Below are 52,255 nucleotides of genomic sequence, written 5' to 3'. Positions count from 1 at the left end.
TCTCGATGATAATCCTGTGTCCTGTCATCTGTCTGCCTCGCAGATCAATCTCTTGTGGACCGATTCTGCTCTGGTCTCAGAAGACCTCAACATCCCGTATTTTGTCAACAGAAAGCGAATAGCGGGAATTTTATGCAATTCCCAAGAATATTCAAAATCAAAGGTATGTGGGATAAGGGTGACGTCTCGCTGTCACCTTATTCGTGATCTGCTGACACCATATCTATCCAGATCGACCGACGGTTGTCACCAAATATATATGACATGAGGTGCAAAGATCGCCTGCCATCGCTGCGTCTGCCGAAACCCAGGTTCCGCCAATCCAGAAATTTCCTTTTGCTCAATGTCCAAAATCCCGTTATTCGTAAACGCGCAGGAAAAAACACGAGCGGCGCCATGAGAGACCACAACGACCTTCTGAATATGAATGAACGCAGCCTCGCCCAGCAGGCCGCTGTACGCAAGGCGACCTTTTCACCGGGGGAAGTGAAGGAGCTGCGACCCTTCTCGATCTGGGAGATCAGCCAGTTCATGTTCTATGTCCCCGCTGACACCCTGCGCAAGAAGCTCGCAGAAGACCCCTCCCTGCCCCAGGGTCTTACGGAAGAGGATGGCCGACAGCGTTGGTTCTCACTCGAAGAGATCAACGAACTGCGCCGTCGGATGCGGTTTCGCGGCCGGACCTTGCAGCCTGAGCGCCCGAAGGGCCGCGCGATGCGCGTCGCGGTGTCGAACTTCAAGGGCGGTGTCGGCAAGACCGTGGTGGCGCAGCATCTGGCGAATGCCGCGGCGCTGGACGGCTACCGCGTGCTCTGCATCGACTTTGACCCGCAGGCCACTCTGACGCACTCCATGGGCATCACCGAGGTAAAGGAATGGAACACGGTCTGGGGCATCATGTGCCGCGATCTCTGCCGCGAGGCGGACCGGATCATGGAAGGCTACGACGACCCCGACGACTGCCCCTACCCCGCCTCCGATGAGCTGCCCGAGGATGTGCGTTCTATCGGCTCGCAGCGGTTCCAGGACTTCATCCAGCCCACCTGCTGGCCGACCATCGACATCATCCCCTCCTGTGCCAACGCGGCTTTCGTGGAGTTTGCCAGCGCGCAGTACCGCTCGGTGCATAAAGCCTGGAGCTTCTTTGGCTGCGTGGCGCGCTATCTCGATGAGCTGCCGGACGATCAATACGACATCATCATCTTCGATTGCCCGCCAGCCATCGGATATCAGTCTCTGAACGCGGCCTTTGCCGCCGATATCCTCTACATCCCCTCCGGGCCCGGCTATTGGGAATACGACAGCACGACGAGCTATCTGGGCCAGCTCGGCGATGCCATGGCGGATATCTCTGAAGGGTTCCGCGATCTGGCGGCGGACGCCGGGATCACGCTTCCGAAACGCTTCTCCGATATCCGCCTCTTGATGACGCGGTTCGAGGGCGCCAACCCGCTGCATGCCGCGATGATGGAGGCGTTTCAGAATGTGTTCGGCGCCGATGTCTGCGCCAACCCGATCGAGATGACACGCGCGGTCGAGCAGTCGGGGCGGTTCCAAATGTCGGTCTACGAGCAGGACTACCGCCAGATGACCCGCGAGACCTGGAAGCGCGCGCGGCAGAGTTTCGACCGCGCCTATGACGAGTTTCTCAAGACGGTCATGACTGCCTGGAAAGAAAATGACAGCCGGAAGGAGGCTGCGGAATGAGCAGTAAGAACAAATTTGGCTTTGCGCCCATCGAGACAAAATCGGTGCCGCAACGGCGGGATCGCAACCCGGGGCCCATGGGTGCAGCAGTGCGCGACGTTGCTGATAACCTGCAGGAAACCACCGAGGCAAAGGTGGCGCAGCGGCGTCAGAACGCCGAAGACGCCAAGGCGTTTCGTGCGGCACAGGAGGAGGGCCGGGTGCTGGTCCGCCTTGCGCTTGGGGACATCTCCACTGACGATCTGCCGCGCGACCGGTTGGAGCTCGAAGTGGTGGCCGCCTCGGACGAGATGGAGGAGCTCAAGGCGTCCATTCGCGAGCGCGGCCAGAAGGAGCCCGTCGAGGTCTATGTGGGACCGGACGGGCGCTACCAGCTCAAGAAGGGCTGGCGGCGCTTCACGGCGCTCTCACAGCTGCTGAGCGAGACCGGCGAGGACGCGTTTGCCACGATCACCGCGCGGGTCGAGCCGGGGCAGGCGGACCGGATCGCGCGTTATGTCGATATGGTCGAAGAGAATGTGGTGCGCGAAGATCTGACCTTTGCCGAGATGGCGCAAGTGGCGATCACCGCCGCGCAGGACGAGGGGATTGACGAGATCGATCCGTCGGAGCTGGTCAACCGGCTCTACGGGGCGCTGCACAAGACGAAGCGGTCGTACATCCGGAACTTCGTCTTCCTGCTGAGCGTGCTGGGGGACGCGCTGCAATGGCCCAAGGAGGTGGCGCGCAACCTCGGCGTGGATGTGGCGCGGGCGATCAAGACGCCTGATCAGGCGGAGAGGCTGCGGGCCCAGCTGTTGGAGTGCACATCGGCGGAGGCGCAAACCCGGGTGCTTGCAGCTTTCCTCGAAGGCGCGCGGGCAGGGCAGGGGATGGCGCGCGACGCCTCTACACCCAAGCAGAAGTTTGAGTTCTTCGTCGGGAAGACAAAGATCACGGCGCGCGAGGGCGAGTGCCGCATCGTCAGCGAGCGCGACTTTGCAACGATCCCGAAGGCGCGATTGGAGGAGGCGGTGAAGGCCTTCGAAGAAGCGCTGCAGGGTGGTCCGCGCATCCGGTGAGGTCGAGGGGTTACCCGTGGGTAACTGGTGTGTTTGGTCTAAATGGGCAGCGGTGGGTTACCCACGGGTAACCGTCCTTGAGCCTGCCGATCAAAGATAATATCTTTTCGAATCAACGTACTAGGATGGCGCAGCCTCCAGCCTCAATGCCAGAGCGCGCTCAGTTTCGATGAATTTGAATGAGGTGTTGTCGCAAGCCCGTGGGTTTGAGAGATGGGGCTTGCGGCAACAAAGATTTTAAGATGCATGGCGCGCAACGCTCTGCATCAGGTCCGCCGAAGCGGTCAGGGAGAAAGAGTTCTTGCGCGGGAAGCGCCTTAAAGTACCGGGCCCGGAACGGTGATCAAAAGCCCAGGTGTGACCCCTCCAGGGGGTCACGGGTCGATGGATCAGATCAGCGTTTCGCGCTCATCGTCCTCGCCTGGTCCGTACATGTTGATTTCCATGCCGCAGGCGATTTCGCGCAGTTTGGGTTTTGTCCAAGCCATGGTGGTCTCCTCGAAAGTGGGTGTGGCGGGTTCATAGCGACCGTGACAGAGCAGCGCGCGTTGAGCGACTCTTAATTTATAAGAAGGGTGCTGCTGCCAGAACCGATCACGGGTCCACTCGGACTGGCACCTGCCCGGTCAGGCAGAAGCCCTTGTTCCGTAACGTCTTGATTTCAAAATTGAAATCAGACGTCGCAAGCTTCTTCCGCAGATAGCCGATATAGACATCGACCACGTTTTCGTTACCGGAGCCCTCCGCCGCCCAAAGGGCTTCGAAAATGTCGATCCGGGACACCGGGGTTTCGGGAGATTGCATCAGCAGCTCGAGCAGGTCGAATTCACGTTCGGTGAGCGTGACGCTGTCGCGGGCGTTTTCCAGCCTGCGGTCCGCGGTGAGCAGGCGGGCGGGTTGCGGTCGCTGCGTGCCTGCGCGGTGCTCCTGGACCCGCAGTCGCGCGACAAGCTCGTCAAAGCTGAAGGGTTTGACCACGTAGTCATCGGCCCCGGCTTCCAGACCGGCGGTGCGGTGCTCGACCTCGGAGAGCGCGGAGAGCATCAGGATCGGCAGGGTGGCCCCCGCAGCGCGCGCGGTCCGCACGAGGTCGATGCCGCTGTCGGCACCCAGCATCACATCGACAATCGCGCCCACGTGCTGCCCGGTGTTGAGCCGCTCCAGCGCCCGGTCGGCGCGGTTTTCCGTTTCAGTGTCATAGCCGTGCAGCGCCAGCCCACGCGCAAGCGCCGAGGTGATCTCGGGGTCGTCGTCTATGATCAGGAGCGTGTTCACAAGCGCAGCCTAGTCGGTCTTGCGCGGCAGGCGAACCGAGATTTTTGTCCCGGGTTCTGAACCGAGCGCGTCATCCCGGGGAAGGGGGCTGAGCAGAATGATCTCGCCGCCCTGCGCCTCGATCACCCATTTCGCCAGTGCCAGCCCCACGCCGAACCCGGCATTGGTGGTGGCGGAGGCCCCCTGTTCAAAGCGGTCGAAGATCCGCGGCTGATCTGCCTTCGGCACGCCGGGACCATTGTCGCAGACCGACAAAAGTGCGGTATTGTCGTTCACTTCGGCGCTGACCCGCAGCGTCTTGCCCCCCCGCGCATGGCGGATCGCGTTGCGAATCAGGCTGACGATCACCTGCCGTACCCAATTCGGATCGCAAATCAGCGTGGTATCTGGGGCCTTGGCGAAGCTTACCTCCATCCCGGCGCTGTCGATCTCGGCCTGGCTTTCGCGCTGGATCTCCTGCATCAGCTCGGACAGCGAGACCTCTTGCGGGTCAAGCGCCAGCTCGCCGGTGTCGGAGCGAGCCAGTCGCAGCAGATCATCGATCCGGCGATTGAGCCGTGCGGCGCGGGATTCGATGGTGGCAAAGGCGGCTTTCGGGTCCGGGCTGCCGCGCGTGCCGATCTGCGCCTCCATCAGGATCACGGTCAGCGGCGTGCGCAACTCGTGGCTGATGTCGGCAAAGAAACGGCGGCGCTTGTCGTCGATCTCGGCCAGCTGCGCGTTGGCCGTGCGCAGCGCTTCGGTGCGGTCTGCGATGGTCTCGTTCAGGCGCGCCCATTCGGTTTGCACCTCGTCTTGTCGGGCGAGCAGGGCCGCGGCCATGCGGTTGGTCTCACTGGAGAGCTGCCCGATCTCGTCCGACCGGGTCACCGGTAGGTGCACGGAGAAATCGCCCGTCCCGATCTGATGCGCGGCGGCGCGCAGCCCGTCGAGGCGGTTGAATTGGGGTCGGATCAGGCCGAAATAGAAGGCTGCGACGGCGAGTGCCGTTGCGGCAGCGATGCCGAGCGCGATCAGCGTGAGCCGCTCGCGCAGCGCGTCGATGCCCGCGAGGATGTTATTGCGAAAGAGCACTTCCGTGTTCACAGCCTGGCTCAGCAACTGGTCGAACCGCGACGCAAAACCGTCGAGATGCGCGCGCAAGCGGGCGCTGCTCTCATCTTCGGCAAGGCCGGTTTCGGTACTGTCAAGCGCTGCCTGCATCCGGGCGATGCCCAGAGATTGCGTGCCATAGCGCGATTGTTCGTCGAGCCCGAGGGCCTCGGCGGCTTGCACCGCCTCCTCCACATCGGCGTGCAGCTGGACGAAGGTGCGGCGCATCTGGTCCATCACGGGGGTGAGACGCTCCATGCGGCTGTCAGTTGGCTGGCCGGTCTGCACGGCCTCTGTCGCGACCACAAGGAAGGTGGAGGCCTGGGTCGAGAGGCTGGCATAGCGCGCCATGCGGTTTTCCGAAGCCAGCGCCTCGTCGAGCCGCTCGGCCACCTCGTTCAGGCCGAGATACAGGATCAGCGCTGTCAGAATCGTGCCCGCGCCCAGCAGGGCCGCGCCGATGGTCAGACGCAGCTTGAGCGACAGCGCGGGTTGTGCGGGGGCCGCGCTCATGTGTTCGGGTCTCGAAAAAGAGGCGGATGCACGAAATAGCGGCAAAAAACGCGCCATTTTGTCCCAAAATTGCCCCGGAACGGTCGGGTTAAGGAGAATTTTACCGACTTTAGTATAGGTTTTGGCCGTGCGCATGAGCAGAGAACAGTTACAGGAACACCCGCACCATGATCGAACTCTTGTTTGTTGCCTGTCTGGCGACGGCGCCGGATGAGTGCCGCGAGCGCAGCCTTGTCTTCACCGATATCTCGCCGATGCAGTGCCTGATGGGTGCGCAGCCGGAACTGGCCAAGTGGTCGGCAACGCATCCGAACCTTCAGATCAAGAGCTGGCGCTGCCGCACTGTCTCCTTCGCGGAAAAGGACGCCTGAGGCCACCGGCTCAACCCTTGCGCTTCATCAATCCGCGCGCGGGGTCATAGCCCCAGACGGCGAGCAGGGTGAGCAGGATGGTGCTGAGCACCACCCATACCAGCGCATGCAGGTTGAGCTGGAGATAGAGCAGGAAGCGAATGAGCTCGACCACATGGGTGAAAGGGTTGAGCGCGCAGATGTCGCGCAGGAGCGGTGAGCTTTCGGCCATCTTCCACAACGGGTAGAGGGCGGACGAGAGAAAGAACATCGGGAAGATGACGAAGTTCATCACGCCCGCAAAGTTCTCCAGCTGCGAGATGAAGCTGGAGAGCACGAGCCCCAGAGCACCCAGCATCAGCCCGCCCAGGATCAACCCCGGCAGCACCGCAATGTAGCCCAGCGTGGGCAGCGTGATCCCGAAGGCGGCGGCGATGGCAAGGAAGGCATAGACCTGCAGGATCGAGATCGCGGTGGAGCCGAAAAGCCGGCAGAAGAGCAGCCACCAGCGCGGGAAAGGCGAGGTGAGCAGGAGCCGCATGGAGCCCATTTCGCGATCATAGACGAGGCTGAGCGAGCTTTGCATCCCGTTGAACAGGAGCACCATCGCGCAGAGGCCGGGCACGATATAGGTCTCATAGGTGATGTAGGTCTGATAGGGCGGGATGATCGAGAGACCCAAGGCCGCGCGGAAGCCCGCCGCGAAGATCAAAAGCCACACCAGCGGGCGCACGAGCGCGGCGATGAAGCGTTCGCGCTGGTGAATGAAGCGCAGGAATTCGCGGCCCACGATGGCGCGGGTGACGCCCCAGAAGCCGCTCATGCCGGAGCCCCGGTCTGGGCCAGAAACCAGTCTGAGAGGGGCGTATCACCGCGGATGTCGCCGGTGATGCCCTCATGCAGAATCTGCCCGCGGTGCAGCACCAGCAACGCATCGCTGTCGCGCACCTCGTCGGTCAGATGCGTGGTCCAGAGCACGCAGAGGCCCTGATCGGCCAGATCGTGCACATGGGCGGTGATCGCGGCGCGGGCGGCGGCATCGAGGCCCACGGTGGGCTCATCCAGCAGCAGCACCTTCGGATCATGCAACAGGGCGCGGGCCAGCTCCATCCGGCGACGGTGACCGCCATTGAGCGCGCGCGCCTTTTCATCGGCGCGGGGGCGCATGTCGAGCCGGTCGAGCGCTGCGTCGATGCGGCCCGGCACTTCGCTGCGCGGCAACCCGTGTAGGGCCGCGAAATAGCTGAGGTTTTGCCGTACGGTCAGGTTAAGATCGAGCGTTGGCTGCTGGAAGACGACGCCGAGCGCCGCGAGCGCCTTGCGTGGCGAACGGCGCAGGTCATGCCCGGCGATGTGGATGTCGCCCGACGGTGCCACCAGCAGGCGGGTGAGCAGGGAGACCAGCGTGGATTTGCCCGCCCCGTTCGGTCCCAACAGCGCGCAGAACCGCCCCGGCGCCACGTCGAGCGAGACCGCATCAAGGGCTGTCTTGGGCCCATAGTTGAAGCTCAGCTCACGGACGCTCAGGCCATCGGTCATTGCGGTGATCCGGCCTGAAAACACGCCGCGATCCGGGTGCACCGCGCGGTTGCCGCCTGCCGCTTTGCTTGAAACGCTGTCATCGGTCTGGTCACGCGTCCTCCCCAGTCAGCCCGGCCCGTCCGTGCAGCTTGCCCTGAAAGCCGAGGGGCGACAAGCGCTGCGGCATAGCCTTTGGTCGCGGGTCAGTATGCCGTCGGCCAGGGTATCACGAAGTTGTCATTGCGGGCTTTTCGGCGGATGACATAGCCTTGCGCCATGCCACAAGGAAGCGACATCGTTGGACTCACGCGGCGCAACATGCTGGCGTCCGGCTCGGCGACGCTGGTGGCGCTTGGCTTTCCTGGGCATCTCCTGGCCGAAGAGATCAGCACCGAGGCGGCGATCGCGGCCTTCGCCAAGGGCGCCGAAATCTCACCGGGCGGTGTGGTGCTGACCATGGAGGCGGTGGCCGAGGACGGGTTTCGCGTTCCGATCAGGGTGGCGGCCGAAGGGGCCGAGGCACTGCTGATCGTGGCGCCGCAAAACCCGGTGCCGCCGATTGCACTCGCCGAATTTGGTCCGCAGGCGGTCGAGCCGCAACTGGCGACACGGATTAGGCTGGCCCGCACGCAAGACGTACTGGCGCTGGCCCGGATGCCGGATGGCACGGTGCGGCAGGTAAGCCAGCATGTGGATGTTGTTGTCGGCGGTTGCGGGGCTTAGGCGTATGGCGACCGGGGTCAAATCACGGGTGAAGCTGCCCAAGACCGCCGCCGCGGGAGAGGTGATCACGATCAAGACGCTGATCACCCACCGGATGGAAAGTGGTCAGCGTAGGGATGCGGCGGGCGTGATCATCCCTCGGTCAATTATCCACCGGTTCACCTGCGATTTCGAGGGTGCGCCGGTCGTCGATGTGCAGGTGCACCCTGGCGTTTCAACCAACCCGTTCTTCGAATTCCGGGCGCGCGTGGAGCGCAGTGGGGTCTTCAACTTCACCTGGTATGACGATGACGGGGCGGTCTACACCGACAGCAAGGCCATCGCGGTCACGTGACCACGTCCGAGCTGCGATGCAGATCAGAGTTAGGCGGAGCTGTGACGCCTGACCTGTGAGACATCCGGAGGCGGTAGGCCAGAATCGCCACGGGCATGTTCTCGACGGACACAGGCGGAGCGCATCTGCGTGAGGCCGTTGGGACAAATCCGTGGACGGACCCGTGCCCGCGACCTAGGTTCGGGGGCACCGGAGGAAGTCTGCCCATGTGTCGTATCCTGTTGTGCCTGTGTCTGATGCTGGTATCGGCGAGCCAGGCGGTTGCGGATCGGGCCGCCTATGTCGAGCTGGCGCGCAAGGGCTGGAACTATCAGCTGCGCACCACGATGATCGGGCGCGACATGTCGATCCCGGTGCATATCAACGGCCGGGATCTGGCCGGTGCGAGCCTGTGTATCGTGGGCGAGCGGCCGCATCCAAACTCGCTCGATGTGATCAACGCGTTCCGCGATCTGGCGCGGCATGTCTTCGGCAAGCCGCTGCCCATGCGGTATGCCGGGGAGGGCGCGCGCAATTGCGGATCGGGGCGGACGGTGGTGCTGCGGCTCTATTCCGGGCATCCGCCCAATCAGGCGCTGTCGGATGATCTCAGCTGGATGAACGGGGTCTATCAGCTGGGTCTGCCCGCGCGCCGGTTCTTTGCCGCCACATCACCCGCGATGGCGCAGACGTTTTTTGGTCGGCGGGGGCAGGGCACCCACATTATGGTCAAACAGCCGCGTGGCGATACACTCGGCACACTGGAGCGGTCGTTCTACACCTCGATCCTGGTGGAGGAGCTGTTTCAGTCCTTCACATTCGGCATGGATATACTGATGTTCGACCGCGCTGCAGCGTTTCAATCCAAGCTGCAGGAGACGCCGCTGAACCTGGAGCGGCTGCCGTGGGAGTCGCGCGGCTTCATGCGGGCGCTCTTGCAGTCGAACCCGGTGGGGCTCTGCGCCTTTGACGTCTTCATGATGCACGCGGTGGCCGAAGCCCCCGTGGATGAGACGACGGAGCCAGGGTTCATCGATTATGTGGACACGGCCTATGATACGCTGGCCGCCCAGGCCGCGGAAACCATGGCGGACGAGCGGTTTGCGGGGCTGATCGCACCCCGGTGTCAGCGCGCCCCGATCTGAGCGTCTCATACTTTCGGGTGTATTTGCGCAAGCGCCGTCCCCGGGTAGCGTGATCTCGCAAGGTCGCTCTGTTGAGCGGTCGGGAGGAGATATGGATACACGGCCCGAGCCTTCGGAGCATGGTGTGGCGGCCCTGTCGTCGTTTCTGGCGCACGGTCTGGTGGGCCATGAGGTCCTGATTGAACGGCTGCTGGTGGCGCTGCTTGCGGATGGACATCTGCTGGTCGAAGGGCCACCCGGGCTGGCCAAGACCCGTGCGGTCAAATGGTTGTCGGATGCGGTGGAGGGCAGCTTTGCCCGCATTCAATGCACGCCGGACCTGATGCCCTCGGATCTCACTGGCACGCCGGTCTATAAACCGCAGGACGGCAGTTTCGAGTTCGTGCCTGGCCCGGTCTTCAACAACCTCGTGCTGGTGGATGAGATCAACCGTGCGCCGCCCAAGGTGCAATCGGCGCTGCTGGAAGCGATGGCCGAGCATCAGGTGACCGCCGGCAATGAGACCCACGCGCTGCCGGATCCGTTTCTCGTGGTGGCGACGCAGAACCCGATTGAACACGATGGCACCTTCCCGCTGCCCGAGGCGCAACTGGACCGATTCCTGCTGCACGTGGTCCTGGAGCTGCCGGGGCTGGAGACCGAACGGCGGATCCTCGACCTGGTCGAGGCGGAGAGCCAAGGAGGTGTGCCGCAGGCGCAAGTCTTCACGCTGGAGGATTTGACCGCGGCGCGGGCAGCGGTGCGGGTGGTGCATCTGGCCCCGGAGCTGCGCGATTTCATCGTGCGGTTGGTTCATGCCACGCGCGAGGGGCCACAGTCGGCGGATATCGAACATGCGGTTTCGCCGCGTGGGTCGCTGGCACTGGCCGCTGCGGCCCGCGCGCGTGCCTATCTGAAGGGGCGTGATTATGCGATGCCAGAGGATGTGGCGGAATTGGCCGGGGATGCGCTGGCGCATCGGATGGTGTTGAGCTGGCGCGCGGTGGCTGACGGGCGCAAGCCGCGCGACGTGGTGGCGGATATCTTGAACGCTACGCCCCCCTTATGATGGCGGCGCTGGACGTCCCGGGCGTCTCGTTGCGCTCTGACGCCCTGATCGCCCTGCGCCGCGTGGCTCTTGCCGCGCAATCCGCGCCGGTGCTGGCCGCTCTGCCCGGCGGGTTTGCGACCCGCCGCAAGGGCCACGGGCTCGAAGTGGCGGACATGCGCGAATATGTGGCGGGCGATGATTTGCGGCATCTGGACCGGGGCACCACCGCGCGCACCGGGCGGCTGCACGTGCGCCAGTTCCAAGAGGAGCGCGACCGCGTGAGCCTGCTGGTCGCCGATTTCCGACCGGCGATGTTCTGGGGCCTGCGGCGCGCGTTCCGATCGGTTTGTGTCGCCGAGGCGCTGAGCCTTGTCGGCTGGACCGTGGTGGAAAGCGGCGGGCGCGTGGGCTTGCTGGCGCTGACCGGGTCCGACCCGGTGATCGTGCCTGCGCGTGGGCGGACCCGGGGGATGCTCGACGTGATCGGCGGCATGGTGCAGGCGCATCAATCGGGACTTGCTGCCATGGCAGCGGGGCAGGGGGCCGATCCGGCGTTGGACCAGGGGTTGTCGCGGGCGGACCGGCTGGTGCCCTCTGGCGCGGAACTGGTAATCGCCTCAGGATTCGACGTGCCGGGGGCGGGGTTGCCCGACCGGCTGGATGCGCTGGCGCGGCGGCGGTTGCCACGACTGCTGATGATAACGGATGCGCAGATTGGGCGGATGCCGCAGGGGCGCTATCCGGTCCGCATGGCGGATGGACGCCGCGTCCGGCTGACGCTGGGCGGCGGCACAACCCCATCGGAGGACCCCATGCGCCAGATTGCCGGGCGTGCTGCGCTGGTGCTGGATGCGGGCGAAAGCGTCGAACAGGCCGCGCGGCGCATCGTGGCGGGCTTTCCAGCAGAGCGCGCGGCATGACGGACCGGGCGCTCAGCGAAGAGGCGATGCTGGCGAGCCTGCGGGACATTCACCTGCCTGCCGAGGCAGCCGGAGGCCTGGCTGCAGATGTCGCGGTGGTCCTTGGGCTGGCGAGCCTTGCCGCGCTGTTGCTGGTGAGCTTGGTCCGTTTGCTGAGCCTGAAGGTGCGTGTGTCGCCGGTGAGAAGTCCCTTGGATGATCTACAGGCTTTGCCGGAGGCAGAGCGGCGGGTCGCCTTGCTGCATCTGCTGCGGCAGGCAGCGCCCGCGCGCTATGCAGCGATCCGGGGCGCGATCTATGAGCCCGGTGGCGGGATCGATCTGGCCACGCTGGAGGCCGAGGTACGCGCCCATGCTTGAGCTGGCCGATCCCTGGATGCTGCTGCTTTTGCCGCTGCCCTTGCTCGCGATGCGGTTTCTTGGGGCCGAGCAGATGGTCGGTGGGGCCATCGTTGTGCCAGACCGGATCGGTGGGGCGTTGATCACTGCTGGACAAGGGCGGGCTAGATCCGCTGGCATCGATGTGCGACAGGGCGTGCTCTGGACGATCTGGGGATTGCTGTTGCTGGCAGCGGCGGGTCCGCGCGACCTGGCCCCCATGTCTGCGTTGAAGGTGACCGGGCGTGACCTGGCCATCGTGCTCGATCTCTCAGGCTCGATGGTGCGCGATGATTTCTACCTCGACGACCGCCAGATCACGCGGCTGGAGGCGGTCACCACGGTGGGTGCGGATTTCGCCCGGCGGCGGGGCGGCGACCGGGTGGCGCTGATCGTCTTTGGGTCGGAGGCCTACTACGCCGCGCCCTTCACCTTTGACGTGGAGGCGATTGCCAAGCGGATCGAAGGTGCCACCATCGGGATTTCGGGGCGGGCGACGAACATCTCCGACGGGCTGGGCCTGGCGATCAAACGCATGGCCGAGAGTGAGGCGGCGAGCCGGGTGGTGATCCTGCTCTCTGACGGGGTGAACAATGCCGGCGCAACCAACCCGCGCGGCGTGGCCGAGCTGGCCGCGCGCAACGGCATTCGGGTGCACACGATTGCCATGGGGCCGAAGGATTTGAGCACTGCCGAGGTGGGGGAGCGCGGTGTGGTCGACGCCGCCACCCTGCGCGCGATTGCCGAGATTTCGGGGGGCGAGAGCTTTCGGGTGAAGACAACGGATGATCTGGCCGCTGTGGCCGAAGCGCTTGATCGGCTGGAGGCTACGGACAGTGATGGGCTGGCCGCCGAGGCGTTCCGCGACTACTGGATTTGGCCTGCAGGCTTTGCGGTCTGTCTTGGGCTGTGGCTGGGGTGGAGAGAGCTGTCATGATCGGGGCGGAGATCACCCTGCTGCGGCCTGCATGGCTTCTGGCCTTGCCTGTGCTGCTTGTGTTTGGCTGGTGGCTTTACACCCGCCGGGGCGGCTTGGGCGATTGGCAAAAGGCGACTGATCCGGCGCTGCTGCGCGCGATGGCGGCACTGGGGCGGGTGGACAAGAGTGCGAGCGGGGCGCCGCTGCTGGCCTTGCTGGGCGCGCTTGGATTGATCGTGATTGGTCTTGCCGGCCCAGCCATCGAACGGCGTGACACGTTGTCGTTTCGCAATCTCGATGCGGTGGTCTTCGTGATCGACGCCTCGCCCAGCGTCACCGAACATGCGCGCTGGCCCCAGATGCTGACCATGGGGCGGTTCGGGCTGGCCTCGCTGGGCACGCGGCCCGGCGGGTTGGTCGTTTATGCGGGGGATGCCTATGTGGCGACGGATATGACGCTCGATCATCTGCAGCTGGGGCAGACGTTTTCGCTGATTGGTGCGGACACCGTGCCGGACCCCGGGTCGCGGCCCGAACGGGGTTTGCAGAAGGCGGTTGAGCTTCTTGCAGAGGCGGATGTTGTGGCTGGCGACGTGGTTCTGATGACTGACGGTGCGGGGCTAGGGCCCGCATCCTTGCAGGCGGCGGGGGCGATTGCCGGGCAAGGCGCGCGCCTGTCGCTGATCTCGCTTGATGCGCCGCCTGCCGCGTTTGAGACCCATGCGGCGGCTGGTCAGGGCCGGGTGTTTACACTCGACCAGACCGAGGCGCTGGCCGACTGGCTGTCAGCCGCGGCGCGCACCCGGTTGGAGCAGCAAGATTATCCGTTGCTGTTCTGGCACGACATGGGCCGGTATCTGCTGCTGCTGGCGCTCTTTCCCATGCTATTTCTCTTTCGCAGGCAGGCGGCATGAGGGTTTTGGCGGTGATATCCGGTCTCGCCCTGGTGCTGGCCTTGGTGCTCGGCGGGGCGGCGCCTTTCGGGCGGGTCCTAATGGCGGCAGGTCTGCCCGGGCTTGCGGTTCCGTTCTTTGCAGAGCCGGACTGGCAGGGCGCGGCGCTCTACCGCGCGGGTCGGTACGATGCGGCAGCGGAGCAGTTTGCGGCGGCTGATGACCCGTTCAACCTCGGCAATGCGGAGGCGCATAGGGGCCGCCATGCCGCAGCCCTCGAGGCCTTCGATCTGGCAGAGGCGCGTGGGCATAGCGATGCGCAGGCCAATTTCGATGTGGTCGCGGCTTACTATGCTGGGCTGGGGATCGATCCGGAGGCGCTGGGGCTGTTCCCCGAGCGCAAGGAGGGGCCGACCAAGGAGAGCTTTGTGGCGCGGGGCGATGGCCGCGCCGCAGGCACCGGCAGCGAGGTGACAAACAACAACACGATGCTGGGCCTGGCGGAGCTGCAAAGCCGGGGCCAGCTTGGCGTGCGTCGGGTGTTCGATGACAAGTTCATGGTCGCGGATGAGCGGTGGTTGGAACAGCTGGCCGACGTACCAGGCGAATACATGGCCGCGCGTATTGCGCAGGAGCACAAGCGGCGGGTGAAGGCGGGCCTCTCCCCACCGCCGCCGGAGGACCCGCGATGAGGATGCTCATCGGTCTTTTGCTGCTGGTGCTGCCAACGGGCGTTTTTGCGCAGTCGAAGACGGTGCTGCCCTCTGAGCTGACCCTTTGGATCGAGGTCGAGGACATGGCGCATGCGCCGGTGGTCAAGGAGATGGTGCTGATCACCATTCGGGGCATTTACCGCCGCCACATCACGCGGGAGAAACTGGTGCAGCCGGATTTCGACGGGTTCAGCTGGACGCAGCTGGGCAATGATGACTGGCGCGAGGAACGGCTGAACGGTGAGAAGGTCAAGACCTTTCGCCGCCGCATGGCGATCTATCCGGACCGCGCGGGGCCGCTGACCATCGGAGCCTTTACCCATCAGCTGACCCTGACGGATGAGCGGGATGACTGGTTTGAACATGCTGTGTTGTCGGACCCGGTGACTATTGAAGTGGCCCCTGCACCCGAGGTCAGTGATTGGTGGTTCCCGGTCCGGGAGTTGAAAATCTCGGACCAGTGGTCGAATGCGCCGGACCAGTTGAAACCGGGGGAGGGCGTCTTGCGTGTCGTGCGTATTGAAGCTTTGGGGGTCACGCCCGAGATGCTGCCGCCGATGCCGGAACTGACCTCGCCGTCGGCGATGATCTTTCCGCATCCCGAAAAACGGTTCGTGGAGCTTTCACCCAATGGGCCGCAGTCTTTCGCATTCTGGCGCTGGACCATCCGGCCCAGCAACGACACTTCGACCATCGTGGAACCGCTGAGCTTCGAGTATTTTGACACCGCGAACCGGGTGGCGCGCAGTGTAACCATCAGCGCGCAGCGCGTGGCCTATGGTGCGGTGGTACCGGACGCCGCGGGCCCAGTGCCGATCGCCACCCCAGCGCCCGCACGGCTGCCTGGCTGGGGTTTGGCCATTTTGGCGGGCATCGTGATCGTCGTTGGCACGGTTTACGGATGTAGTGGTCGGCAACTGACAGGGCTGCGCGCGTTACAACGATTTGGCCCCTTCGACCCGCTGGCCCGGCAGATGCGACGGGCCGCGCGACAAGGCCGGGTGCAGGATGTGCGCCGCGCGGCGGACGCGATACTGCGACGGGATGGGCCTACCGCGAGGCGGGCGGAATTGTTGCGGCAATTGGATCGCACCGTATTTGGCTCTAAAGAACACCCCTGTCCCCTGGTACCGTTCACGAAGTCGTTCCTAGCCAGTGCATGATTCTGCAAACCGACACGCGCAGCGGCGAAAAGATGCAAAATAGTGACAAAACAACCGTCTAGGCCGCTCGAAACCCCTGTTGTTTCGGAGTTTTGCGGCGGATTTGCAGCCAATCGCTCACTATCGGTTGAAAATGGGACCAGTGCGGGTAGCATCGGCGCTGGGAGGAACCTTAATGGAACATGCAAGTGCGCCTGCTGTTCAGGATGTGGTTTCGGACATTTTGATTGTTGATGATCACCCGTTGTATAGTGATGCGCTGGAATCGGCCCTGGAGATCGTGTTTGAAGAGCCGACCATTCGCAAAGCCCGGAATCTGACCGACGCGCTGAACGAGGCAAAAAGCGGATTTGACCCCGAGCTGGTCATGTTCGATCTGAAACTGCCGGACGTGAGCGGGATTTCGGGGTTCGAAAGCCTGCGCGAACAGTTGCCGGATGCGAAGATTTTGGTGGTGTCCTCGCTGGCCTCGTTCGACCTTGTGCAATCGCTTCTGAAACGGGGGGCCTGCGGCTTTTTGCCGAAAGACACCTCGGCCAGCGGATTGCGGACAGCGCTCGCCGATATCGTTCAGGGGCGGACCTATGTGCCGAAAGACTACCAGACGCCCGACTATTGCTCGGACGTGCCGGAGGTGTTTGACCATCCGAAACTGGCCGAGCTCACACCGCAGCAGAAACGCATCATGCGGCTGATCTGTCGGGGCAAGCCGAACAAGCAGATCGCTTACGAGCTGTCTCTGGCCGAGGCGACGGTGAAGGCCCACATCACGGCACTTTTGCGGCGCCTCGGCGTGCACAACCGGACCCAGGCGGTGGTGATGGTCGAAGGGGTCATGGCCTCGCAACGCGGCGGAGAGCCGGAAGCGCGCGCTTTCCTGATGCAGTAGGAGGCGGCCATGCTCGATGAGCGCGCCCACCCCTCTTGCATCTCGGTTGCCGTGTCCCGCGCGGTGGGCGAGGTTTATGCCGCGCGGAATGCTGCGGCGCAGATCAATTGCAGCGAGACCTGTTTCGTGCTGGCCTTCGTCCCTGGCGAATTCGACGGCTCACTCGTCGCCGCCACGCTTGAAGAGGCGCTGGAAGGTGTGCCGGTCTTCGGTTGCTCCACCGCTGGGCAGATCACAACCCATGGCTATGAGACCGATGCGCTTCTGCTGCTGGCTTTCCCCAAGGCACATTTCCGTTGCTCGTCTATCCTGTTCGAACCGCTCAAACCGCTCTCGACCACGGCGGTGGCGACCGCGGCGCAGCGTCATGAAAAGACGTTCTCGCATACCGCAGGCTGGCACCGCCTCGGGCTGATCTTCGCGGATGGGCTGTCGAAACAGGAAGACGTGCTGATCTCGACGCTCGAGGCCGTGCTGGATGATTTGCCGGTGTTCGGCGGCTCCGCAGGCGACGCCCTGCGGTTCGAGGAAGCCTATGTGCTGCACCAAGGCCGATGTTACACCAACGCCGCGACGCTGCTCCTTTTGGAGACGGATTTGCCGTTCCGGGGCATCGGGTTCGATCACTTTCTGCCGGGTGGCAATCAGGTGGTCATCACCGATGCCGACCCCGATGAACGCAAGGTGTTCGAGATCAATGGAGCGCCCGCCGCGCGCGAGTATGCGCGGCTGGTGGGCTGTGCAGTCGAGGATTTGTCGCCGGAGATCTTTGCTGAAAACCCGATGCTGATCGAATACAAGGATCGGCATTATGTGCGCGCGATCTCGGATGCGGGCGAGGATGACGCGCTGTCATTTCTGGCGGCCATCGATGATGGTTTGATCATGACGCTGGGCCAGGGGCAGGAGATCATCCGGACCCTGCAAAGCGGGTTGGACATTCAGGACGATCAGGGGCGCAGTCCGGACTTCATCCTGGGGTTCGATTGTGTTCTGCGCAAACTTGAAATCGAACAGAAGCAGCTGGGGCGGGCCGTCTCGGACGTGCTCAGCGCCGCGCATGTGGTCGGGTTCAACACCTATGGTGAACAGCATTGTGGCGTGCATATGAACCAGACGCTGGTGGGTGTGGCGTTCTTCGGGCCGGATCAGAGGAACCTCTATTGAGCATGATCGATCCAGACGACCCGCCGCAGGTGCAGGTTGAAAAGCAGGCCAAGATCATTGATGCGCTGATCCGCCGGGCCAGCCGACAAAAGGACGTAGGTCCCTCGGCGTATCGCGCGTTTCAATCCGCGATCGATCTGCAACAGAAGGTGGCCGCGCAAACCATCGAGCTGGAAAGCGCGCGATTTGAACGCGAACGCACCCGTAAGACGCTGGCCGAGGCGCTGGCATCAATGGAAGAGGGTCTGGCGCTCTTTTCCGAGGGTGCGCTGAATATCTGCAACGACCTTTTCATTGGCCTGCTGCCGGACGTTTCGGACAGGATCGTGCCCGGTCTGACACTGGAGCAGTATTTCCAGCTGATGGCGGGCAGCAAATACCTGGTATCGACCGACCGTAAACTCTCCAAGCTCAGCCGGGCGCTGGAGAGCCGGCAGGCGGCGGGCTCTGTCGTCTCGGTGATCGTCGAGGTGCCGCGCGACCGCTGGTATCAGCTGAGCGCGCAGCAGACATCACATGAGAACACGGTGTTGTTGCTGACCGAGATCACCGCGCTGGTGCGGCACAACCGGCGTGAAAAAGAGCATTTGATTGACCGTCAGTCGGACTATCTGCAGGCGGTTTTCCAGAACATGACTGCCGGGGTATGCACCTTCTCGGCTTCGGGCGAAGTGATGATGCACAATGCGCGGTTCCGCGACATCCTTGGTGTGCCGCTGGCACTGGTCCAGCCGGGCACGCCGCTGCAGGACCTGCTGGATTTCATGCGCACGCGCGGGCTGATCGATGACGCTGCGTTGGCGCGCAAGGATGCTTGGCGCGCGGAGCTTGCACGCAAAGGCGCGCTCACCAGCCGCGTGTCGCATGGGGTGGACCGGGTGCTCGACGTGCAGATCAACGTGCTGCCGGATGACGGGTTCATCGTTGAACTCAAGGACGTGACGCTCGAGACGCGATCGACCGAGCTGCTTGAAAACCGGGTGACCGAGCGTACCGCCGAGCTGACGCGCGCGAACGCCAACCTGACCGAACAATACGAGGAAAAGGCACGGGTCGAGGAAGAATTGCGGGTGGCCAAGGAACGTGCGGAAGCGGCGGTGTCGTCCAAGACGCGGTTTCTGGCTGCCGCGAGCCATGACCTGTTGCAACCGATCAATGCCGCAAAGCTGCTGATCTCTTCGCTGCAGGAAACCACGCGCGAGACACGCTTCCGTCCGATGGTCGAGCGGTTGCAAGGCGCTTTTGCCTCCGCGGAATACCTGCTGCACTCGCTGCTTGATATCTCGCGTTTGGAGAGCGCCGATCCCGACACCGTGACGGCGACCGATGTCAGCCTGCATGGGCTGATGGATGGCGTGCGTGCCGATCAGGCGCTGCTGGCCGCGCAGAAAGAGGTGCAGCTCGACGTGGTCCCCTGCAGCCTCGTGGTGCGGTCCGATCCGGTCTATCTGCTGCGCTCGATCCAGAACCTTGTCGTCAATGCGATCCAGTACACCGATCCCGGAGGGCGCGTTCTGCTGGGGTGTCGCCGCAAGGGCGTGCGGGTGGCGCTGGAGGTCTGGGACACCGGGATTGGCATCGCTGCGAAAGACCAGCTGCGGATCTTCGATGAGTTTACCCGGGCTGACAATGTGCCCATCGGGTCGGGCGTGGGGCTAGGGTTGTCCGTGGTGGATCGAGCCTGCCGCCTCTTGGGTCACGATCTGACCGTGCGCTCGAAACCGGGCACCGGCTCGGTCTTCAGCATCGAAATGGATGTGGTGGACCGCCGGGCGTCTCACCCGGCACCGTTTGGACCGGTCGAAGACACCTTTGACGGGGCGCTCGATTGTATTGCACTGGTCATCGAGAACGACGCGGATGTGCTTTATGGCGCGACGCAATGGCTCGAGCTGCGCGGTGCCAGCGTGCTGCCTGCGCGCTCGACCGGCGAAGCGCTGGCCCATGTCAGCGATCTGGGGATGCCGCCCGATATCATTCTCGCGGACTATCAACTGGATGGCGAAGATACGGGCGTGCGCGCCACGCAAGACATTCGCGCGGCCACGGACAGCCATGTGCCGGCGATCCTGATTACGGCGGACCGCAGCGAAAGCGTGCGGCGCCTCGGCACCCAGAACGACATGTCCGTGCTGACCAAACCGGCGGAGTTGTCGCGGCTGCTGCCTTTGATCGATTGGAAAATTCGTGGCGCTGGCGCGGATCGGGACACCGACAAAAGTCGGCGGTGACAGCTCTGGAGCACGGGCGCACACTTGCTTTCGGGAGGAGATAAGATGATCAGGATGACGGCTTTTGCACTTGTCGCAGCGCTCTGTGCCGGTGTGGTGTCCGCGAGCCCGCTGGCGGGTGAGAAGACCTATGATATGCTGTTCCGGACCGGCACGCTCGACAAGGTCGATCGGGATGCCGAGCTGGTGTACCGCCGCGAGGTGGCGAGTGCGCTGAAACCTGACGCCGAGAGCCGCGATACCGGCGATATTGCGCTGAGTTTCCGCGAGGGTGAGGCGCCGATGGCGCTGCTCGAGTTCCGGCAGGGCGGCAAGCACAAGGCGCTCGGCAGTTTTCCGGCCAGTGTCGGCAACCCGATGATCATGTATTTCTACGAAACCGTTGTCCGTGACATGGCCGAGGCGGCGGGTGGCAGCCCCTTCTACATTCGCAACCGGGTGAAAGACGCGCTGATCCAGATCTCGGATATCGAAGAGGGGCAGGCAGTGGTCGCGGGCAAGACTGTCAGCACCCAGACCATCCGCCTCTATCCCTTTGCCGAGGACCCCAACCGCGACCGGATGCAAGGCTTTGGCGATCTGGAACTGCGCGTCACCATGTCGGAGGAGGTACCCGGCTGGTACACGAGCCTCGTGGCGGAGGCCTCGGGCGGCGATGTCTACAAGTCCGAAATCCTGTTCGACCGCATGGATGAGACGCCATGAGGATGGTCGCCGTTGCGGTTGCCGCGGTTTTGCCAGCGGCGGCCTTCGCACAGTCCGTAGCGGAGCAACTGAATGACTACCCGACCGCTGCTCGCGCCGACTATGTGTTCGCTTGCATGGTGACCAACGGTCAGACCCGCGAGATGCTCGACCGCTGTGCCTGTTCCATCGACGAGATCGCTTCGATCCTGCCGTATGAGAAATATCTGGAGGCTGAGACCGTGCTGTCGATGCGCCGGGTCGGCGGCGAACGCATGTCGTTTTTCCAAAGCGCGGCCATGGCTGAGAATATGGTTGCCGACCTGCGCCGCGCACAGGCAGAAGCTGAAATCATCTGCTTCTGAAGACCAGTCACGAAAAAGGGCCGCGTCCCACTGAGCGCGACCCGTTTCGCTTGAGCTTTGCGGTGTTACCCGCTGACTGATTTCGGCAGATTGCTCTCAAAGCTGTTGCCGTCCGTATCCGTGGCCTTCACGGTCAGCGCGGTAGAGCCATTGTCATTGTAAGCAAAGCGGAACACCGGGTTTTCCGAGATCGAGATACCGCCGTCCATGGTGAAGAGCAGCTCGTCACCCTGCCAGACCTCCAGATGGTCGATGAAATGCGCAGGGATGAACAGTTGCGTGATTTGATCGCGCTGCAGGCCCGAGTAATTCGGGTGGCGGATCATGATCTGTGCTTCGCGGCGGGGCGTCGACATCTGCGCGCCATCGTCAAAGCTGCGCAGCTTCATCTTGCCCATGCTGGCGAGCGCAACCTCCGGGTCCTTAGTTGCGGGCGCCGAGCATCCGCCCGACGCTTTCACGTAGCGCCCGGTCATATGCAGCCCGTCCGGTGTCTCGGCAATCACACGCACGTTGGAATATTGGTTGACGCGAACCCGCATCTCGAAATCCAGCGTTCCCATGGCGGGTGAGAACCCAAAGACGGCAGCGACCGGAGCGGGGTTTTCATCGATGACGACGGTGGCGGCCGAGATCGTGGCGGAGGCGTCTGTCTGCTTCAGAACGATGGGAACGGTCGCCGCGTCATGGGCGCGGTAGGGCGCGTCGATGCTGAGCAGACCTTCGGCGGAGGCAATGCTGGCGTCACCGACAACATCTTCGCGCAGGTCGTTCCAGGTCTCGCTTTCGGTCAGGGGATTTTTCACTGCATCGGTGGCCCACGCCGGGCCCACCATCAGCGCCGCAAGGGCGGCTGCATGCGCAAGTTTCATCGCCATCTCTGTCTCCTCCAACACAGAATTGCGCTCTGTATCGCATAAAACACCGCAAATTGACACATATACCTATGGCTGACTGGACGGAGGCGCATGGTGTGGGATGCTCGATGGCGAAGGAGCTACCATGTTCGAAGCTGTGATCGCCCTCTGCGCGAGCCTGTCCGATGGCTCCTGCCGCGATCACCTTTTGCCGGGGTATGAGGCCGAAACCATAGCTGCCTGTGAGGCGGCATTGGCCGCGCGCGTGCCGGATCTTGCGGTCTTTCCCGGACTTGAGGCGCAGGCAGCACCGCGCTGTGAAGCGACCGGTGACGTGCTCGCTGTCACTGAAGTAGCGCCCGGCGTGTTCGTGCATATGGGCGCGATTGCAGAGCCGGACCCGGCCAACCGTGGCGACACCAGCAATCTGGGGTTCATCATCGGTGAGACCAGCGTCGCCGTTGTCGACACCGGAACTGCGCGGTGGATGGGCGAGGCGCTGTGGCGCGCGATCCGGGCCGAGACGTCCAAGCCGGTCAGCCATGTGATCCTCACGCATATGCATCCTGATCACGTTCTGGGCGCGAGCCCCTTCGCCGAAACGGGCGCAAAGGTTGTCGGGCACGCGAACCTGTCACGCGCGCTATCGGACCGGCAGGCGAACTACCTCGAAAGCCTCGCCCTGCTTGTCGGGCCGGAGGTGATGCTGGGAACACGCGCCGTGCCAGTCGATCTTGCTATTGAAAACACGGCAGAAATCGATCTGGGCGGGCGGGTGCTGGAGGTACAGGCTTGGCAAATGGCGCATACCGGGACGGACCTCACGGTTCTGGATGAGGTGAGCGGGACGTTCTTCGCCGGCGATTTGATCTTCGACATCCACACACCTGCGCTTGATGGCCGGTTGCGCGGATGGCGTGCGGTTCTGGAAACGTTGGGGGCCGAGGCGTTCCGCCGGGTTGTGCCGGGGCATGGAGGGCCGGTGCTGGACTGGCCTGACGGGCTCGCGCCGATGCAGCGTTACTTGAATGTGCTCGAAACGGACACCCACGCGGCCATCGACGCAGGCCAACGGCTGGGCGAAGCGGTCGAAGAGATCGCTGCTGAAGAGGCAGAGCATTGGCAGCTCTTCGAGGCCTACAACCCGCGCAATGCCACCGTCGCCTTTACCGAGTTGGAGTGGGACTAGGCCGCGCGTCTAGCCCTGATCCTGAACCGATTGCTGCAGCATCTGTGCGATGCTGAAGAGGCGCCGTTCGAGCAGCGTGGGGGTTTCGCAGAGATAGGTGATGTTGCGCTGCCGGTCGGTGTAGATCACCTGATCCCAGTCGAGGCGTTCTTCAAGCGCGTCCACCTTGTCGAAATCAGGCTCGGCCTTCGCCATGATCGCGTCCATCTCGGCACGCACTGTGTCGATCTTGTCCGCCAGCGCGATCTGGCTCAGCGAGAAATCCTCGATGCCCTTCATGATTCGCCCCCGGCGGGTAGAGAGCGTGTCAAAAACCTCGGCAAAGACGAGACCAAGAGCCTCCACATCGCCGCCATAGGTTTCAGCAAACGCATCGACGCGAGGCTGGAGGCTTTCAAGCTCCACACGGCGCAGCGACAGATATCCGGCAAGTTCGGTGATGTCGTGGCGCAGCGCGTCGGTGGCAGGCTGTGCCTCGGGATCAACCGGGTGCGGCCACATGAGGCCAAGCGAGAGCGTCTCAACCTTGCGCTGAACGCACGGCCAGGTCGGGTCGGAATAGTCGGCGGCCTGAACTGGCACAGCCAGCGCAAGACCAAGGGCAAACAGGGCAGAAGACAGGCGCTGTGACATCCGGTTTCTCCATTCCGTGCGATGCGTCCAACTATGGGCCAAGCACCCGCCAGCTGTCCACAGCGCCAAATACCCACCATTGTCTTAGTTGTTCGCAGCGCAGGGCGACGCGCATACTTCAGGTAGAAAGATCACGGCTTCTTGAGCATGTGATCCGAGGGAGGAATTGAATGCTAAAAACCCGCGCTGCTGTTGCGGTTGCTGCTGGTCAGCCGCTTGAGATCATGGAGGTGAACCTTGAGGGTCCGCGCGCGGGCGAGGTTTTGGTGGAGATCAAGGCGACGGGGCTCTGCCATACGGATGAGTTCACGCGCTCGGGCGATGACCCCGAGGGCATCTTCCCGGCGATCCTCGGCCACGAGGGCGCGGGTGTTGTCATCGAGGTGGGCGAGGGGGTCACGAGCCTCGAGGTGGGTGACCATGTGATCCCGCTCTACACGCCCGAATGCCGCGAATGCGAATACTGCCTGAACCCCAAAACCAACCTCTGCCAGAAGGTGCGCGCGACGCAAGGGCAGGGGCTGCTGCCCGATGGCTCGACGCGGTTTTCCATGCTCGACGGCACGCCGATCCACCACTACATGGGCTGCTCGACCTTCGCCAATCACACGGTGGTGCCCGAGATCGCGCTCGCCAAGGTGCGCAAGGACGCGCCCTTCGACAAGATCTGCTACATCGGCTGCGGCGTGACCACGGGCATTGGTGCCGTGATCAACACCGCCAAGGTCGAGATCGGCTCGCGCTGCGTGGTCTTTGGGCTGGGCGGCATCGGTCTCAACGTGATCCAGGGCCTGCGCATGGCGGGGGCGGACCAGATCGTGGGCGTTGATCTGAACGACGACAAGGCCACCATGGGACAACAGTTCGGAATGACGGATTTTGTCAATCCGTCGAAAGTGGATGGGGATATGGTGGCCCATCTGGTTGAATTAACCAAGGGTGGGGCGGACTACACCTTTGACGCCACGGGCAATGTGAACGTTATGCGCACAGCGCTCGAGGCGGCGCACAAGGGCTGGGGCGAGAGCATCATCATCGGGGTGGCCCCCGCGGGCGCCGAGATCTCGACACGGCCCTTCCAGCTGGTCACAGGCCGTGTCTGGCGCGGCACGGCCTTCGGCGGTGCCAAAGGGCGCACGGATGTGCCGAAGATCGTGGACTGGTACATGGACGGCAAGATCGAGATCGACCCGATGATCACCCACAAGCTGACCCTCGACGAGATCAACCACGGGTTCGAGCTCATGCACGAGGGCAAATCCATCAGGGCTGTGGTGGAGTTCTGAAGCGATGGAGCTGGTGTCGGAAAATCGCAGCTTCGGAGGTCGCCAGCAGGTGTACAAACACCCGTCGAACACCTGCGGCTGCGAAATGACCTTCGCCGCTTACCTGCCGCCGCAAGCCAATTACGGGCCGGTGCCGGTGCTTTGGTATCTGTCGGGTCTGACCTGCACCCATGAAAACGCCATGACCAAGGGCGGCTTTCAGGAACACGCAGCCAAGCATGGGCTTGCAGTGATTTTCCCCGACACCTCGCCCCGTGGCGAGAGCGTCAGCGATGACGAGGCCTATGATCTGGGACAGGGCGCGGGCTTTTACGTGAATGCCACGCGCAACCCGTGGAAGAACAACTACCGCATGTACGACTATATCGTCAGCGAGTTGCGGTCGATCGTGATGGACAACCTGCCACTGCGCGACCGGCACGGCATCACCGGCCACTCGATGGGTGGGCATGGCGCGATCACCATCGCAATCCGCAATGCTGGGCTTTTCGATTCGCTGTCGGCCTTTGCTCCCATCACCAACCCGACGAAATCGGATTGGGGGCGGAAACAGCTGAGCGCCTACCTGGGCGATGACGAGAGCAGCTGGGCCGAGCATGATGCGACCCTGCTGCTGCAGGAATACGGCTGGAAAGGTGACTTGCTGGTGGATCAGGGCTCGGGTGACCAGTTCCTCGACCTACTGAAGCCCGAAGCGCTGGCCGATATGATGGCGCGCCGCCGCCAACCCGGACAGGTGCGCATGCAGGAAGGCTACGATCATTCGTATTTCTTCGTGAACAGCTTCGCACGCGATCACGTGCAATGGCATGCGGCACGGCTGAATTGACCCGATACGACCCAGGCTCAAACCAAGGAAGGTAAAACATGGTAAAATCGTTTCTGGCAGCACTCTCACTGGCAATGCTTCCCGCGGCAGCGTTCGCGGATGGTCATGTCACCGGGGATGCTGCCGCGGGTGAAAAGGTATTCCGCAAGTGCAAGGCCTGCCACGCGGTGGGTGAGGGCGCCGAAAACAAGGTTGGGCCGGTTCTGAACGGCGTGGTGGATCGCGCGTTCGGCGCGGTTGAGGGCTTTTCCTATTCCGATGCCCTGATGGAGGCGGCCGCCGAGGGCAAGGCCTGGACGCCGGAAGAGCTCGACGCCTTCCTGCAAAAGCCCCGCAGCTATCTCAAGGGCACCAAGATGTCCTTTGCCGGTCTGCGCAAGGACGAAGACCGGGCCAACGTGATTTCATATCTTGCGAGTTTCCCAGCGGAGGGCTCGTAAGACCAAGAATTTCCTGTCCGGCGGGAGGAGAGACCGGTCGGGCAGGAAAAACCTGATGCCAAGCTCGCACCTCGGGCCCACGCGTCATTCTCGCGGCAATCCCGCCGCACCACAGGGAGGTACTATGATGAAAAAGCTCAAGCTTTTCACGTCTGGGATCGCTCTTTGCGCCGCCAGCATGGCCTTTGCAAACGACGATCTCATCGCCCAGATGGATGACCCAACCCAATGGGCGATCCAGACGGGTGACTACAAGAACCAGCGCTATTCGCAGCTGGATCAGATCAACGCGGAGAATGTGGGCGACCTGCAGGTGGCCTGGACCTTCTCGACCGGTGTTCTGCGCGGCCATGAGGGCTCGCCGCTGGTGATCGGCGACGTGATGTATGTGCACACGCCGTTCCCGAACATCGTCTATGCGCTTGACCTCAAGAATGAGGGCAAGATCATCTGGAAGTATGAGCCTAAGCAGGACCCGGACGTCATTCCGGTGATGTGCTGTGACACCGTGAACCGCGGCGTGGCTTATGCGGATGGCAAAATCTTCCTGCATCAGGCCGACACCAAGGTGGTTGCGCTGAACGCGGAAACCGGTGCCGTCGAGTGGGAAGCCCAGAACGGCGACCCGGCGATTGGCGAGACCAACACCGCCACCGTGCTGCCGATCAAGGACAAGGTGATTGTCGGCATCTCCGGTGGTGAGTTCGGTGTGCGCGGTCACACGACGGCCTATGACATGGCGACAGGCGAGCAAGTCTGGCGCGCCTATTCCATGGGGCCAGACAGCGACATCCTGGCTGATCCTGAAAACACCACGCATCTCGGTCAACCGGTCGGTGCGGACTCAGGGACAAACACCTGGGAAGGTGATCAGTGGATGATCGGTGGCGGCACCACATGGGGTTGGTACTCGGCGGATCTGGACGAGAACCTGTTCTACTACGGCACAGGCAACCCCTCGACCTGGAACCCCGCGCAGCGTCCCGGTGACAACCGCTGGTCGATGACCGTGATGGCGCGTGACATCGACACCGGCATGGCCAAGTGGTTCTACCAGATGACCCCACATGACGAGTGGGATTATGACGGCGTGAACGAGATGATCCTGTCTGAGCAGGAGATCGACGGCGAGGAGCGCAAGCTGCTCACGCACTTCGACCGCAACGGCCTGGCCTACACGATGGACCGTGTGTCCGGCGAGCTACTGGTGGCCGAGAAATACGACCCGGTTGTGAACTGGACGACGGGCGTCGATATGGATCCGAACTCCGACACCTACGGGCGTCCGGCGGTTGTGGCGCAGTATTCCACCGCGCAGAACGGCGAAGACGTGAACACCACCGGCATCTGCCCGGCGGCGCTCGGAACCAAGGACCAGCAGCCAGCGGCCTACTCGCCGAAAACGGAAATGTTCTACGTGCCGACGAACCACGTCTGCATGGACTATGAGCCGTTCCGGGTGAGCTACACCGCCGGTCAGCCATACGTGGGCGCGACACTGTCGATGTACCCGGCACCTGACAGCCATGGTGGAATGGGCAACTTCATCGCCTGGGACAACATCAATGGTGAGATCAAGTGGTCCATCCCCGAGAAGTTCTCGGTCTGGTCCGGTGCTCTAGCCACGGCTGGTGACGTGGTCTTCTATGGCACGCTCGAAGGTCACCTGAAGGCGGTGCATGCCGACACGGGCGAGGAGCTTTACCGCTTCAAGACACCGTCGGGCATCATCGGCAACGTGATGACCTACGAATCCGACGGGCGCCAGTACATCGGCATTCTGTCGGGCGTTGGCGGCTGGGCCGGGATCGGTCTGGCGGCTGGTCTGACCAACCCGAATGACGGCCTTGGTGCTGTTGGGGGCTATGCCGCGCTGAGCGACTACACAGCCCTGGGCGGTCAGCTGACCGTCTTCGCACTGCCGAACTGATCACGGCAGATGCCTTAAGCAAACGACCGGCGCGGCCTTTTCGGGTCGCGCCCGTCCAACAAACAATCGGGCGACAGCGACACGCGGCCCCAGATACAATGGGTGAGATACGATGAAAACCACACACTGCATCCTGGCGCTCTGTCTGGCTGGTGGCCTCCCGATGACGGCCACAGCAGAAGATCCAGTTGATCCAACGATTTACGAAGTCGCCTACGAGGAAGACGGGCGCTACTTCAACGAAGACGATGTGCCCACGTTCAATGTGGGCGAAGATGGCACCGTTGACTGGCTGACTTTCTCCGGCTTCCGCCGCTATCACGCGGAGTGCCACGTCTGCCACGGCCCAGATGGCGAAGGCTCGACCTACGCGCCGGCGGTCAAGAATTCCGCCGTCAGCCTGGGCTATGATGGCTTTTTCGAGGTCGTCGTGAACGGGCGCGAGAACGGCAATTCGGTCATGCCCCACTTCGGCGACAACCGGAATGTCATGTGCTATCTTGATGATATCTATGTTTATCTGAAAGCACGTGGCCTCGATGCTGTGCCGCGCGGGCGGCCGGCGAAAAAAGAAGCCAAATCCGATGTGATCCGAGAGGATGAAGATGCCTGCATGGGCTGAGACCATTCGAAACCTGACCGTTCCCCTCTTCCTGGGGTTCTCCCTCGCGGGGTCCGCAGGTGCACAGACCTCTGATCTGGTGTCGAACAACGCCTTTCGTGTCTGTGCGGACCCCGCGAATTATCCCATGTCGGCCAAGGACGAGAGCGGCTTTGAGAACAAGCTGGCTGATTTTGTGGCTGCCAAGCTTGATCTGCCGGTGCAATACACCTGGTATCCGATGGCGACCGGTTTCATCCGAAACACGCTGAAAGCCAAGCAATGCGACGTGGTGATGGGTTATGCCCAGGGCCACGAGCTGGTGCTCAACACGAACCACTATTTCACCTCTGTCTACACCCTGATCGTGCCGCAAGATGGCGATCTGGCCGGGGTACAGGCGCTGACCGATCCCGCCTTGAAGGGCAAGCGGGTCGGGATCATCGCGGGCACCCCGCCTGCCGCGCATTTGGCGCGCAACGGTTTGATCGGGAAGTCCAAGGGCTATAACCTCGTCGTCGACCGGCGGCACGAAAGCCCGGCCACCGACATGCTGAATGATCTGCAGTCGGGTGAGATCGATGCCGCTGTGCTCTGGGGCCCACTCGGGGGGCCACTGGTCAAGACAGAGTACCCCGATCTCAAAGTCATTCCGCTGATCAAGGAAGAGCTGCCGCCGCGCCTCTTCTATCGCATCACGATGGGCGTGCGGCAGGGTGAGAAGGTCTGGCAGCGCCAGCTCAACTCGCTGATCCGCCGCAATCAGGACGAGATCAACGCGCTGCTCGTGGAGGCAGGCGTACCCCTGGTGACGGATCTCGGTACCGAGGTCATGGAGATCTCCAATTGATCAGGGCCGTTCTGGCGGCCGCGTGGTTGACGCTGCCGCTTGCGAGCGCGGCCCAAACAGTTCCCGAGCCATCCGACTACCGAACCGATCACTATCGCGCGCCTGTCCCCGCCACGTTGCTCGGGGCCACAGTCGTCGGTCCCGAAGAAGCGCATGCGCTCTGGGAAAGGGATGATGCTGCCTTTATCGACGTAATGCCGCAACCACCCAAGCCCGCCAATCTACCCAAGGGTACGATCTGGCGGGACAAACCCCGCCACACGATTCCGGGCGCGATCTGGCTTCCAAATGTCGGGTATGGGGCGATTGCGGATATCACTGCCGATTACTTCAAAACCGGTCTTGAAAAAATCACCGAAGGCGATCCGACACACCCGGTCGTGATCTTCTGCCTAGAAGACTGCTGGATGAGTTGGAACGCGGCGAAGCGCGCGCTGGAATGGGGATATACGTCCGTTTACTGGCTGCCCGAAGGCACGGACGGCTGGCAGCTTTGGGGCTACCCGCTTGAAAAGGTGACGCCGGAAGCCGGCCAGCCCCAGACCAACTAGTCAGAAGCCCGCCAGATCCTTATGCGCGTGGCTGACTGTCCCATCCGTATCCGTCATGGTCACATCGACAGACCGCGTGCTGCGCGGCACAGCGAGGCCGAGACGCGGGTTTTCGGACAACGAGATCGAACCCGTCAGATCGACAAACCCCGCACCATCGAGATCAATCTCGACCGTTTCGACATAGCGCATCGGGATGAACAACAGCGAGATCTGGTCCATCTGCATGCCAGAATGCGAGGGATGCGAGATATCCACGTCCATCTTGCTGAGGCGTGAGGCAAGGCTGGTCAGCTTGCCACTGTCCACACCCGGCACGGTGCCCAGCACATCGATGTTCATCTGACCCAACGTCGCGAGCGCAAGCTCCGGGTCCGTTCCGGGCGGAGCGGCGCACGCCCCTTGCCCAGAGGTTTTCACGAAGGTCTCGGAGACAAACAGGCGACCGTCCGAGGTCTCGGCGATCACGTGCATCGGCGTCGGACCATTCACGCGCATCGTGATGTCGAAGTAAAACCCGGGCTGCGGGGTTTCGAGGTCAAACACGGCCGAGACCGGCATCGGGTTCTCATCGAGCACCACGGTGACCTTGGCGATCTGGGCGCCTGGCGGGGCGACGATCTGCGCCGCAAGGTCGGTGCGCGCGTCATCGAAAGTGCGATAGGGCGCGTCGATTGCGATGAGACTGTCGCCATTGAGCATGACCCGATCGCCATAGAGCTGTTCTTTCACAGAGTCCCAGGCCTCGTTGCTCGCAAACGCGGGCAAGGCGGTCCACGACAGCACCGCGGCTGCCAGTGCCAGATGTTTCATTTTGCCTCCTCCAGCAAAAACGCACCAAAGGCGCGGGGGCCATCGCACGTGTCGATCTCTTGTATCACAGAAAGGCTTTCTGCGTCGAAAATAGTGACCTTATTGTCGAACCAGTTCGCGACGACGATGCGGGTGCCATCCGCGGTGGCATCAACACCTTCGGGATATTCGCCCGTTTCCAGCTTGGCCATTGGCTCGAGTGCCGCGAGGTCTATCACGCTCAGGCTGTCTTCGTATTGGTTGGTCACAAAGGCGCGATCTCGGGCAAAGGCCACGCCATAGGGTCGGTCTCCAACAGGGACTGTTGCCAGAACCTCGCTGTTCAGAGCGTCGATCACCGTCACATCGTTGCTGCCCACATTCCCAACGAAGAGCCGCCCATCAGGCGCAAAGCGCAGACCAAACGGGCGGCTACCAACATCAAGACGCGTGCGCAGTCGCAGGGTCTCGGCGTCAAAGATCGAAACCTGATCCGCATCGCGATCCGCAGAAGCCAGATGACGCCCGTCGTCCGACAGTGCGAGCCCCGCCGGGGCCGCGCCAACGGCAAGCTCCGCCACAACCTGCAAAGAGCTGTGATCCAGAACCCAAATGCGGGCGCTGTACCAATCCGAGACAAAGAGACGCCCGCGCGCCGCATCATGGGCAATTCCGATAGGGCCGCCGTCGAGTTCTGCCGCCACCAGCACCTGACCCGACAGCGGGTCATGTTTGCGCACTGTCTTGCTGTCCGCGGCGACCGTGAACACCGCTCCACCCGACACCGCGACCCCGGCGGGCTTGCCGGGTACCGACCAACGGGCGATCTCGTCGCCTGCCTCAATGTCCAGAACGCTCACCGCGTCCCCGGTCTGGCAGGTGACAAAGGCCAGATCGCGCGCGGAACACAAGGTGCCAGCGACGATCAGCGCAGTGGCGAGATTAAGAGCCCGGCGCACCAAAGCGCTCGGTCAGGGCATCAAGCCCCGCCTGATAGACCCCGGTGACCGCAGCAATCGCGGCTTCATCGTTCAGCTCTTCAGGCGGGTCATTGTTGGGATAACCGCGATAAAACGCGCCGCGCCATTCGACGATCGACCCGCCGCCATCGCGCGGCATCACGGTCAGGTGCGAAGAGTAATTCGTGACCGGCAGCACCTCGACCTTCACATCGGTAATCCGATAGGAATAGCTCATCTTCTCATCGCTGAACTTGTAGAGAATTTCCGAGATCGTGGGCCCATCTGCGGCACCCAGGGTCAGCACCCGCGTGGCGTCGATCTCGTTGCCATTCTCACCCGCCGTGTCATGCACAGCCGGGTGCCAGGACATGTCTTGGAAATCGCCGACCGTGGCCCAGACCTCTGCCGGATCAGCGGCAACTTCGGTCGTGAGGGTCACCTTCTGCCGTGTCGGCCCATGCGCCAGAACCAGCCCCGGTGTGACCGCCGCAGCAACACAAGCGGCCAGGAATGCACGTTTTCTCATCATTTCTCCTCCACGAAAAATCGGTTCTTCAGGATATAGCGCATGCCGCGCTGCCAGCTTTCGTCAGTGTTGCCGCGGATATCGACGACCCCGCCTTTCACCATCTCGCCAGTCTTGGCCGCACGCAGTTGCAGGTTGATCGCGAGGATCAGGTCCGAGACTTTCTGGACCTCGCCGACCAGCGAATAGTCGGCGCCCAGCTGGGTTGCGATCCGGGTGTCACAGCCGTAGCACTTCGCCAGATTGACCACCCGGTCGATCTCTTTGCGCGCAGGTTCGAGATCGACCAACTCGTAACCTTCGCGCACAAACCGCTCGGCCACCATCTCCTCCAGAACGGCAAGCCGATCCTGCTCCACCGTGTTCTCTCCAGACGCACTGGTCTGCAGCGATGTGTCCAGTAAAGTCAGGCCGAAAAACGCCACGCTCTCCTGTGCGTGAACGCCAGTGGCGGCAAGCAGGGCAAGGACGGTCAATCGCATGTGCCTGTTCTTAAAAAATAAGAATCGTCCTTTATCGTGCGGCTGTTAGGCTGATCCTCACAACCCGGCCAAAAGTATCGGTTCACGCGATTGCGACGGACGGGAATAAACGGGAGGCCCGGCAAAACGGCCGGGCAGGGGAGGTTCACGTGCATTGCCTGCACAGGTCGCTGTTGGCGGCTTTTGTCATCATTTTCTCTGCCGGATCCGCTTGGGCAATCGACGTCAAGGCGGCGGTCTTGCGCATCGACTATCCCACGCTGCTGCCGATCAGCCGCTATGACCTCCCCCCTGACGATCTCGGCTTTGCCGGGGCTGCGCTGGCGGATGAGGACAACGGCACGACGGGTGGGTTCCTTGGACATACCTACGAGACAACCACCATGGCCGTTCCACCGGAAGAGGCCGATGCAGCGATGGCACAAATCCTGGCAGACGGGATCAAGTTGATCGTCGTGCAGTCACGCAAGGATGATCTTCTGCGCCTCGCGGATCAGGCGGCGGAGGCCGGTGCGCTGGTGTTCAATGCGCGCGCCGCGGACAATGATCTGCGCGATGGATCGTGCCGGGGCAACCTGCTGCACACTGCGCCGTCGCATGGCATGAAAGCCGACGCGGTGGCACAGTTCGCCGTCTGGAAGAAATGGACGGGGTGGTTCCTCATTGCAGGGTCCAATCCTGAGGACGTCGCGCTGGCCGAAGCCTATCGCAAGGCCGCTCGCAAATTCGGCGCCGAGATTGTCGAGGATCGCACCTTTGAAGACACGGGCGGGTCCCGGCGCACCGACTCCGGTCATGTGATGGTCCAGCGGCAGTTGCCCGCCTTCACGCAGGACACGGATGCTCATGATGTCGTCATCGCCGCGGACGAGACCGACTATTTCGCCCGCTACCTGAGCTATCACCTCTGGACGCCACGACCGGTCATGGGCTCTGGCGGGTTGGTCCCGACCAGTTTCCACGGCGCCCACGAAGCCTATGGCGCGACGCAGTATCAGACCCGCTTCGAAGCCCTGACAGGACGGTACGCCAAGCCCGAAGACTACAACGTCTGGCTGGCTCTACGTGTCGTCGGCGAGGCCGTGACACGGGCCAACACCGCCGACCCGGACGGGGTACGCGACTATGCCATCTCGGATGCCTTCGAACTGGCCGCTTTCAAGGGCCAGAAGGTCACCTTCCGCGATTGGAACGGCCAGCTGCGTCAGCCAATCCTGCTCTACGATGGGGTGATCACAGTGAGCGTCAGCCCGCAGGAAGGTTTCCTGCACCAGAGCTCGCCGCTGGACACCATGGGTCTTGACCGGCCTGAATCCAGTTGCACCGCCTTTGACTAACCGGAGATACGAAATGAAATCATTTTTACTCTCGACGGCGCTGACCGCCCTCATCGCTGCCCCGGCTTATGCGGGCAAGGCGTTCATCTCGAACGAGCGCGGCAACACGATCACAGTCGTGAACACCGAGACCTGGGAGGTGGAGACCGAGTTCTTTGCGGGCAATCGACCGCGCGGGATCACCACGAGCCCCGACGGCAGCATCATCTATGTCTGCGCCTCAGACGACAATCTGGTGCGGGTCTTCGACGCCAACACCTATGAGGAACTTCCCAGCCTGCCCTCGGGCCCGGACCCGGAGCTCTTCATCTTGGAGCCCTCCGGCAAGCGGCTCTACATCGCCAATGAGGACGACAACCTGGTGACGGTTGTCGACACCGAGACCCGCATGGTGCTGGCCGAAGTACCTGTTGGTGTGGAACCGGAAGGCATGGGCATGAGCCCAGACGCCAAGTTCGTGGTCAACACTTCTGAGACCACCAACATGGCGCATTTCATCTCTACCGAAGACTATAAGATCAAGCACAACATCCTCGTCGATCAGCGCCCGCGGTATGCGCATTACACCGCCGATGGCAAGCGACTGTTCGTAACCTCTGAAATCGGCGGCACCGTGTCAGTGATGGACATCGCCGAAGACGGCAGCCCCACGGTGGTCGGCAAGATCAGCTTTGAAGTGGCAGGCGTGCAGCCGGAGTGGCTGCAACCGGTGGGCGCACGGGTAACGGCCGATGGGAAGCGGCTTTTCGTGGCGCTGGGGCCCGCGAACCGCGTGGCCGTAATCGACGCGCAGAGCCTTGAGGTGCTTGACTACATCCTCGTGGGCCAACGCGTCTGGCAGCTCGATTTCACGCCGGATGAGAAGTACCTTTTGACGACAAACGGCAACTCCAACGACATCACCGTGATCGATGTGGAAAAGGAACAGGCCATCAAATCCATTCAGGTCGGACAACAGCCCTGGGGCGTTGTGGCGATCGACTGAGACACTCAAAGACAATCGGAGAGAGAACGGATGAAAAAACTGATGACAGCTGCGGCGCTTGCGATGATGTGCAGCCCCGTTGCCGCCGCACCCCTGTGCGACGATCTTGGCTTCGCGGGCCTTCTCGCCAAGTGCAATCGCGGTGAAGACATCCCGTTGACCCTCGCGTCCGGTCAGCCGCTCGGAGAGGATGTGGTCCTGCAGTCCGGCGCTTACTACACGCTGGTGGTCACGGCGGACGGCTCGGCGGAGCTGGCGATCGAAGGGCCAAGTTTCTTCCGGGCCATCTGGATGAACGAGATTGTCATCAACAAGATCGAGATCCGCCCCATGGCCATCGACAGTATCGAATTCGACAAGGCCGGAGTGGCCGAGCTGTCCTTCATCGCGATCAAGCCTGGCAGCCATACCATAAAAATCCCCGGCTCGACCGGAGAGACGCAATCCATGACCATTTCGATCCAATAACCCCGGAGCACACAATGAAATACGTTCTGACCCTGACCACCGCCGCCCTGATCTCTGGCCCCGCCTTCGCGGACGGTCACCTCGATGCTGAAACGGTTGAAAAGATCGAAGCGATGCTCGCCTCGATCGAATGCCAGATGGACCCGGATGATATTGAGGTGGAAGACGACGGCTATGACCTAGACGATGTGATCTGCAAAGGCGGCAACCAGTTCGACATCAAACTCGACAAGGACCTGAACGAGGTCAGCCGCCGGGCGGAGTAACGCCACGGCTAGGGGAGGGCCAGCACGATGCGTCTCATCCATGTGATCTCGATGGTGCTGATGTCATGTGCAGCCCCGGTGTTCGCCAGTGACCTCCCGACCATCCGCGCCGCCGTGCTGAAGATCGGCACGGTGAACTGGGAGCTTGCGACGATCACTGAAAACGGGCTCGACCGGGCGAACGGCTTCGTGCTCGACGTGCAGCCCTTTGCCGACAACAGCGGCACGCGCATCGCCGTGGAAGGAGGCCAGGCCGACATGGCTGTGGCCGATTGGATCTGGGTCGCGCGGCAGCGTGCGGCGGGCAAGGACTATGTCTTCATCCCCTATTCCAAGGCCGTGGGCGGCGTTGTCGTCCCGGCCAGCAGCAGCGCCGAGACGCTCGCCGATCTGGCGGGCGGTAAGATCGGGATCGCGGGCGGGCCGCTCGATAAGTCCTGGCTGATCCTGCGCGCTTATGCCCAACAGCAATACGAGATGGACCTAAAGGCCGAGACCGAACAGGTCTATGGCGCGCCGCCCCTGATCTTCAAATCCGCCATGGGCGACGAATACGCAGGCGCGATCAACTTCTGGCACTTTCTGGCCAAGAACAAGGCCGCCGGCATGCGGCAGCTGATCTCGGTGGAAGAAGCGGGCCTGGCCCTTGGCCTCGACACCAATACGCCGCTGCTGGGTTACTACATGAAGGAAAGCTTCCTTGCCGAGCACCCAGACCTGGCGCAAGGCTTCTTCGAGGCCAGCCGCGCTGCCAAGGACAAGCTGGCCAGCTCGGAGGAGGCTTGGGACGCCATACGCCCCCGTATGAATGCCGCGACCGACGCGCAATACGACCAGCTCAAATCCGACTGGATCGCTGGCATCCCCGACCGCGCGCCCATCGATGCGGAGGCCGCCGACAAGATGCTGAGCCTGATGAGCGATTTGGGGGGCCCGGAGCTCGTTGGCGACGCCACCTCCGTGCCTGCTGGTCTTTTTGCCGATGTAAAGTAACATCGCCGGATGCAGGCTGCGCGGCTCACACCTCTTTTGTCTCTTGCAGGGCTGCTCTCGCTCTGGGTTGTCGCCGCGACCCTGACGGGCGATGCGCAGATCCTGCCAACACCTTGGCAGCTTGGGCCGCTGTTTCTGCAGGAGGCCAGCTCGGGCGAGTTGTGGAGCCATCTCTTTGCAACCATCATCCGCGTGCTCTGGGCCTTCGGCCTTGCGATGACACTCGGCACGGTGCTCGGCCTGATCATGGGGCGATCCCCGCGCACCAACGCTTGGCTTGATCCGTGGCTGGTTGTCTTCCTGAACCTGCCTGCACTTGTGTTGATCGTACTCTGCTATCTCTGGATTGGCCTCACTGAGGCCGCCGCCATCACCGCGGTGACACTCAACAAGGTGCCCAATGTGGCCGTGGTGATCCGCGAAGGCGCCCGCGCGCTTGATCCGGACCTCGACGCCATGGCGAAGGTCTACAAGATGTCGTGGTTTGCGCGGATGCGGCACGTGATCTTCCCGCAGCTTGCACCTTTCATCGCCGCCGCTGCCCGCTCGGGCGTTGCCGTCATCTGGAAAATCGTACTCGTGGTCGAGTTTCTGGGGCGGTCCTCCGGCATCGGCTTTCAGATCCATCTGTATTTCCAGCTCTTCGACGTGGCCATGGTACTGGTCTATGCGTTCTCGTTCATCTGCGTGATGCTGCTGGTCGAATGGCTGCTGCTTCAGCCTTTTGAGCGTCACGCCCGACGCTGGAGAGACGCGTGATCCGGGTCGATATCACGTCGAAGCATTTCAGCGAGACGCCCGTTCTCGGCCCAATCCGCTTTCAGATCGACCCGGGTGAAACCCTTGCACTGGTAGGCCCCTCGGGCATCGGAAAATCGACCCTGCTCCGCATTCTGGCCGGGATCGACACGGATTTCGACGGCACCATCGAGCGACCCGGCACCCTCGCCTTCGTGTTTCAGGAACCGACACTGCTGCCGTGGCGATCGGTTTTGCAGAACATCCTGCTCCCGCATCCCCAGCTTACGGAGCAACAGGCCAAGGACATGCTGGCCCGCAGCGGCCTGGAAGGTAAAGAAGCACTCTTCCCGAAACAGCTGTCGCTCGGTCAGCAGCGACGGCTGTCCCTCGCGCGGGCCTTCGCCGAGGCACCGGATTTGCTGATCATGGATGAGCCATTTGTCTCGCTGGACGAAGAAACAGCGGACCGAATGCTTGAGCTGACCGAGCAGCTGATCTCTGACCACCGGCCCGCAACGCTTTTCGTCACACATGACATGCGCGAGGCCGACAGGCTGGCCAGTCGCATCCTCCGCCTGCAGCACACGCCGCAAGGCGCTGAATTAACATAAACTCAATTACAATCGCATTTGGTGCCAGCCGTTTTCTGGCTATGTACCATAATCTCGGATCTGCTCCGAACGCATCACAGCATGTGTGTGAAAGCCACCGACTTTAGTGTCCGCGGTGCCGTGGTCTCAATCGGCAAGCACGGCCATGCTGTCAGCCTCCCAGCCCACCCAAATCGGCTCAGTGCCGACCGACTGGCCCGTCTCAGCATCGACATAGGCCTTCAGCACAACCGGATCGTCATCTCCCACGGCGACCTCCATCGTCATACGTGAGCCGAGGAATGTCTTGCCAATCACGCGCCCTTGCACCGCGTTGACGGTCTCTGGCCGCGTTGCATGGAAGCCAAGCTTTTCCAGCCGCACCGAGGCGGTGATTTGCGCGCCCGCGCGCGGCGTCGCATGAGCAGCCAAGCCCTGCAACATCTGACCATTCCAGTCCATCATGACCGTGTCGCCGTCCGTACCGCGCACCTGCGCGGAGAGCAGGTTCGTCTCGCCGATGAACTCCGCGACGAAACGGCTCGCCGGGCGGAAGTAGAGTTCTTCCGGCGTTCCATCTTGTTCAACGCGGCCCTTGTTCATCACCACGATCCGGTCCGACATCGTCAACGCCTCTTCCTGATCGTGAGTGACGAAAAAGAACGTCTTGTGGGTCCGCCGCTGGATCGACTTCAGCTCCTGCTGAACCTGGCCGCGCAGCTTCGCATCAAGCGCGCCCAGAGGTTCGTCCAGCAAAAGCAGCGCGGGATCAGGTGCCAAGGCACGGGCAAGGGCAACTCGCTGACGTTGGCCTCCAGAGAGTTGACCCGGATAGCGGCCCGCGAAGGCGCCCAGCTCGAGAAACGACATGATCTCGTCCGATCTGCTTTTGATCTGTCCCTGCGCCATACCTTTCAGTTCCAAGCCAAACGAGATGTTCTGCGCCACGGTCATATGCGGAAACAGCGCATAATCCTGGAACACCATATTCACATGACGTTTCTCTGGCGGTTGGCCCGTCACATCCTCGCCGTCCAGAATGATCTGCCCCGTATCGGGCCGTTCAAACCCACCTAGAATGCGCAAGGTCGTGGACTTGCCGCAGCCCGACGGGCCAAGGAATGTCACGAACTCTCCCTGCGCGATGTCGAGGTCAAGTTGTTCAAGGGCCACCGTCTCGCCGAACCGCTTGGAGATCCCGTCAATGCGGACCAGAGGTGTCGTATCGGTCGTCATGCATCGGACTCCTTTTTCATGCGACGGGTGAAGCGTTCGGCCCAAAGGCCAATTGCGGCGGTCAGGATCAGAGCGAAGGTCGCGATGGCGTTGATCTCGGGGCTCATGCCCGAGCGCAACATGGCGAAGATGTAGACCGGTAGCGTCGGCTGATATCCTCCGAGGAAGAATGAGCGCACGAAGTCATCAAAGCTGAGCAGCAGGCAAAAGATCGAGGCACCGAGGATCGCCGGCACGAGATAGGGCAAGGTGATCCGCGAAAACGCGATGAAAGGATCGGCGCCAAGGTCGCGCGCCGCTTCAATCTGGCTTTTCGGCAAGGTCGACAGACGCGCCATGACCACCAGAACCACGAAGGGCACATTGTGCACGGCATGCGCCCAGATGATGGCGCCCATCCCCGGCTCGATCCCCAGCCAGCGCGCATAGATGCGGAACGCGATGGCCGAAATGACCCCCGGCACCAGGGCGGGCAACACGGTCAGCCCAAAGATGAAGGCCCGTCCGACGAATTTGCGCCCTTCTAGCAAGACCGCGATCCAGGTGCCGACGATCACCGAGATCAGCGTCGACAGCACGGCGATGGCGATGGAATACCCAAAGATGAACAGCACTTCGGTATCGGCAAAAACGCCTGTGTACCAATCCAGGGTCCAGGACCGGATCGGGAACCCGATGAACTTAGAATCCTTGAACCCCATCATGACCATCAGGATCAGCGGCACAAAAACATAGAGAACAAAGGCCCAGTAAACACAGGTGAGGAAAATCCGGTTGCCTCTGTTCAGCTCCACGCGGTGGTTCATTTCGTGTCTCCCTTGCGGAGCATGGTCATCAGCCTTTGGAAGGTGGTGGTGATCAGCAAGGCCGCCGCGAACATGATCGTGGCAAAGGCGGCTCCCGTGGGCCATTCATCGCCCGCGACATGGAAAAAGCCCGCGATGGTTTCGGCAAAGACGGTCGTTGACGGCCCGCCCAACAGCACCGGCGTTGCGTAGAACCCGGTGGAGATCAGGAAGACGAGCGTGCATCCCGAGGAGATCCCTTCGAGCGTCAGCGGCAATGAGATGCGGCGGAAGCGAGTCCAGGCCCCTGCCCCGAGATCTGCTGCGGCTTCATTCATGCTTTGCGGCAGCTTCTCCAGCGCCGAATAGAGCGGCAGCAGCATGTAAAGCGCAGTGAGATAGACGATCCCCACACCCATCGAAAAACTCGTGTACATGAACGGAATGGGCCGATCGATCAGGCCCAGCCATTTCAGCACAAGGTTCACCGCTCCCGTGTTGCCGAGCAGGATCATGATCGCATAGGTCCGCACAATCTCACCGACCCAGAACGGGATGAGCAACAGCAGCAAGAACAGCATCTGGTTCTTGCGGCTGACATGGCGCGCGAGGAAATAGGCGACCGGATAGGTGATGATCAGCGTGCAGAACGTGAAGACGGCGGCGAAGGTCAGCGTTCTGAAGAACGGCATCCAAAAGATGCTGTCACCAAAGAACCGCCCGTAATTCTCCAGCGTAAAGCTTTGCGTGACCCCTGGTGCGACCGGATAGGCATCGGTCAGCGAGACGCGCAGCATCATGATCATGGGGCCGAGATGCTGTGTCAGCACCCAGAGGATCGGAAAGGCCGCGAGGATCACGAACTGGCGGCGCGGCGAGGAGGTCGCCAGCCGCATCAGCGCATGATACGGCGCCCATAAGGCCAGCCGACCCCAGAAGGTCGCGCGCGAAGTGTTATCTGCCATATCCTGCTGGCCCCGTCACAAAACTGAAGTGTTGATCATGTGATTGCTTTGCAGCAGCCCATGGCGTCTGCCCCGCGTTGGGTGCGAGGCAGACCGTGGTGTTATCAAAATCAAGCCGCCTTGATCGCCTCGACTGCCGGGTCAACGAGGCTGTATTTCATCTCATTCGCCTCTGCGCGGAAGAACTGCAGATTGGCCAGCTGCTCTTCCGGGAAGGACGTCGACTGTTTCTCCAGATCGGTCAGATACTGTGTCGAATCCTTGTAGGTCGAGATGAACCCGGACGCCTTCGTCATCGCCGCCCCGATTTCCGGCGACGCGAGGATCGCATCGAGGAAGGTATAGGCGTTGTCCACATTCGGCGCGTTGTTCGCCACGTTGTAGGTATAGACAAACCCATAGGAGCCTTCGCGCGGGATCGTCATGCCAAGCGGGAACCCATCGTTGATCAGTGCCGCCGCCGGCCCGTTCCACGAATGCCCAAGGACGATGTCCTGGTTGATCATCATCTGTTGGAATTCGGCGCCGCTGTCGTAATACTTGCGCACCAGCGGCTTTTTGTCGATCAGGAAGGCCTTGGCCTCTTCAACGATGGATGCGGCTTTCTCCGGGTCGTCCATATAGGCAACCATATTGCCGTCATAGCCCATCTTCAGCATGATGATCGACATCATATCCTGGATGATATAGGCGGTCTGACCGCTGTATTTCTCGCTAAAGAGCGTCTCCCAGGTCAGCGCTTCTTCTTCTCTGACGACCTCGGAATTATACGACAACACCTCCATGCCCGACAGGATCGGCGCGCCCCATTTGCTGCCATTGATCGTCGACCAGTCGGACTCCGAGAAGGTCGGGTTGATGTTGCCCCAATTGCTGAGCCGGTCGATGTCCAGCGGCGCGAGCAGATCACTGTCGATAAACTGCAGGAACCGGTGGCCGGCGACCGTCATGATGTCGACCGTCGGGTTGGGCTGCTCGGCGGCCAGCAGGTTGAACTGTTTGCCCTGGTCGTCGACGAGGCGGATGTTGACCTTGATGCCAGTCTCCGCTTCGAACTGGTCCTTGAACGCTTCTGGCACGAAATCGTTGTACGTCCAGATATTGACCTCGCCACCGGACTGCGCGGCGGCGCGGCGCAGGTACGCCGGGGATGCCAACACAGTGCTCGCGGCAGCGGCAGTTCCCAGGAAACGACGTCGGTTATAGATAAGTTTGGTCATTCGTTCTCTCCTTGCTGTCTAGTGTTTTCTTTGTTTTTCAATTTATTACTGGTTATAAACAGGCGCGGCCAGGATACCCGTCCGGGCCGCCGTCTTGAGATCCTCAAGGCTGTGGCGGTCAAGCTCAAGCGCATCGAGGATCTGGTTTTCAGTGTCGAATTCACGGTCGTACATGGCGGAAAAAATCTGGATACCAGCCTCGTGCAAAACCGCCGGATGGCCTGACAACCGCCCAAGGGCCGCTGTCAGAACCAGACCATAAGGCACGTCTTCCGTCACGTAACGGCTGTCTGCCGTGGCCGGGCCTGTGCCGCCATTTCCCTGCGCGTGCATCTGCTGGTTCATCTCTGAAATCGACGCGATCGGCACATGAAATGACAAATGAAAGTGCTCAAAGATCGTCTTGACCTCCAGCCCAAGGGCCGCGGCGATGGCCAGCCGCTCCTCATCGAGCTTCTCCAAAAGGCGCCCGACCGTCGGGGTGACATTCTGGCCTTGGCTCCAACTCTCGCCCCGCTCCATCCGGGTGATGTTGCCCAGGGCGATGCCCATGTGGTTCTGCGGGTTGAGGTTGGACAACGAGATCGCGAGCAGACCATCGCGCGGCTGAAACCGGTCCCCGAAAAGCGCCTCGCAGAGCGCCAGAGCCTCCTCTGACCGCTCCGCTGGCACGGTGCAGAGATCCACACGGCTGCGTACGGTGTTGAGCTTCATCTCTGTGCCCGCGCTACGCCGTCCGGTGCAGATGGTCGTGCCCCAGGCCGTGATCGGCACAGTCACACCCCGCGCCGCCAGAAGCTGCGCCAGGTATATCGCACCCAGCGACGCATGGGAGGAGATGATCACCTGGTGGCGCGCTTCAATATGCGGTGCCAACGCGTCAAGAACCGCCTTATGCCCATACCCCGGCAGAGCCACGATCAGCACGTCGTTGTCACTCGCCAACTCCGCGGCGCTGCTCGCAACCCGCGGTGCAAACTCGGCCTCAAGCGCACCGGTGGCGACCAGGAGTTGCCCGCTTCGCAGCGCTTCCGTGCCTTGACCAGAAGGCGACCACAGCATCGGGTCATGACCATTGTCATGCAGCACCGCCGCCGTTCCGAAGGCGATAGAGCCCGCACCCGCCAGTCCGACTTTCATCCCCGATTGCACCCTTCTTCCCGTCGTCACTTCGTTCTTTTCACGGCCCCTCGGGCCACCACCAAATCAATGAATACATTGAATTTATATCCCTTCCGCGGCCCCTCTCGCAATTCAGGCATAAGTCTAGGCCGCGTCGTCCTTCCGTACCGGGTCCCCCAGCACATGCATCAATCGGTTTGCCCATCCAAACAGCGATGATGACAAAATCAGGTCGAGGATTTCGGCCTCGTCCAGCCCCGCCGCGCGGAGTGCTGCCATATGGTCGGGCCCGGCGTTTGACGGGCAATCCGACAGCGCCACTGCGAAATCAAAGATCGCCCGATCACGGGGCGACAACTCGGCTTGCGCCCCGTTCTGAAACAACGCATCCGTCACACCCGTCGACTTTTCCAGCTCGGCGTGGCGCTTGGCGTGAACTGCCGCGCAATAGATGCAATGGTTGACCATCGAGGCCCCGAGCGCCCCAACCTCGCGTTCGGCCCGGCTCATCCCGCCTGCATCATACATGATCGCGTTGAAAAGCGGCGAGCGAACTTTCAGGCTTTCCACATCATGAGCCAGAGTCAGCACATAGTCAGACACCTTCGTGTTCGATGGCGTGACCTTCAACGCCTCAAGCTGCGCGTCGCTGGCCTCGGCCAGGTCAACGGGTACCACACGCGGTTGCCAATGCGGCACATTGCGGGTGAATTTCGTGATGACCGTGCTCACGCCCCTGCCCCACTCATCAGCCGTATCCCGGCGATCACCCGGATCTGATAGGCCAGAAAGGCGTTCAACTCGGCCAGCCTGACGATATCGGCATCCGATACACCCGCCGCTTGCAGCGCCTCGATATCGGCAGCGGCCACATTGCGGGTGTCCGCGGCCACCTTGTCCATGAAGCGAACCACCTCGTCCAGGCCCTCTTTCGCACCTGTCGCGGAGAGATCGGCCAAACCGGCGTAAGCTCCAGCCGCCTCAAGATACCCCTCGGCCAAGGCCGCTTCCTCATTCAACATGGCAATCCGGGCCGCCAAACCGGCTCGCAGGGCATGGCTCCACGCCCCTGCATCCTGCGGACGCAGGACCGCCTCTTCAGCGGCCTGCGTCATCTCGAAGATGTTGCGGCGTCCCGCAACCGCAGCACCAGCCGCCGTCTCTGATGCTACGCCCGCGGCCGTCAACGCGGTGCTGTCCAACGCCATTAGGCCACCTTCCCGGTCTTTGCGTCCACCTCAAGCTCCGACGGTTCCCATTCGGACCCATCCAGCTCCGGCTTCTGGTAGTCTTTCATTGCCTGCCAGTGCTCGGCCACGTCCTCGGTGTAGAGCTTCGCAGCCACCGCGCGGGCGAGCCAGCTGGCCCCATCCGAAATGCCCGGAATATCACCGCTCACCTTACCCAAACTGGCCGAAGCGCCGTAGTTGAAACAATAGACGTTCCCCAGCCACGGCGCCAAGCCGGGTGTCTTCTCCCGAAAGGTGAAATCCGGGTTCAGGTAGGGGAAGCGCCCGAGATCGCCGGACCGTTCCTCTTCGGGCGGCGTGTACACGTCTTCCCACAACAGGATGTCGCGGGCGGCCTCGCCGAATTCGGTGCGCGACAGCGGGTCAATCGTGAACCCGGTGCCGAGGATGACAAAATCCGCTTCATAGCCCGTGCCATCCGCGAACCTTACATCCACAGCACCATTGCGCTCCCGCGTCGACACAACCGCCTTGCCAAAGTGGAAGTAAGCATTCGGATGTCGGCTGACCCGATTGGTGGAGCCATGTGGCGGTGGTGTCTGGGTCGCGAAGGAATACTGCATGAAACGCCACCGCCACTCGTCCGGCAGCGCGGCAAACCCGGCGGTGAAGCCAAACGATCCAATCCCCATCATCTTGTTGATCGTCGGCATTTCCTTGCGCCGGATCAGGTGCCGCACCTCAGCCGCGCCATGTTCCAGCGCCTCGGCGGCATTGTCGACCGCAGAGGCCCCGACGCCCACAACCGCCACACGCTTGCCCTTGAGCGCGGCAAAGTCGATCTCGTCTGCGCTATGCGCCCAAAAGCGGCGCGGCAGGTCGGCCACAAAGCCCGGGATGTTCGGTTGCCCGGTGCCGTCCCGACCGGTGGCAAAGACGAGCTTGCGAGTCAGGATCGAGGGCTCCGCCGCACCGGACAGGTGCAGCCGCAGCACATCACCCTCGGGGACGACGCGATCCACGGAGACGCCATTTTCAACCTCGATGCCCAGCACCTGCCGGTACCATTTGAGATAGTCCATCCACATCGGCCGCGGGATCTTGTCGAGCGTCTCCCATGCTTCGGTTCCAAATTGGGCCCGGTACCACGCCTGAAAACTGAGCGCGCCATGCCCATAGGCCGGGCCGGTCAACTCCTTCGGCGAGCGCAGCGTTTCCATCCGCGCATAAGTCAACCACGGGCCTTCCAGACCTTCGGGGCTGCGATCGAGCACGCGCATGTTGTGGATGCCACCGGTTTTCAGCGCCATCCAGGCCACCATGCCGCACATGCCGCCGCCGATGATCACCACATCGCTGACACCCTCGCGCGCGGGCACCCAATCCTTGCCGGGCCAGCACAGGAACTTCAGATCATCATGAAACCGCGCTTCCAGAGCGGGCAGGCCCTGCGCGTCGATGGTGGAGGCAAATGTGCTGGTCATCGCATGTGTCCTGCTTGTCTGGTTCGTGCCGGGGTCATGTGGGCGAGGTGCCAATCCAACTGGGGTGCAGCGCATCGATCCGGTAGATGTGCTTGTGCCGATGCCGCGGGCCCGAAGCTGGTGTTTCGTACAAATGAGGATGATCCGGCGGCAATTCGGGGTGTTCGTGCTCCCGCACCATCGGATCGTCCGCCGGCCAGACGCGCGTGGCCAGCACCGCAAGTATTGCCGTCAGCCCCGAGAGCATCAAGAGCGCAGGCTCCAATCCCAGCCCGGCGCCAAGCTGTCCGGCCAAAGGATAGGCAACAAGCCAGCCCGCGTGCGACAGGGAGAACTGCGCTGCAAACACCGCCGGGCGATCCGTGGCGCTAGCCGACCGGGCGATCACAAGCCCCCCCGGTGTCAGAACAAGCGACGCAGCGACGCCAAACCCGACCCAAAGCATCATGTAGTCTGCAGGCGCGGCGGGCAGCGCGACCCCGCACCCCAAGACCGCATGCAGGGCAATACCGCCGACCATTGTGCGCCGCTCGCCGCACCACGCGATAAGCCGCGGCACGGCAACAGCACCAAGCGCTGCGCCGAGGCCATAGAATGCCATGAGGATCGGGAAGAATCGCTCGGCCTCGCCCAGTCTCAGGCTTGCAACCACAACCGAATTCACAAGAACCCACGCCATGCTGAGCGAGAGCGCGAAGTTCAGCAGGAACAGCCCTCGCAGGCGCGGGGTGCGCCAGTAGATCCGCAGCCCTTTGAGCGCGCGCTCACGAAACGGCCCGGTCGTCGAGGCCCCCGCCGCTGCCGGGAAGCGCATGACGATCAGCGCCAGAACCGACATCAGGAACGCCACCGCAGCGACCCAGAACAGCGAGCTCGCCGCAATCAGCGTCAGCAGTGCGGCCGCGACAATCGGGCTCAGCACTGCCTCGACCGTATAGGCCACCCGCGACCACACCAGCGCGCGGCTATAGACGGCTTCATCGGGTAGGATATCCGGGATCAGCGATTGGAACAGAGGCGTGAAACCCGATGACAGCGCAAAGAACAGAAATGCCAGCGCCGCGATCTGCCAGATCTCGGTTGCAAACCCCATCGGCAGCAGCAAGGTCATACGGCCCAGATCAAGCGCCACCATCACGGCTTTGCGGTCCCGCCCGGCCAACAGTGCTTCGGCAAGTGGTGCGATACCCACATAGGCGACCATCTTGATGGCCAGCAGGATGCCGAGGATTTGCCCGGCGGCGGCCACGCCGCCAATCCGATAGGCCGCCAAAGACAACGCCACCGTCATCAGGCCAATGGCGATCAGCGAAAACACCTGCGCGGCAAAGGCGCCGCGAAACGACGGGTTGGCAATCGGGCTGCGCGGGGTCGGTGTCATGACGCCAACGAATCCTCGGAAGCATAGGTGGCATTGAACCGGGCGGTACGTTCATCCACCTGGTAGCGAGACATATAGTCTGGAGCGATCCGCGCCAGGTTGTCCACAGCCTCGATGATCAGATCGACCTTTGTATCGGTCATCAGCGCCGAAAGATTGAGCCGGACCCAGCCTGGCTTGACCGTTTCTTCCCCCCGGGCCAGCGCATCAATGGTGGCGTCCGACTCAGCACGGCCCACCCCTAGCAGCCGATGACCGTACGGCCCAGCACAGGCGCATCCGCCTCGCGCCTGAATGCCGTAAAGGTCGCTCAGCAGGCGGGTGAAGAACTGATGGTGCACCAGACCCCCCTGCCCGTCTCGAATCCGGAAGGAAAAAATAGGCAGCGCGTCGGCTTGCGGCACCCCCAGCAGCTCGATCCGGTCGTTTGATAGCCAGACCTGCAGCGCCCGCGCGCGCAAATCCTTTTGCCGCGCATCGAGCCAGCCTTGCCCGAGCGCCTCCTTGACCAGCATCACAAGTGCTGCACGAATATCGCCGATGACATTGGGCGTGCCGCCCTCTTCCCGCGCGGTCAGGCTGTCGGAGTAGACATGCCCCCAGGGCGACACGAAGCTGACGGTGCCACCACCGGGCAGCGTCGGCGTGGCCCGGCGCGCCACCGTGTCGCGGATCACCGCGACTCCGCTGGTCCCTGGGCCACCTGGAAACTTATGCGGCGAAAACACGATGGCATCCTTTTGCGCATCGGTTCCGGATTTCATGTCCATCGCGCAATAGGGACCGGCGCAGCCGTAGTCCCAGATCGCAAGGGCGCCCTGCGCGCGCAGGATACGGGTGATCCCGTCCACATCTTCCAGGATACCCGTCACATTCGACGCCGCCGAGAACGCCCCGACGATCAGCGCCGCACCCTGAGCCCGTTGCAGCGCCTGTTTGAGGTGATCCTGATCGACCCCGCCTGTCGCAGCCTCGCCGATTTCAATCACCTCGGCGCCGGTTTCGCGCCATGGCAAGATGTTGGAATGATGCTCATAAGGCCCGCTGAGCACCACGGCGCGCTGACCAGCCGCCACAAGACCCTGAAGATCGAGCAGCCCGACCACCCGGTTGATCCCGGCGGTCGATCCGGACCCGGCAAAGATCACGCTGGTCTCGGCATCCGCGCCGACCATGCGCGCGATCTCGGCCCGAGCCGCCTCGCGCATTCGGGTCATGTACTGGCCACAGTAAGAGGCCTGCGTGTGCGTATTGGCATAATACGGCAGCACGTGGTCGCGGATGAAATCCTCCACCTGGCGCAAAGCCCGGCCCGACGCCACATAGTCGGCATAAATCAATGGCCGTGGCCCAAAAGGCCCCTCGATCTGGACATCCTCACCAATAAGCCCGGACCGGATCCGGTCGTGCAGGTCCGGCACACCACGCAGGGTCGCAATGAAATCGTCGAGATTGGGCATGTGACTCCTTGATCGGCTGTGTCGATGATGACGCAAAAAAAGCAAAACACTTCACAGATCTTTGCGCTTGAATATCATTTCTTGTGTCATATGATCGTTAAATGCTTCTAAAGCTCGATCAGATTGATTGCCGCCTCCTCGAGGAGCTCCAGCGCGATGCCTCACAATCCCAACGGGACCTCGCAGACCGGATTGGGCTGTCGCAGAACGCCTGTTGGCGCCGTCTGAAGGCGCTCGAGGCCTCGGGGGCGATCCGCGGTCGGACGGTCCTGATTGATCGAGACAAGCTCGGCGCGGGGTTCGTGGTGTTTTCGCTGGTCAAGACACGGCATCATTCGACTGAATGGCTCAAGCAGTTTCGCCAGCATGTCTCGGCCATTCCCGAGGTCATCGACTTTTTCCGCATTGGTGGCGAATACGACTACCTGCTCAAGATCGTGGCGCGGGACATGGCGGGCTATGACGATGTCTACAAGCGTCTGATCGAAGATATCGAGCTTGAAACGGTGACCTCCTTCTTCGCGATGGAAGCCATCGAAGAACAGCGCCCCATTCCGCTGCGATAACGGACGACGCCACGCGAGCCGCCTCAGCGGTCAGAGCAGCTCGCGCAGAACCGCGATACGGGCCAGCGCATCCGAGGTGATCGGGTCCTGCACGCTGTCGGGCACCGTCTGGCCGAGCATGGCCCGCGTCCGGGCCAGCGCATCCGGCAGGACCACCACCATGTCGCCGAGCAATTCGGTCGCTCGCCCCTTCGGCAAACCACTGGCACGCCCCTCGTTTTCAAAGTTTCGCACCACGATTTCATCAATGCCATAGGTTCCGTCGATGGACATCGCGAGCCGATATCGCCGTCTCTGCAGTCGCCCTGCAGCCAAGACCGGCGCAAGGCTCAGGACATCATAGAGAGGCGCCAGTCTGAATTGCCCTCGCCGCCCCAGACGCAGGCTGAAATTCTTCGCATGCCCATCCGATGCCCCAATCAGATAGAAGAATATCTGGGCCTTGAAAAACGTCTCCCTGTCCGCGATCGGATCATTCGATTCCCGCAGGCGCTCCATGATTTGACGTATGCTCGGCCCCCCGGCCGTCTGATACTTCCGGGACGACGCAATGCCCAGCGACTGGCACAGATCTTCCTGCGGCAGGCGTTTCAGGATATCGCCCTCCCACCGCCGGTCGAACCTTTCGACGGCCAGCGCGACCTGCCCGGGCAAGACGATCCTTTCCACATGGGCCGCGGGCAAACCGGCTTCTCGCGCCAGCGTCATGCAGAACAGCTCGTTCTCGACGCTGTCGCTCAAATCAATCTGCTCAGGCCCCGGCAAAATACCCATGGGTGTCTTGAAGATATGGCTTGTGGGCGTGATCCCGCGTGGCTTGGCCCAGGTGTCTCCCACACGAAGATAGGCCGTCTTTTCCTGAGCCCCGGCAATGGAGATTCTGAAATCCTCATCAGGCCCCAGCGCGAGGGGGGCCGCGGCAAGGCCTTGCAGATCGGCGACCATTTCTTCGGTGCTGATCTTGCGATAGCTGATCTCGTCGGCGTCGGGCTCTTCGTCATCTGGAAGAAACTGGAGCGCACCCACACAGTCGCGCCCCAGAATTGAAAGCAGGGAAAAAACATCCTTGCCCTCAGCGCCGATCCGCTCGGCAATTTTCTCTCTCAACTCACCGTCTGCATCGGGCAAGAGGTTGTCGAAAGTGGCGGCAACCACATCCCCGCGCCAGATCCGCTGTGTCAGGTCAAGGCGCGTCGTCACCGGGAAGGCGTCAGGCGCGTCGATCCACGACTGCAGGTATTCGAACCGGATGGCCCCATCTGATGACCGGATCAGCGTGCCCACTCGGTCGCGGTCGTACCACACTCCGGTTCTGTTTTTGCGTGCCGGACGGCGTTGCCCCTTGCGCGCCATATCAGATCAGATCGTCCTCTTGCGCGCGATCCGCCACTTTCAGTTCGCCCTGCATCGCTTCAAGCAGTCGCAGATAAACATCAAGGCTGACCGAGACGAACCCGGTCTCAATATCCGATATGGTCGATTGCGCCGTTCCAGTGGCCTCTGCAAGTTGCTTCTGGGTCAGATCGCACGCCTTGCGCCGCGCCCGCAGCGCCGCGCCCGCCTGGCGCAAGCTGCGAATGGTTTGCGTTGGAGTTGTGCCCATACGGCCTTATAGCTCAGAAGCTATTTTTCGTCAATATAGCCCATGAGCTATTTATTGCACTTATAGCCCATAGGCTATATTCTCATTCTATCGTCTATGACCGATACCAAACGTCATAACCACTAAAGAAACACGCAGATCTCTGCAGAGACAGCCCCCTGCCCTCCCCGAGGTCCGCTAACACACCCCTAGACCTCGAATGTAACCCGGTCCACCGGGCCCAGCTCATTCTCCGCTGCACCGAGCAGGACGGGCATGTGGTGCATTTCCACATACCGTTGAATGAAACTGCTCGGAGCCTTCAAGCGCAGCTCCCCCTTCTCAAAAGTCTGGAACGTCAAACGGGCCAGCCACGCTTCGTAGACATGCGGATGCTCTGCAGCGATATCGGACATCATCCGGTCCCAGGGCGTCGTCCGGGATGCTCTTGGTGATGTGCTCTCTTCTTCACGCAGATAAGTCTCTAACTTGATGACTTTTGTCTCTGTCTGGCGATAACGCGCGCGCATCCGCTGTTCGAAATCCGGACCCACGAGGGCCCAGGACGGCTCCGATAATCGCGCAATCTCGCCATAGTTCAGGCGATAGGCCCCCACCCTGCCCCGCACACCGTTTCGTTTGCAGATCAAAACGCCAGCGCCGACCAATCGCTTGATTTCCCGCTTCACCGTCCGCTCATTCACGGACCACATGCGCGCCATGTCCCGCTGTCCGACGCAAAACTCATCGGCCCGCCAGTTATAGCGCGCTGTCACCAATGCAATCAGCCGCATGAACGATGTCTGCAAAGTCGGCGATCCGCTGAGTCCTGTCACGGAGAGGGCTGTAAGCAAGTCATACTTCAGTACGCCGGCCTCTGGCCCGGTCAGTCGCTGAGGTTCCAT

58 protein-coding genes are annotated in these 52,255 nt (G+C 62.2%); 34 read left to right on the top strand and 24 right to left on the bottom strand.

From position 1 onward, the window contains the following. Positions 1–396: 396 nt before the first annotated feature. Together ACVC7O_RS23495 and ACVC7O_RS23490 are read left to right on the top strand one after the other, a co-directional pair. Positions 397–1,707, top strand: coding sequence for an AAA family ATPase (locus ACVC7O_RS23495; RefSeq protein ID WP_458326580.1), 1,311 nt, complete (start codon positions 397–399; stop codon positions 1,705–1,707). Further along, on the top strand, positions 1,704–2,768 hold the full coding sequence (locus tag ACVC7O_RS23490; RefSeq protein WP_458326579.1) for a ParB/RepB/Spo0J family partition protein: 1,065 nt from the start codon (positions 1,704–1,706) through the stop codon (positions 2,766–2,768). Before ACVC7O_RS23495 ends, ACVC7O_RS23490 begins: the two co-directional genes overlap by 4 nt. Before the next feature lie 389 nt (positions 2,769–3,157). Here the strand turns inward: ACVC7O_RS23490 and pqqA are convergent, their stop codons facing one another. The 3 genes from pqqA to ACVC7O_RS23475 form a co-directional block, all read right to left on the bottom strand. Next, on the bottom strand, positions 3,158–3,256 hold the full coding sequence (gene pqqA / locus ACVC7O_RS23485; protein ID WP_458326578.1) for a pyrroloquinoline quinone precursor peptide PqqA: 99 nt from the start codon (positions 3,254–3,256) through the stop codon (positions 3,158–3,160). Positions 3,257–3,362: 106 nt separating this feature from the next. Further along, positions 3,363–4,043, bottom strand: a complete 681-nt coding sequence (locus ACVC7O_RS23480; protein WP_458326577.1) for a response regulator transcription factor — start codon at positions 4,041–4,043, stop codon at positions 3,363–3,365. A 9-nt stretch (positions 4,044–4,052) separates the two neighbouring features. Beyond that, positions 4,053–5,648, bottom strand: coding sequence for an ATP-binding protein (locus tag ACVC7O_RS23475; protein WP_458326576.1), 1,596 nt, complete (start codon positions 5,646–5,648; stop codon positions 4,053–4,055). A 167-nt stretch (positions 5,649–5,815) separates the two neighbouring features. On the opposite strand from ACVC7O_RS23475, the gene ACVC7O_RS23470 reads away from it, so the two are divergent. After that, positions 5,816–6,019, top strand: a complete 204-nt coding sequence (locus ACVC7O_RS23470) for a hypothetical protein (RefSeq protein ID WP_458326575.1) — start codon at positions 5,816–5,818, stop codon at positions 6,017–6,019. Positions 6,020–6,029: 10 nt separating this feature from the next. On the opposite strand, the gene ACVC7O_RS23465 is transcribed toward ACVC7O_RS23470, so the two are convergent. Together ACVC7O_RS23465 and ACVC7O_RS23460 are read right to left on the bottom strand one after the other, a co-directional pair. Continuing rightward, positions 6,030–6,821, bottom strand: a complete 792-nt coding sequence (locus ACVC7O_RS23465; RefSeq protein ID WP_458326574.1) for an ABC transporter permease — start codon at positions 6,819–6,821, stop codon at positions 6,030–6,032. Continuing rightward, positions 6,818–7,537: an ABC transporter ATP-binding protein gene (locus ACVC7O_RS23460; protein ID WP_458326573.1), complete on the bottom strand. Its 720-nt coding sequence runs from the start codon at positions 7,535–7,537 to the stop codon at positions 6,818–6,820. The genes ACVC7O_RS23465 and ACVC7O_RS23460 overlap by 4 nt, the downstream gene beginning before the upstream one ends. 258 nt (positions 7,538–7,795) lie before the next feature. On the opposite strand from ACVC7O_RS23460, the gene ACVC7O_RS23455 reads away from it, so the two are divergent. The 15 genes from ACVC7O_RS23455 to ACVC7O_RS23385 all read left to right on the top strand — a co-directional run bounded on the left by ACVC7O_RS23455 (position 7,796) and on the right by ACVC7O_RS23385 (position 21,051). Continuing rightward, positions 7,796–8,242 carry a thiosulfate oxidation carrier protein SoxY gene (locus tag ACVC7O_RS23455; protein WP_458326572.1) on the top strand — a complete coding sequence of 149 codons (447 nt, stop codon included), beginning with the start codon at positions 7,796–7,798 and terminating at the stop codon, positions 8,240–8,242. Positions 8,243–8,246: 4 nt separating this feature from the next. Continuing rightward, positions 8,247–8,576: a thiosulfate oxidation carrier complex protein SoxZ gene (gene soxZ, locus ACVC7O_RS23450; RefSeq protein ID WP_458326571.1), complete on the top strand. Its 330-nt coding sequence runs from the start codon at positions 8,247–8,249 to the stop codon at positions 8,574–8,576. A 206-nt stretch (positions 8,577–8,782) separates the two neighbouring features. Beyond that, entirely contained in the window at positions 8,783–9,700 is a 918-nt protein-coding gene (locus ACVC7O_RS23445; protein WP_458326570.1) for a hypothetical protein, read from the top strand. 91 nt (positions 9,701–9,791) lie between these two features. Continuing rightward, positions 9,792–10,748 carry an AAA family ATPase gene (locus ACVC7O_RS23440; protein ID WP_458326569.1) on the top strand — a complete coding sequence of 319 codons (957 nt, stop codon included), beginning with the start codon at positions 9,792–9,794 and terminating at the stop codon, positions 10,746–10,748. After that, positions 10,745–11,650, top strand: a complete 906-nt coding sequence (locus tag ACVC7O_RS23435; RefSeq protein ID WP_458326568.1) for a DUF58 domain-containing protein — start codon at positions 10,745–10,747, stop codon at positions 11,648–11,650. Before ACVC7O_RS23440 ends, ACVC7O_RS23435 begins: the two co-directional genes overlap by 4 nt. Continuing rightward, positions 11,647–12,009: a hypothetical protein gene (locus tag ACVC7O_RS23430; RefSeq protein WP_458326567.1), complete on the top strand. Its 363-nt coding sequence runs from the start codon at positions 11,647–11,649 to the stop codon at positions 12,007–12,009. The genes ACVC7O_RS23435 and ACVC7O_RS23430 overlap by 4 nt, the downstream gene beginning before the upstream one ends. Continuing rightward, positions 12,002–12,964: a VWA domain-containing protein gene (locus ACVC7O_RS23425; protein WP_458326566.1), complete on the top strand. Its 963-nt coding sequence runs from the start codon at positions 12,002–12,004 to the stop codon at positions 12,962–12,964. Before ACVC7O_RS23430 ends, ACVC7O_RS23425 begins: the two co-directional genes overlap by 8 nt. Further along, positions 12,961–13,860, top strand: coding sequence for a VWA domain-containing protein (locus tag ACVC7O_RS23420; protein ID WP_458326565.1), 900 nt, complete (start codon positions 12,961–12,963; stop codon positions 13,858–13,860). The genes ACVC7O_RS23425 and ACVC7O_RS23420 overlap by 4 nt, the downstream gene beginning before the upstream one ends. After that, positions 13,857–14,531 (top strand): hypothetical protein, encoded by a 675-nt coding sequence (locus ACVC7O_RS23415; protein WP_458326564.1) that lies wholly within the window; start codon positions 13,857–13,859, stop codon positions 14,529–14,531. Before ACVC7O_RS23420 ends, ACVC7O_RS23415 begins: the two co-directional genes overlap by 4 nt. Then, the gene (locus ACVC7O_RS23410) at positions 14,528–15,715 is read left to right on the top strand and encodes a hypothetical protein (RefSeq protein WP_458326563.1); all 1,188 of its coding nucleotides are present in this window, start codon (positions 14,528–14,530) and stop codon (positions 15,713–15,715) included. The genes ACVC7O_RS23415 and ACVC7O_RS23410 overlap by 4 nt, the downstream gene beginning before the upstream one ends. Positions 15,716–15,890: 175 nt before the next feature. Next, entirely contained in the window at positions 15,891–16,604 is a 714-nt protein-coding gene (locus tag ACVC7O_RS23405; protein WP_458326562.1) for a LuxR C-terminal-related transcriptional regulator, read from the top strand. A 9-nt stretch (positions 16,605–16,613) separates the two neighbouring features. After that, entirely contained in the window at positions 16,614–17,771 is a 1,158-nt protein-coding gene (locus tag ACVC7O_RS23400) for an FIST N-terminal domain-containing protein (RefSeq protein WP_458326561.1), read from the top strand. Positions 17,772–17,773: 2 nt separating this feature from the next. After that, complete coding sequence (locus tag ACVC7O_RS23395; protein ID WP_458326612.1) at positions 17,774–20,002, top strand: ATP-binding response regulator; 2,229 nt, start codon at positions 17,774–17,776, stop codon at positions 20,000–20,002. A gap of 45 nt (positions 20,003–20,047) precedes the next feature. Then, positions 20,048–20,707, top strand: a complete 660-nt coding sequence (locus ACVC7O_RS23390; RefSeq protein WP_458326560.1) for a hypothetical protein — start codon at positions 20,048–20,050, stop codon at positions 20,705–20,707. Further along, a complete protein-coding gene (locus ACVC7O_RS23385) occupies positions 20,704–21,051 on the top strand; it encodes a hypothetical protein (protein ID WP_458326559.1) in 348 nt (115 codons plus the stop codon). Before ACVC7O_RS23390 ends, ACVC7O_RS23385 begins: the two co-directional genes overlap by 4 nt. A gap of 65 nt (positions 21,052–21,116) precedes the next feature. Here ACVC7O_RS23385 and ACVC7O_RS23380 read toward each other — a convergent pair whose 3' ends face one another. Further along, positions 21,117–21,923 (bottom strand): quinoprotein dehydrogenase-associated SoxYZ-like carrier, encoded by an 807-nt coding sequence (locus ACVC7O_RS23380; RefSeq protein WP_458326611.1) that lies wholly within the window; start codon positions 21,921–21,923, stop codon positions 21,117–21,119. 130 nt (positions 21,924–22,053) lie between these two features. Between ACVC7O_RS23380 and ACVC7O_RS23375 the strand changes: the two genes are divergently transcribed. After that, entirely contained in the window at positions 22,054–23,097 is a 1,044-nt protein-coding gene (locus ACVC7O_RS23375) for a quinoprotein relay system zinc metallohydrolase 2 (RefSeq protein WP_458326558.1), read from the top strand. 9 nt (positions 23,098–23,106) lie between these two features. Here the strand turns inward: ACVC7O_RS23375 and ACVC7O_RS23370 are convergent, their stop codons facing one another. After that, positions 23,107–23,730, bottom strand: a complete 624-nt coding sequence (locus ACVC7O_RS23370; RefSeq protein WP_458326557.1) for a hypothetical protein — start codon at positions 23,728–23,730, stop codon at positions 23,107–23,109. Between the two features lie 170 nt (positions 23,731–23,900). Here ACVC7O_RS23370 and ACVC7O_RS23365 point away from each other — a divergent pair, with 170 nt between their 5' ends. The 7 genes from ACVC7O_RS23365 (at position 23,901) to ACVC7O_RS23335 (ending at position 30,217) form a co-directional block, all read left to right on the top strand. Next, complete coding sequence (locus tag ACVC7O_RS23365) at positions 23,901–25,016, top strand: S-(hydroxymethyl)glutathione dehydrogenase/class III alcohol dehydrogenase (protein WP_458323121.1); 1,116 nt, start codon at positions 23,901–23,903, stop codon at positions 25,014–25,016. A gap of 4 nt (positions 25,017–25,020) precedes the next feature. After that, on the top strand, positions 25,021–25,845 hold the full coding sequence (gene fghA, locus ACVC7O_RS23360) for an S-formylglutathione hydrolase (RefSeq protein WP_458326556.1): 825 nt from the start codon (positions 25,021–25,023) through the stop codon (positions 25,843–25,845). Positions 25,846–25,883: 38 nt separating this feature from the next. Beyond that, complete coding sequence (locus ACVC7O_RS23355; RefSeq protein WP_458326608.1) at positions 25,884–26,285, top strand: c-type cytochrome; 402 nt, start codon at positions 25,884–25,886, stop codon at positions 26,283–26,285. 127 nt (positions 26,286–26,412) lie between these two features. Beyond that, positions 26,413–28,215 (top strand): methanol/ethanol family PQQ-dependent dehydrogenase, encoded by a 1,803-nt coding sequence (locus tag ACVC7O_RS23350; RefSeq protein WP_458326607.1) that lies wholly within the window; start codon positions 26,413–26,415, stop codon positions 28,213–28,215. 112 nt (positions 28,216–28,327) lie between these two features. Beyond that, positions 28,328–28,837 carry a c-type cytochrome, methanol metabolism-related gene (locus ACVC7O_RS23345; RefSeq protein ID WP_458326606.1) on the top strand — a complete coding sequence of 170 codons (510 nt, stop codon included), beginning with the start codon at positions 28,328–28,330 and terminating at the stop codon, positions 28,835–28,837. Further along, positions 28,821–29,666: a substrate-binding domain-containing protein gene (locus ACVC7O_RS23340; protein ID WP_458326605.1), complete on the top strand. Its 846-nt coding sequence runs from the start codon at positions 28,821–28,823 to the stop codon at positions 29,664–29,666. The genes ACVC7O_RS23345 and ACVC7O_RS23340 overlap by 17 nt, the downstream gene beginning before the upstream one ends. After that, positions 29,663–30,217, top strand: coding sequence for a PQQ-dependent catabolism-associated CXXCW motif protein (locus tag ACVC7O_RS23335; RefSeq protein ID WP_458326604.1), 555 nt, complete (start codon positions 29,663–29,665; stop codon positions 30,215–30,217). Before ACVC7O_RS23340 ends, ACVC7O_RS23335 begins: the two co-directional genes overlap by 4 nt. Here the strand turns inward: ACVC7O_RS23335 and ACVC7O_RS23330 are convergent, their stop codons facing one another. The 4 genes from ACVC7O_RS23330 to ACVC7O_RS23315 are packed head-to-tail and all read right to left on the bottom strand — an operon-like array spanning position 30,218 to position 32,979. Then, positions 30,218–31,030, bottom strand: a complete 813-nt coding sequence (locus ACVC7O_RS23330) for a quinoprotein dehydrogenase-associated SoxYZ-like carrier (RefSeq protein WP_458326603.1) — start codon at positions 31,028–31,030, stop codon at positions 30,218–30,220. After that, a complete protein-coding gene (locus ACVC7O_RS23325; protein WP_458326602.1) occupies positions 31,027–31,968 on the bottom strand; it encodes a cytochrome D1 domain-containing protein in 942 nt (313 codons plus the stop codon). The genes ACVC7O_RS23330 and ACVC7O_RS23325 overlap by 4 nt, the downstream gene beginning before the upstream one ends. Beyond that, the gene (locus tag ACVC7O_RS23320) at positions 31,952–32,497 is read right to left on the bottom strand and encodes an SRPBCC family protein (RefSeq protein ID WP_458326601.1); all 546 of its coding nucleotides are present in this window, start codon (positions 32,495–32,497) and stop codon (positions 31,952–31,954) included. The genes ACVC7O_RS23325 and ACVC7O_RS23320 overlap by 17 nt, the downstream gene beginning before the upstream one ends. Next, a complete protein-coding gene (locus ACVC7O_RS23315; RefSeq protein WP_458326600.1) occupies positions 32,497–32,979 on the bottom strand; it encodes a DUF3280 domain-containing protein in 483 nt (160 codons plus the stop codon). The genes ACVC7O_RS23320 and ACVC7O_RS23315 overlap by 1 nt, the downstream gene beginning before the upstream one ends. A gap of 158 nt (positions 32,980–33,137) precedes the next feature. On the opposite strand from ACVC7O_RS23315, the gene ACVC7O_RS23310 reads away from it, so the two are divergent. The 7 genes from ACVC7O_RS23310 to ACVC7O_RS23280 are packed head-to-tail and all read left to right on the top strand — an operon-like array spanning position 33,138 to position 38,380. Next, positions 33,138–34,316 (top strand): ABC transporter substrate-binding protein, encoded by a 1,179-nt coding sequence (locus tag ACVC7O_RS23310; RefSeq protein ID WP_458326610.1) that lies wholly within the window; start codon positions 33,138–33,140, stop codon positions 34,314–34,316. A gap of 13 nt (positions 34,317–34,329) precedes the next feature. Next, a complete protein-coding gene (locus ACVC7O_RS23305) occupies positions 34,330–35,301 on the top strand; it encodes a YVTN family beta-propeller repeat protein (RefSeq protein WP_458326599.1) in 972 nt (323 codons plus the stop codon). A 30-nt stretch (positions 35,302–35,331) separates the two neighbouring features. Beyond that, positions 35,332–35,769: a hypothetical protein gene (locus ACVC7O_RS23300; protein ID WP_458326598.1), complete on the top strand. Its 438-nt coding sequence runs from the start codon at positions 35,332–35,334 to the stop codon at positions 35,767–35,769. A 14-nt stretch (positions 35,770–35,783) separates the two neighbouring features. Continuing rightward, positions 35,784–36,035, top strand: coding sequence for a PepSY domain-containing protein (locus ACVC7O_RS23295; protein ID WP_458326597.1), 252 nt, complete (start codon positions 35,784–35,786; stop codon positions 36,033–36,035). Positions 36,036–36,062: 27 nt separating this feature from the next. Continuing rightward, complete coding sequence (locus tag ACVC7O_RS23290; RefSeq protein WP_458326596.1) at positions 36,063–37,028, top strand: ABC transporter substrate-binding protein; 966 nt, start codon at positions 36,063–36,065, stop codon at positions 37,026–37,028. 9 nt (positions 37,029–37,037) lie between these two features. Then, positions 37,038–37,787, top strand: a complete 750-nt coding sequence (locus ACVC7O_RS23285) for an ABC transporter permease (RefSeq protein WP_458326595.1) — start codon at positions 37,038–37,040, stop codon at positions 37,785–37,787. Further along, entirely contained in the window at positions 37,784–38,380 is a 597-nt protein-coding gene (locus ACVC7O_RS23280; RefSeq protein WP_458326594.1) for an ABC transporter ATP-binding protein, read from the top strand. Before ACVC7O_RS23285 ends, ACVC7O_RS23280 begins: the two co-directional genes overlap by 4 nt. 126 nt (positions 38,381–38,506) lie before the next feature. Here the strand turns inward: ACVC7O_RS23280 and ACVC7O_RS23275 are convergent, their stop codons facing one another. The 10 genes from ACVC7O_RS23275 to ACVC7O_RS23230 all read right to left on the bottom strand — a co-directional run bounded on the left by ACVC7O_RS23275 (position 38,507) and on the right by ACVC7O_RS23230 (position 49,202). After that, positions 38,507–39,595 carry an ABC transporter ATP-binding protein gene (locus ACVC7O_RS23275; RefSeq protein ID WP_458326593.1) on the bottom strand — a complete coding sequence of 363 codons (1,089 nt, stop codon included), beginning with the start codon at positions 39,593–39,595 and terminating at the stop codon, positions 38,507–38,509. After that, entirely contained in the window at positions 39,592–40,383 is a 792-nt protein-coding gene (locus ACVC7O_RS23270; protein WP_458326609.1) for an ABC transporter permease, read from the bottom strand. The genes ACVC7O_RS23275 and ACVC7O_RS23270 overlap by 4 nt, the downstream gene beginning before the upstream one ends. Before the next feature lie 14 nt (positions 40,384–40,397). Beyond that, a complete protein-coding gene (locus ACVC7O_RS23265) occupies positions 40,398–41,345 on the bottom strand; it encodes an ABC transporter permease (RefSeq protein ID WP_458326592.1) in 948 nt (315 codons plus the stop codon). Positions 41,346–41,455: 110 nt separating this feature from the next. Further along, a complete protein-coding gene (locus tag ACVC7O_RS23260; RefSeq protein WP_458326591.1) occupies positions 41,456–42,565 on the bottom strand; it encodes an ABC transporter substrate-binding protein in 1,110 nt (369 codons plus the stop codon). Between the two features lie 45 nt (positions 42,566–42,610). Further along, complete coding sequence (locus tag ACVC7O_RS23255; protein ID WP_458326590.1) at positions 42,611–43,705, bottom strand: NAD/NADP octopine/nopaline dehydrogenase family protein; 1,095 nt, start codon at positions 43,703–43,705, stop codon at positions 42,611–42,613. 126 nt (positions 43,706–43,831) lie between these two features. Further along, positions 43,832–44,419 carry a peroxidase-related enzyme gene (locus ACVC7O_RS23250; protein WP_458326589.1) on the bottom strand — a complete coding sequence of 196 codons (588 nt, stop codon included), beginning with the start codon at positions 44,417–44,419 and terminating at the stop codon, positions 43,832–43,834. Further along, positions 44,416–44,895 (bottom strand): hypothetical protein, encoded by a 480-nt coding sequence (locus ACVC7O_RS23245; protein WP_458326588.1) that lies wholly within the window; start codon positions 44,893–44,895, stop codon positions 44,416–44,418. Before ACVC7O_RS23245 ends, ACVC7O_RS23250 begins: the two co-directional genes overlap by 4 nt. After that, complete coding sequence (locus tag ACVC7O_RS23240) at positions 44,895–46,361, bottom strand: FAD-dependent oxidoreductase (RefSeq protein WP_458326587.1); 1,467 nt, start codon at positions 46,359–46,361, stop codon at positions 44,895–44,897. The genes ACVC7O_RS23245 and ACVC7O_RS23240 overlap by 1 nt, the downstream gene beginning before the upstream one ends. A gap of 34 nt (positions 46,362–46,395) precedes the next feature. After that, on the bottom strand, positions 46,396–47,742 hold the full coding sequence (locus ACVC7O_RS23235; RefSeq protein WP_458326586.1) for an MFS transporter: 1,347 nt from the start codon (positions 47,740–47,742) through the stop codon (positions 46,396–46,398). After that, entirely contained in the window at positions 47,739–49,202 is a 1,464-nt protein-coding gene (locus ACVC7O_RS23230) for an aminotransferase class V-fold PLP-dependent enzyme (RefSeq protein ID WP_458326585.1), read from the bottom strand. The genes ACVC7O_RS23235 and ACVC7O_RS23230 overlap by 4 nt, the downstream gene beginning before the upstream one ends. Positions 49,203–49,303: 101 nt before the next feature. Between ACVC7O_RS23230 and ACVC7O_RS23225 the strand changes: the two genes are divergently transcribed. Beyond that, positions 49,304–49,768, top strand: coding sequence for an Lrp/AsnC family transcriptional regulator (locus ACVC7O_RS23225; RefSeq protein ID WP_458326584.1), 465 nt, complete (start codon positions 49,304–49,306; stop codon positions 49,766–49,768). 30 nt (positions 49,769–49,798) lie between these two features. On the opposite strand, the gene ACVC7O_RS23220 is transcribed toward ACVC7O_RS23225, so the two are convergent. The 3 genes from ACVC7O_RS23220 to ACVC7O_RS23210 form a co-directional block, all read right to left on the bottom strand. After that, the gene (locus tag ACVC7O_RS23220; RefSeq protein WP_458326583.1) at positions 49,799–51,073 is read right to left on the bottom strand and encodes a HipA domain-containing protein; all 1,275 of its coding nucleotides are present in this window, start codon (positions 51,071–51,073) and stop codon (positions 49,799–49,801) included. 49 nt (positions 51,074–51,122) lie between these two features. Continuing rightward, positions 51,123–51,371 carry a helix-turn-helix domain-containing protein gene (locus ACVC7O_RS23215; protein ID WP_458326582.1) on the bottom strand — a complete coding sequence of 83 codons (249 nt, stop codon included), beginning with the start codon at positions 51,369–51,371 and terminating at the stop codon, positions 51,123–51,125. Positions 51,372–51,559: 188 nt separating this feature from the next. Beyond that, entirely contained in the window at positions 51,560–52,255 is a 696-nt protein-coding gene (locus tag ACVC7O_RS23210) for a DnaA N-terminal domain-containing protein (protein ID WP_458326581.1), read from the bottom strand.

Source organism: Roseobacter cerffii, from assembly GCF_054226325.1.
The sequence above is the reverse complement of the archived record's forward strand: the minus strand, read 5'-3'. Positions and strand labels throughout refer to the sequence as shown.

Excerpts from the sequence above, each read along its gene's own strand:
- ACVC7O_RS23495 (WP_458326580.1), top strand. The coding sequence starts at position 397 with ATGAGAGACCACAACGACCTTCTGAATATGAATGAACGCAGCCTCGCC.
- ACVC7O_RS23490 (WP_458326579.1), top strand. The coding sequence starts at position 1,704 with ATGAGCAGTAAGAACAAATTTGGCTTTGCGCCCATCGAGACAAAATCG.
- pqqA (WP_458326578.1), bottom strand. The coding sequence starts at position 3,256 with ATGGCTTGGACAAAACCCAAACTGCGCGAAATCGCCTGCGGCATGGAA.
- ACVC7O_RS23475 (WP_458326576.1), bottom strand. The coding sequence starts at position 5,648 with ATGAGCGCGGCCCCCGCACAACCCGCGCTGTCGCTCAAGCTGCGTCTG.
- ACVC7O_RS23470 (WP_458326575.1), top strand. The coding sequence starts at position 5,816 with ATGATCGAACTCTTGTTTGTTGCCTGTCTGGCGACGGCGCCGGATGAG.
- ACVC7O_RS23465 (WP_458326574.1), bottom strand. The coding sequence starts at position 6,821 with ATGAGCGGCTTCTGGGGCGTCACCCGCGCCATCGTGGGCCGCGAATTC.
- ACVC7O_RS23460 (WP_458326573.1), bottom strand. The coding sequence starts at position 7,537 with ATGACCGATGGCCTGAGCGTCCGTGAGCTGAGCTTCAACTATGGGCCC.
- ACVC7O_RS23455 (WP_458326572.1), top strand. The coding sequence starts at position 7,796 with ATGCCACAAGGAAGCGACATCGTTGGACTCACGCGGCGCAACATGCTG.
- soxZ (WP_458326571.1), top strand. The coding sequence starts at position 8,247 with ATGGCGACCGGGGTCAAATCACGGGTGAAGCTGCCCAAGACCGCCGCC.
- ACVC7O_RS23445 (WP_458326570.1), top strand. The coding sequence starts at position 8,783 with ATGTGTCGTATCCTGTTGTGCCTGTGTCTGATGCTGGTATCGGCGAGC.
- ACVC7O_RS23440 (WP_458326569.1), top strand. The coding sequence starts at position 9,792 with ATGGATACACGGCCCGAGCCTTCGGAGCATGGTGTGGCGGCCCTGTCG.
- ACVC7O_RS23435 (WP_458326568.1), top strand. The coding sequence starts at position 10,745 with ATGATGGCGGCGCTGGACGTCCCGGGCGTCTCGTTGCGCTCTGACGCC.
- ACVC7O_RS23430 (WP_458326567.1), top strand. The coding sequence starts at position 11,647 with ATGACGGACCGGGCGCTCAGCGAAGAGGCGATGCTGGCGAGCCTGCGG.
- ACVC7O_RS23425 (WP_458326566.1), top strand. The coding sequence starts at position 12,002 with ATGCTTGAGCTGGCCGATCCCTGGATGCTGCTGCTTTTGCCGCTGCCC.
- ACVC7O_RS23420 (WP_458326565.1), top strand. The coding sequence starts at position 12,961 with ATGATCGGGGCGGAGATCACCCTGCTGCGGCCTGCATGGCTTCTGGCC.
- ACVC7O_RS23415 (WP_458326564.1), top strand. The coding sequence starts at position 13,857 with ATGAGGGTTTTGGCGGTGATATCCGGTCTCGCCCTGGTGCTGGCCTTG.
- ACVC7O_RS23410 (WP_458326563.1), top strand. The coding sequence starts at position 14,528 with ATGAGGATGCTCATCGGTCTTTTGCTGCTGGTGCTGCCAACGGGCGTT.
- ACVC7O_RS23405 (WP_458326562.1), top strand. The coding sequence starts at position 15,891 with ATGGAACATGCAAGTGCGCCTGCTGTTCAGGATGTGGTTTCGGACATT.
- ACVC7O_RS23400 (WP_458326561.1), top strand. The coding sequence starts at position 16,614 with ATGCTCGATGAGCGCGCCCACCCCTCTTGCATCTCGGTTGCCGTGTCC.
- ACVC7O_RS23395 (WP_458326612.1), top strand. The coding sequence starts at position 17,774 with ATGATCGATCCAGACGACCCGCCGCAGGTGCAGGTTGAAAAGCAGGCC.
- ACVC7O_RS23390 (WP_458326560.1), top strand. The coding sequence starts at position 20,048 with ATGATCAGGATGACGGCTTTTGCACTTGTCGCAGCGCTCTGTGCCGGT.
- ACVC7O_RS23385 (WP_458326559.1), top strand. The coding sequence starts at position 20,704 with ATGAGGATGGTCGCCGTTGCGGTTGCCGCGGTTTTGCCAGCGGCGGCC.
- ACVC7O_RS23380 (WP_458326611.1), bottom strand. The coding sequence starts at position 21,923 with ATGAAACTTGCGCATGCAGCCGCCCTTGCGGCGCTGATGGTGGGCCCG.
- ACVC7O_RS23375 (WP_458326558.1), top strand. The coding sequence starts at position 22,054 with ATGTTCGAAGCTGTGATCGCCCTCTGCGCGAGCCTGTCCGATGGCTCC.
- ACVC7O_RS23370 (WP_458326557.1), bottom strand. The coding sequence starts at position 23,730 with ATGTCACAGCGCCTGTCTTCTGCCCTGTTTGCCCTTGGTCTTGCGCTG.
- ACVC7O_RS23365 (WP_458323121.1), top strand. The coding sequence starts at position 23,901 with ATGCTAAAAACCCGCGCTGCTGTTGCGGTTGCTGCTGGTCAGCCGCTT.
- fghA (WP_458326556.1), top strand. The coding sequence starts at position 25,021 with ATGGAGCTGGTGTCGGAAAATCGCAGCTTCGGAGGTCGCCAGCAGGTG.
- ACVC7O_RS23355 (WP_458326608.1), top strand. The coding sequence starts at position 25,884 with ATGGTAAAATCGTTTCTGGCAGCACTCTCACTGGCAATGCTTCCCGCG.
- ACVC7O_RS23350 (WP_458326607.1), top strand. The coding sequence starts at position 26,413 with ATGAAAAAGCTCAAGCTTTTCACGTCTGGGATCGCTCTTTGCGCCGCC.
- ACVC7O_RS23345 (WP_458326606.1), top strand. The coding sequence starts at position 28,328 with ATGAAAACCACACACTGCATCCTGGCGCTCTGTCTGGCTGGTGGCCTC.
- ACVC7O_RS23340 (WP_458326605.1), top strand. The coding sequence starts at position 28,821 with ATGCCTGCATGGGCTGAGACCATTCGAAACCTGACCGTTCCCCTCTTC.
- ACVC7O_RS23330 (WP_458326603.1), bottom strand. The coding sequence starts at position 31,030 with ATGAAACATCTGGCACTGGCAGCCGCGGTGCTGTCGTGGACCGCCTTG.
- ACVC7O_RS23320 (WP_458326601.1), bottom strand. The coding sequence starts at position 32,497 with ATGAGAAAACGTGCATTCCTGGCCGCTTGTGTTGCTGCGGCGGTCACA.
- ACVC7O_RS23315 (WP_458326600.1), bottom strand. The coding sequence starts at position 32,979 with ATGCGATTGACCGTCCTTGCCCTGCTTGCCGCCACTGGCGTTCACGCA.
- ACVC7O_RS23305 (WP_458326599.1), top strand. The coding sequence starts at position 34,330 with ATGAAATCATTTTTACTCTCGACGGCGCTGACCGCCCTCATCGCTGCC.
- ACVC7O_RS23300 (WP_458326598.1), top strand. The coding sequence starts at position 35,332 with ATGAAAAAACTGATGACAGCTGCGGCGCTTGCGATGATGTGCAGCCCC.
- ACVC7O_RS23295 (WP_458326597.1), top strand. The coding sequence starts at position 35,784 with ATGAAATACGTTCTGACCCTGACCACCGCCGCCCTGATCTCTGGCCCC.
- ACVC7O_RS23290 (WP_458326596.1), top strand. The coding sequence starts at position 36,063 with ATGCGTCTCATCCATGTGATCTCGATGGTGCTGATGTCATGTGCAGCC.
- ACVC7O_RS23285 (WP_458326595.1), top strand. The coding sequence starts at position 37,038 with ATGCAGGCTGCGCGGCTCACACCTCTTTTGTCTCTTGCAGGGCTGCTC.
- ACVC7O_RS23275 (WP_458326593.1), bottom strand. The coding sequence starts at position 39,595 with ATGACGACCGATACGACACCTCTGGTCCGCATTGACGGGATCTCCAAG.
- ACVC7O_RS23265 (WP_458326592.1), bottom strand. The coding sequence starts at position 41,345 with ATGGCAGATAACACTTCGCGCGCGACCTTCTGGGGTCGGCTGGCCTTA.
- ACVC7O_RS23260 (WP_458326591.1), bottom strand. The coding sequence starts at position 42,565 with ATGACCAAACTTATCTATAACCGACGTCGTTTCCTGGGAACTGCCGCT.
- ACVC7O_RS23255 (WP_458326590.1), bottom strand. The coding sequence starts at position 43,705 with ATGAAAGTCGGACTGGCGGGTGCGGGCTCTATCGCCTTCGGAACGGCG.
- ACVC7O_RS23245 (WP_458326588.1), bottom strand. The coding sequence starts at position 44,895 with ATGGCGTTGGACAGCACCGCGTTGACGGCCGCGGGCGTAGCATCAGAG.
- ACVC7O_RS23240 (WP_458326587.1), bottom strand. The coding sequence starts at position 46,361 with ATGACCAGCACATTTGCCTCCACCATCGACGCGCAGGGCCTGCCCGCT.
- ACVC7O_RS23235 (WP_458326586.1), bottom strand. The coding sequence starts at position 47,742 with ATGACACCGACCCCGCGCAGCCCGATTGCCAACCCGTCGTTTCGCGGC.
- ACVC7O_RS23230 (WP_458326585.1), bottom strand. The coding sequence starts at position 49,202 with ATGCCCAATCTCGACGATTTCATTGCGACCCTGCGTGGTGTGCCGGAC.
- ACVC7O_RS23225 (WP_458326584.1), top strand. The coding sequence starts at position 49,304 with ATGCTTCTAAAGCTCGATCAGATTGATTGCCGCCTCCTCGAGGAGCTC.
- ACVC7O_RS23215 (WP_458326582.1), bottom strand. The coding sequence starts at position 51,371 with ATGGGCACAACTCCAACGCAAACCATTCGCAGCTTGCGCCAGGCGGGC.
- ACVC7O_RS23210 (WP_458326581.1), bottom strand. The coding sequence starts at position 52,255 with ATGGAACCTCAGCGACTGACCGGGCCAGAGGCCGGCGTACTGAAGTAT.